Source organism: Asticcacaulis sp. P2_C5 (assembly GCF_056404555.1).
On record NZ_JBFUDU010000002.1, the window covers coordinates 287,809 to 345,479 of the forward strand.

The window sequence follows — 57,671 nt, forward strand, 5'->3', positions numbered from 1 at the left end:
GACCTGCAGGCCCAGGGCGCTGGCGATGAACCAGACCAGGCTGGCCGCATTGACGCCAATGACGCCGGTTAAGACGCGCGACTTCTTTCCGGCCAATCCTGTGCGAACGAAGAACAGATTGGCGGGACCCGGCGAAATAGCCATGAAAAACATGGCGACCAGAAAAGCGTAATATTTCTCGGGATCGACGGGCGAGGTCACAGGGCAAATCCTTTGTCCGGACGGGCGATAATGGGTTTTCCGGGGTGCGTCAATCAGGCCGCGGCTATGACCTCGATTTCGACCAGCCATTGCGGATCCAGCGTCGTGACGACGATGGCTGTGGTCGGCACCACACGGCCATTTAGCGCTGTCAGGCGCGCCGTCTGGTTGGCCACGACCTGATCGCGATCGGTCAAATAGCTGGTGACGCGAACAATGTTGGCAACCGTCATGCCGGCCTCGGCCAGAATGGCGGCGATATTGGCCCAGACCAAGTGCAGTTGCGTTTCGAGATCGGCGCCGGGAAGGCTCTGGGCGTCGAGACCCATGGTGCCGGCGAGATAGACGACGCGGCTATGGCCATTGACTTCGAGGCCATGAAGATAGTCGCTACCGGTTGGATATATGGCGGAGGGGGACAAGGGTATGAGGTTCATATCGGTTTCCAATGTGTCTTTCTTGCCTAATAATCATAGTAATTTGTACCAATCTACCGAACCATGTTAAATACAGACCGCATTCAGCAGAATGGCTCGGCCCCCATGACACTTGATGATTTTGACCGAAAGATATTAGGCGCCCTGACCGTCGACGCGACGCAAAGCTATGCCGTGCTGGGCAGGACGGTCGGCTTATCGGCGCCGGCTGTGTTCGAACGCGTCCGTCGGATGCGCCAGGCCGGCGTGATCAGCGCCACCGTGGCGCGGCTGGACGGTGCGGCGATTGGCAAGCCGCTGCTGGCATTTGTCCATGTCGATTGCGAAGGTTGGGGCAAGGGACCGCGCATGACGCGGCTGAACGCCTTTCCGGAGGTCGAGGAAATGCATTCGGTGGCAGGCGATACGTCCGTCATCATGAAGGTGCGCACGGCGAGCGCTCACGCGCTGGAGGCCTTGCTGGCGCAGATCTATGCCTTGCCGGGTGTGAAGACGACGCGCAGCTACATCGCGCTGTCGACCTATCTGGACCGGCCGATCCAGGCGGGCACGACGACAACCTGGCCGATCGATCCGCGCAGCGAGATTCAGGCCGGTAACGCGTCTTACGGTGACGACTGATCGCGATGGCAGGCTGAGCTTTATCCCCGGTTCAGGGGTGGACGGCGGACCAAACGCGGCGCTATCTGGCGGTTCCTTCTAATCCACGGGCCTGGCCTTGAACTTTACTCAGCTCACCACGCCTTCGGGCCGCCTCGGCTTGCTGATCGCCGGAGGGTCGATCGCCCTGATGCTGGTTGTGGCCTGGGCGCTGCAGCCCGTGGCCGGCTTCACGCTGAATGCGGCAAGCTGGCGGTTGTTCGAGATACATCCTGCGCTCTGGGTTTCGCTGGTGACCGGGTTCGGCGCCTGGCTGATTTCGACCTGGATATGGGTGCTGAAGCCGCGCGATCCCGCCACCCGCCTGTTCGCGCTTAGCGGCCTTATGACGCTGTTGTTCACCTTTGCCTCGACGCGTCGCTTCATGGTGGCGCCGGCACCCGAATGGCTGCTGACCGTGCTGCACGCCACCAATTTTCTGGCCGCGTCGGGCTTTGGCATGGTCATGTTCTGCCTGTTCCTGATCTATCCCGGCAGGCTGCGTTTCTGGCCCTGGATCACCGTCGCCGTCGTGGCGGTCTTCGGCCTGTGGACCTTGCTGCGCGCGTTTGGCCCGTTTCAGGACTATACGGCGGTCCAGCCGATCACCTTCAGCGAGATGGTGGGTATTGTCGTGATGGCGGCGTGGCAACTGGCGGCGGCCCGCCATGACCCGCGGCAACGCGCCATCACCCTGTGGCTGGGCGCGTCGGTCCTCTTGGGGGCGGGCGGCTTTATCGCCACGGTGTCGGTGCCGATTACGCTGGGCCTGCGGCCGCTGATCATCCCGCAATATGCCTTCGGCTTTTTTCTGCTGATCTATATCGGCCTGGCGGCGGGCCTGGTGCGTTATCGCCTGTTCGAGCTTGGTGTCTGGGCGTTTCACCTGATGTTCCACGTCGGCGTGGCCCTGGCCATCCTCGCCCTCGATGCCCTGCTGATCGGCAGCCTGTCGCTAGCGCCGGGTACGGCCCTGGCGGTGGCGCTGTTCGGCATGGCCTTTATCTACATGCCGTTGCGCAGCTATGCTTGGCGGCGACTGACGCGGAGCCGCAGCCGCGACGACGGGGAGGTCTTCCGCGCGGTTATCGAGGTGGCGCTGAAGCCCAGTGGTCCGCAACGCGCCCAAAGCTGGGAAAGCCTGCTGCAGGATCTGTATCATCCGCTGGAAGTGGCGGCGGCGTCAGTTGCCGTGACCGCGCCTGCGATCGAAGCGGAAGGGCTGGCCCTGCATCTGCCGGCGGTGGCGGATTCGGCGGCGCTGATCCTACGCTATCCGCACGGTGGCCGGGCCCTGTTCAGTCCGCGCGACTTGGCCGTCGCGGAACAGATCATCGCCCTGATGCGTCACGCCGAGGAAAGTCGCGGCGCCTATGATCGCGGTGTCAGCGAGGAGCGCATGCGCATTGCCCGCGACATTCACGACAATATCGGAGCGCAATTGCTGCGCGCCCTGCATTCCGGAGCTTCCGAGCGCAAGGACGCGATGATCCGTGACACGCTGGCGGATTTGCGCGACGTCATCAACAACGCCCAGCATCAGGATTTACCACTGGCCCTGATCCTGGCCGACCTGCGCGCCGAGACCGCCGACCGGCTGAGCGCCCATGCCATTGTCCTGTTGTGGACGGTGGAGGGGACTGTGGTGGCGCCGGTGGTGCCGTCACGCGTCCACGCCCTGCGTTCGCTGGTCCGCGAGGCAACCAGCAATGCCATCAAGCACGCGGCCGCCACCACCATGACCGTGACGATCGGCATAGACGCGACTGGACTCAATTTGCATATCGAAGACAACGGGTGCGGTTTTGCGGTCGGCGCCGTTTCCCTGGGCCACGGCCTCGATAACATGAAGGCGCGCACCGAAAGTCTGGGCGGTGCGTTTTCCCTGACCAGTGCCGGGACAGGCACCTGCCTTACGGCGCGAATTCCCTTTCAGCAGAAGGACGCAGCGGTATGAAACATATACTGATCGTCGAGGATATCGGTGAAACGCGGCAATGGCTGGCGCAGGTCGTCGGGACGGCGTTTCCCGAGGCGGAAATACGCGAAGCACCGGACAGGCGCAGTGGCGTCCATGCGGCGAAGGGCGCAGCGCTCGACCTTGCCATTGTCGATCTTGGGTTGCCGGACGGATCGGGCGTCGATGTCATTACGACCATGCGCCAGTACCAGCCGGATGCCCTGGTCGTTGTCGCGACCGTGATGGGCGATGATGCCTCGATCATCGCGGCCCTGTCGGCCGGAGCGCACGGTTATCTGCTCAAGGATTCGCCGGCCGACCTGTTTGCCCGGCAGCTGGCTCAACTGGGGCAGGGCATTCCCGCCCTGTCGCCATCCGTGGCGCGGCGGATCGTCGATCACTTCCGCTCGACCGCTGTGGCGCATCAGCCGGATGCGATGCTCACCCCGCGCGAGCAGGAGGTGCTCGGTCTTATTTCCAAGGGGCTGCGGAATGCCGATGCGGCGCAGACGCTGGGCCTGACGGAAAACACGGTCGCCAGCCATATCAAGTCGATCTATTCCAAGCTGGGCATCACGTCGCGCGCCGAGGCAGCGATCCATGCCCAGCGGATGGGCCTGAACCGAGGGTAATTCCAAGTATCGCAGCTTGGCAAGGGAGACCGCCCGTCCGAGCTAATGCGAGGAGCCATCGGGGGCGCCCGTGCGACGGCGCTTGAGCTGAAAAACCCTCTCCCCTGAACAGGTGAAGACAAAATTGTCGAGATGGTCGCAACTGGCTGTATCAAGCAAGAAAGCGAGTTCAGCTCATGTCTTCCTCTTCCCCATTCATGTCACGCCGCAATTGGATGCTCACAGCCGGTGCCGCGGCCCTTTGGGCGACGATGGGTGCCGATGGCGCGGTGGCCGGGTCCAAAAAAGACGCCGCCGTGGCACCCAACAGCGACATATTTTTTTCGAACGCCAGCGCCGCTGCCCTGGCCGGCACAAAACGGGTTGTTATTGCCAACTATGTTATCGCCTTCCAGATCGAGACGTCGGATTTCCGGGAGGCGACGCGATTTAACAAGGCCGAAACGGCGGCGTCGAATGCCTGGGACAATTACGACACCGACATGATGCAGGCGATTACAGACGCCGGCTACGCCCAACTGAAGGCAGCGTTTACGGCCAAGGGAATAGAGGTCCTGGACACCTCGGTCCTGGCTGCTCAGCCGGCTTACCAGAAGATACAGAAGGCCACCGGCTTCGGTAGTCCCGCCTATTGGGGCAATGGCGATGGCAAGGCGATCCTGGTCGGTGCAACGGGCGTCGCACCGTTTCAGAGCTACGGACCCGAGACGGGTAATTTTGAACTTTACAACGGGAAAAGCAAGGAAGGCGCGCCCAACCCGCCGACCATGATGAAGCGGTTGACGCCCTATCAATTCCCCAGCTGGAAATCGACTTGGCCAAGGCGCTGGATGCCGTCGTGGTCAAGGCGTGGCAGGTGGTTGACTTCGGCAAGGTCGAGGCCGGCGCCAATCGCTGGGGCTTTGGCGGCGGAGGCGGTACGCTTGAACGCGCGGAGCACACGGCCAATGCATCGACCCATGTGCGGATTCGCGAGGAACAGTCGCGCCTGTCGTTCCGCCTGCCCACCAGCACGAACCGGTCCGGTGAAAAAGTCCGTCAGATTCCGGCGACCTACATGGCGCCGCCAAAGGATGGCGACGTCGTCGTGGCGGTTGGCAACCCGATCTTTCTGGGCTCGGACATGTTCACCCTGACGGATGTGGGTGAGACGTCAGGCCAGCGCATCACGGGGTTTCTTCTCGGTGGCGCGCAACATATCAATATCGCGGCGCACCTGAAGGATCCGACGGTGTATCAGTCGCGCGTGTCGGCGGCGGTGAACGACCTCATGGGCGCCTTTGTCGGCGCTGCGGTAGGGGTGTAAGGTGGCTTAGCCCTTGCTGTGGCTTTCGGCCCAGGCAATCTGGAAGGCGTCGCCGCGCAGTTCCAGGCGATCGATACGTACGCTCGTCTCTTTGAAATCCAGCATATTGAAGCCGTTGGGCTGGCGACGCAGGCGCAGGCTCATGGCCGTCGAGGCATTCAAGAACAGGGTGGTGTGATTGCCCACGACGCGATTTTCGAGATAGGCGTGGTGCTGGTGACCGGCCAGGACGATATCGACGTGGTTTTCATCGAGGCAATCAAGCAGGCGGTTGCGGTTAAACAGTGACACTTCCAGAGGCATTTCGCGCGTGTTCATCACCGGGTGATGCATGACGAAGACCCGCCAGGGCGCCTTGGAGCCGTTGTAGGTGCGGGTAATGTCGCGGCACTGCCGGCGGCTGACCGAACCGTTGGCCCAGTTCCAGTGGCCGAGGACGCGGCGTGCAGTGTTGATGCCCTTGACGTGGACGAGGGGCGAGGTGAATTCCGGTTCTAGATCGTCACCGAGATGGCGTTTGTAGCGCGCCCAGGGTGCCACGAACCGCTCCAGGTCCATGCCAGGCAGATCGTGATTGCCGGGAATACACAAGACCGGCATGGGAAGCGTGTCAAAAAAAGCCTTCGCAGCGACGAATTCCGCATCCGTGGCGGACTGGGTGATGTCGCCGCTGGCAATAACGAGATCGGGCGCGGCCTCAATTAGATAGCGTCGCAGAATCGCGGTTACCTCTTCGGAGGCGCAACCGAAGTGCAGGTCGGAAATATGGGCGATCTTCATGAGGTGCTTTTGGCCGGCACGTCCGGAACCAGTATGTGGACGGATTTGGGTTTCAGGGTGAAGTTGAGTGGGGTCTTGAGTTCGGTAACTTCGCCGTCGATTGAGACCAGCTCGTTCTTGTGCCGGCTCCACAGGACGAATTTTTTGGCGACAATTTCGGTAAGATCGGGGTCCTGCAGCCAGTGGCCCAGCATCAGTCGCGTCATGAAGCGCAGGTGGGAGATGCGGGTCCAGGTGGTGGCGATATAGGCGGCCAGTTCACCACCGTTCAGCGAGGCGCGCAGGAAGTTGCTTTCGGTCAGCTGGGTGCTGTCCCTGAAGCGGTTGTTGGAGATGACAACGGCCGCGGTGCGGAACTTCTTCATCTTGCCATTGATCTCAAGAACGACGCGCTCGCCCTTATGCTTTTCCAGGCTGGTCAGGACGAACCAGAACATCTTGGGGATCAGCAGCAATCTGTGCTGTTTGCGGATTTCCTCGCGATAGACAGAGGCTTCGGGCATGGTGCCGATACTGGCGCAACACAGGAACAGCTCGTTATTGACATAGCCGGCGTCGATGAGCTCTTCGTGGTGGCCGGCGGCGTAGGCATCGAACGCCTGCTGAAGTGAGATCAGGCCCAGATCCATGGCCAGCATGTTCATGGTGCCGAAGGGCAGGATACCGAAGGCCTTCTTGTGTTCGGACAGGTAGGTGCCGGTTTCGCGGATGGTGCCGTCGCCGCCACCGATCAGCAGCGGGTTGGGTAGCCGGCTCAGACGTTCGAGATTGGCCTTCATGTCGTCAGGTTCGCTGAAGCACAGTTCGGCGACCTGGATCTGGCTGATCTCGACCTGGTTTCGGATGGTGTCGTCGCCCAGCGCGATGGCTGTGCCCGACTTTGCATTGATAAGGATGTTGAAAGGTGTGCCCGCCATGGGTTGGGTTTGCCGTGACGGGTGCAAAGATTCAATGCGGCTAAGTGACTGGGTTTGGGGCCTGAGGCCCCAAGACTTGCCTTTTCTTCCTTTGCTCCGCCCTCTTGGGGCGGGAGGCAAAGGAAGAAAGAACAAAGTTTGTGGGGTCCAAGGACCCCACGCCCCGTTACCTATCCGCGTTGATCGCGCTTTGCGGCAACCCTGAGACGGAGAGCGTTGAGCTTGATAAATCCAGCCGCATCGCGGTGGTCGTACGCCACCTTGCCCTCTTCGAAGGTCACCAGGTCCTGGTCGTACAGCGAATAGGGGCTCTCGCGGCCGGTGATCGTGACATTGCCCTTGTAGAGCTTGACCGTGACCGTGCCAGTGACCTTTTCCTGGCTGTAGTCGATGGCCGCCTGAAGCATGTTACGTTCCGGGCTGAACCAGAAACCGTTATAGATGATCGACGCATAACGCGGCATCAGCTCATCCTTCAAATGCATGGCGCCGCGGTCCAGCGTGATCGACTCAATGCCGCGGTGCGCCGCCAGCAGGATTGTCCCGCCTGGCGTCTCATACACACCGCGTGACTTCATGCCGACGAAGCGGTTTTCAACCAGGTCAAGACGGCCGACGCCATTGTCGTGACCCAGCTGGTTCAGCCTGGTCAGCAGAGCCGCCGGCGACAAAGCCTCGCCATTGACCGCCACGGGATCACCCTTTTCGAAATCGATGGTGAAGACGGTCGGCGTATCCGGCGCGGCTTCCGGCGAAATGGTGCGCTGATAGACGAACTCGGGTGCCTCGACCGCCGGATCTTCCAGCACCTTGCCCTCGGACGACGAGTGCAGCAGGTTGGCATCGACCGAGAACGGCGCGTCACCGCGCTTGTCCTTGGCGATCGGAATCTGATGCTGTTCGGCAAAGGTCAGCAAAGCCTCGCGCGACGCAAACTCCCATTCGCGCCACGGGGCGATGACGCGGATATCTGGCTCCAGGCCGTAATAACCGAGCTCGAAACGGACCTGGTCATTCCCCTTGCCGGTGGCGCCGTGACAGACGGCATCGGCGCCGACCTTGCGCGCGATCTCGATCTGCTTCTTGGCGATCAGCGGACGGGCAATCGAGGTTCCCAGCAGATACTGGCCCTCATAAACCGTATTGGCGCGGAACATCGGGAAGACGTAGTCGCGAACAAACTCTTCGCGCAGGTCCTCGATAAAGATATTTTCCGGCTTGATGCCGAGCAGTTCAGCCTTCTTGCGCGCCGGCTCCAGCTCTTCGCCCTGGCCCAGGTCGGCCGTGAAGGTAACGACCTCGGCCTGATACTCGGTTTGCAGCCACTTCAGGATGATCGAGGTATCGAGACCGCCGGAATAGGCGAGGACGACTTTCTTGACGGGCTTTTCGGCGGGAGCGGACATGGCGTGACCTTAGGTTATAACAGCAGAGGGCGCTTTAAGGTTTAAGGACCGGGGATGCAAGACCGATTGTGTGAAGAAAACAAGAAGAGCCCCGCCCGGCGCTTCGCGCCACGCCACGGGGCGCCCCGCCTCCCCATAAATGGGGTGGGCAAAGAAAGAACAGGCCTCACATCTTAATATTACACCGTAACCTGCGTTCCCAGTTCGACCACGCGGCCTGGCGGGATGTGGAAGAATTCGGTCGGGTTGGCGGCGTTCTTCATCAGGAAGATGAACAGCTTGTCCTGCCATAACGGCATGCCTGAATTGGCCGACGGCACGACATTGCGTTTACCCAGGAAGAAGCTGGTCGCCATGATGTCGAACTTCAGGCCCAGCTTGCGGCACAGGCCGAGCGCACGCGGGAGGTTCGGGCTCTCCATGAAGCCATAGGCCAGGGTGACCTTCTTGAAATCCTCGTTGATGATTTCGATCGATACCCGGTCGCCTTCGGCCACACGCGGCGTATTGGCCGTCTTGACCGTCAGGATGATGTTCTTCTCGTGTAGCACCTTGTTGTGCTTGAGATTGTGCATCAGGGCGACGGGCGCCGATTCGGCGTCGGACGTCAGGAAGATGGCGGTGCCGGCGACACGGTGCGGCGGACGCTTTTTCAGCATCTCGACCAGGTCGAGCAGAAGGACCGAATCCCGGCGCGATTTTTCAGACAGGGTACGCGAGCCGGTCGCCCAGGTCAGCATGGTCAGGACCAGAACCCCGCCCAGCATCAGCGGCATCCACGCGCCCTGCGGAATCTTCAGCAGGTTGGAGCCGAAGAAGACGAGGTCGAGCACGCCCAGCGGCGTCAGCAAGGCCCAGGCCTGCCAGCGCTTCCATTTCCACACATGGCGCAGGAAGACATAGGCCAGCAGGGTGTCGACCATCATGGCGCCGGTGACCGCGATACCGTAGGCCGAGGTCAGTTTGTCGGTCGACTGGAAGACAACCAGCAGGACCAAAACGCCGACCATCAGCATGGTGTTGATCTGCGGCACGAAGATCTGTCCGGCCTGGGTCTCGCTGGTCCGCTTGATGTCGATACGCGGCAGCAGGCCCAGTTGCACCGCCTGCTGCGTCATCGAAAAGGCGCCGGTGATAACGGCCTGCGAGGCGATGACCGTGGCGGCGGTCGCCAGGATGAAGATCGGCCAGTAGGCGAAGGGCGAGTCCGGAATCATGCGCCAGAACGGATTGACGCGTGCCGACGGGTCATGCAGCGTCAGGGCGCCCTGGCCGAGATAGTTCAGGGTCAAACACGGCAGGACGAAGAACAGCCAGGACATCTGGATCGGCTTCTTCCCGAAATGGCCCATATCGGCATACAGGGCTTCGGCGCCGGTGACCGCCAGGAAGACGCTGCCCAGGATGACAAAGCCCATAAAACCGTTGGCCAGCAGGAACTGAATACCGAAGTGGGGTGACAGGGCCGTCAAAATTTCAGGATCGTCGAAGATGTGATAGAGGCCCAGGCCGCCCAGAGTCAGGAACCACAGGACGGTGATCGGGCCGAAAAACTTGGCGACCTTGCCCGTGCCCTTGGACTGGATAATGAACAGGCCGATCAGGATGGCGGCCGATATCGGCACGATATAGGCGGCTATGCCCTTGCCCATGCCAGGCGCGTCCTTCAGGCCTTCAACGGCGCCGAGCACCGAAACGGCCGGGGTGATGATACCGTCGCCATAGAATAGCGCCGCACCGCACACGCCCAGGAAGAAGACGGTCGGCGAATACTTGCCCAATGCCTTCTGGGCCAGGGCCATCAGGGCCAGGGTTCCGCCTTCGCCCTTGTTGTCGGCGCGCATCAGAAAGATGACGTATTTGACCGTCACGACCATGATCAAGGCCCAGAAGACCAGCGAAATCACGCCCTTGATGGCCAACTCGGCGCTGGTCCCTTCGCGGGTGTGAATCAGAGCTTCGCGCATGGCGTAAAGCGGTGACGTCCCGATATCGCCGAAGACGACGCCGATCGAACCTATGGCCAGGGCCCAGAAACTTTCGGCTCCGTGGCCATGGCTGGCAATCGATTCGGCTTCACCGGGTGTTGTTGTGTGAGATGTGGCAGACGACGCGCCATGGGCATCCGCAGCACAGTCGGATGCAGCTGAAACCGGCGGGGAGGCCGTAGTCTCAGCAGGGTTTTCCCCGATCATTCATACTCTCCTGAGGGCGGATGACACACAGTCTCGTAACGAGGCCCTCGCTTGAACGTCGCGCTATTACGCCTATTTATTACCACATTCAATGGCCTTCTTGAGGGCTTATTTGTGCGCTGCACATCCACCTTGTCAAAGGCGACAGGAAATCATCGCATTTTTACAGATAAGCGCCCAAAAGGCCTGCAAACCCCGATTTGCCCTTGCACCTAAATTAGCGTAACAATGTGCTGACATGTCCGATAGTCAAAGATTTCCCGTAGCCGCCCATACGCTGGCCTATCTGGCGCACCGCAATGCCTATTCGCGCGAACAGGCGGTGTCGTCGTCGGTGCTCGCCAGCTCGATTCCGACCAATCCGGTGGTGATTCGACGCATGACGACGCAACTGGCCAAGGCCGGCCTGGTCGCCACCTGTTCCGGCGTATCCGGCGGTGCATGGCTGCTGAAGCGGCCCCAGGACATCCGCCTCGATGAGGTTCTGCGTGCGGTCAATGGCTGCGCCCACCTGGGTTCGGCTCCCATAGGCGCGCCGGGTTGCCCGGTTAGCCAGGCTATCCCCAAGGCTGTCAATGCCGCCATGCTGATCGCCAACGCGGCCGCGTCCGAAGCCCTGGCCACCGTCACTGTGGCCGACCTGCTGAGCCAGGTGGTGGCGGCTACGGCAGCCGAAAAAGAGCATGCCTGAACAGGTTCGCAAGGGCAGCGCAAAAACCCTTGCATTTCCAACGATTGTCGTGTTTCCCTCGCGCAGATTTTTGTGAGAGCTCACCTTGGCACGTCGTTTAGTCCTGATCACCGGAGCATCTTCGGGCATAGGCCTGGCCTTTGCACGGACCTATGCGGCGAACGGCTGGGACGTGGCGCTGACGGCGCGGCGGGCCGAACGGCTGGACAAGCTGGTCGAAGAAATCCGCCTGCGCTTCGGCGTCGAAGCCTATGCCCTGCCGGCGGACTTGAGCGATGCGGGCGCGCCCGAAGCCCTGCAGTCGGGCATATTGGCGCTGGGCCGCGCGGTCGATGGCCTGGTCAATAATGCCGGCTATGGCCAGCCCGGCGGTTTTGTCGCCAATACCTTGGATCAACACCGCGCCTTCCTGCAGGTCATGATGCTGGCGCCGATGGAACTGACGCACCGCTTCCTGCCCGGCATGATCGAGCAGAAGTTCGGTCGAATCGTCAACGTCGCCTCACTAGCCGGGTTCCTGCCGGCCTCCCCGGGTGACACCCTGTATGGACCGGTGAAGACCTTCCTGACACGGTTCTCGCAAAGCCTGCACCTGGAGGTGCGCGATCACGGCGTCCATGTCAGCGCCCTGTGCCCGGGATGGACCTATTCGGAATTCCACGATGTCGTCGGGACGCGGTCGAAGCTGAGCAAGGCTATTCCGGAGTGGTGGTGGATGGGCGCCGACGAAGTGGCGCGCGAAGGCTATTTGGCCGCCGAAGCCAACCGTGCCGCCTGCGTTCCCGGCGCGCCGAACAAGGCCGTGGCGGCGCTGTTGAAGGTCGCGCCTGATGACTGGGTTATGGAGCTCGCTTCTGGCCAATTGCGCAAAATCCATCGCTAGCGGATCCGTTGAGGTGGTCTGCAAATGCCCGCCTTCCTGCGCGCACTTGCTCATGTACAAACGTACACTTCGCTTCGTGTGCTCGGAAGTCAGACATTTTCGACTCACCTGAACGAATCCGCGGCCTAGGGCGCGCGCCAATCTTAAACAAAACTACCGGTGATGTTCCGTATACGGATGAGCCGCGCTGGGCAGGATGATATTGTGCGTGATCTCGCTGACCGCCGATATGATGATCTGAACCGACAGGGCGCACAGGATCAAACCCAGCACGCGAATCACCACCACCATGCCGACGCGACCGAAAATCCGTGAAATGGTGTTGGAAAACAGCAGCGTCACCAGGATCGCCAGGCCGGTGGTGGCGATGGCGGCGACGCCGACGGCCAGGCCCGTATAGCCGAAGTCCTTGGCGATGCCTGCCTGGATGATGACAGTCGAGATGGTGCCTGGTCCGACCATGAGCGGAAAGGCAAACGGCACAACCAGCTTCTCGAAGCTCTTCTTGGCGTTTTCGCGGTGGCCCAGCGGCTTGACGCCGTTCGCTGCCTCGCCGCCCTCCTTGACCTCGTCGGCCTGGGTAAAGGTGTCGATGAAGTTGCCGCGCGCCATTTCCAGGCCCATCAGGAAGAGCAGCAGCCCGCCGGCAATGCGAAAGGCATTCATCGAGATGCCGAAAAATTCCAGGATGCTGAGGCCGGCGAAGAAGAACAGGGTCAGGATCAGGGCGGTAAAGATCGAGATATAGATGCTGAGCCAGTTACGCGCCGTCGGCGTCTGGGTCTGGGTCGCCGCGGCATAGATGGGCACATTGCCGATCGGATCGATCAGGGCGAACAGGGTGATAAAGAAGTTGATATAGAAGGCGAACAGTTTCGCAATCAGGTCGCTGTCGAACATGGTAGCCGCCCAAATCAGTTATTGAACAGCCATAGCAAATCGTTTACGCCCCCGACACCCCCCAGCAAGGATATAGCCATGCCAGCCTTAACTGCGAGCGCATTTGCCGCCGATCCACGCCTGATCGTCGCCCTGGACGAACCTGATCTGGAGAGCGCGCGCAAACTGGTGGCGCAGTTGGGGGACACGGTGTGCTTCTATAAGATCGGCCTGACCCTGCTGGCCCAGGGCGGACTTGTACTGTGCGAGGAACTGAAGGCACAGGGCAAGTCGGTGTTTCAGGACTGGAAACTGCACGATATCGGCGCCCAGGTCGAAGGTGCGGCCAAGGCTGCGACTTCGGGCGCCTGCGACCTGCTGACGGTTCATGCTGAGCCGCAGGTGATGAAGGCGGCCGTGGCCGGGCGCGGTGACGGCACGGCCAAGATCATCGGTGTGACGGTCATGACCTCGCTAACCCAGGGCGATCTGGACGAAATGGGTTATGGCATGGTGTTGAGTGATCTCGTCATGCGCCGGGTCGATCAGGCCGTGGCCTGTGGCCTGGATGGTGTCGTGTCGAGCCCGCATGAGGCCGAAATGATCCGGGCGCGGGTGCCGGAAGGTTTCCTGATCGTGACGCCGGGTGTGCGGCCGGAAGGCTCGGACGTTAATGACCAGCAACGGATCGCCACGCCGCAACAGGCATTTCTGAATGGTGCCTCACATGTGGTGGTCGGTCGACCGATCACGCGCGTGCCGGATCCGGTGGCCGCGACGCAGGCGATCCTGGCCGCCTTGCATAATGTGTGAGATTCGTGTTGGTCGAAAAAGGCTTGAACCACGAACGACACGAACTTCAGGGCTTTGGACTGCGGTCGGCGCGATATCTGCCGGCAAGGTCATGGAACACGGATAAGGCACGGATGCCGCTTCGCGGACACGGATCGACACGGATGTTCGAGTCTGGCCAAGGCCGGCTGATACATTCCGGACATGTCTTATTTTGAAGCGCTTTGCGCTTCGATAAGGTATCGGGCTACACAGAACTCGCACGGCAAACACAATTCCATCCGTGTTGATCCGTGTCCGCGAAGCGGCATCCGTCCTTATCCGTGTTCAAATCTTCCCTTACGAAACAAGCTTCTTATTCGTAAAGCGAAATAACCGACAAAACCCCGGCTAGAAATCCACCGCGATGCCTTTGCGTTCCCAGTCGCCGTAGCGCGTGGGTTCGGGGCCGGGCGGGCCGCCGTCTTCGGCCACCTTTTCAGTTTCGGCGGCAAGCTTGCGGCGTTCCTCGGCCTCGGCCAGGGCGCGCTGGGCGGCGGGGGTCAGGACCTTTTTCGGCGTCAGGTCGCTCAAGTCGGATTCGGATGACATTTTTGTAATCCCCTTGCGGGCAAAGGCTTCGGCTCCCAAATCTAAGCTCTGTTGAAGCTAATCGCAAGGAGCGACTGTACACTATGAACCCGTTCAAGACCTATATGCTGCTGGCCGGCATGACCGCGCTGTTCGGCGTGATCGGGCTGATGCTGGGCGGGCCCACGGGTATGCTGATCGCGCTGGCGCTTGCCGTCGCGATAAACCTTTTCGCCTACTGGAATTCCGACAAGGCGGTGCTCAGCATGTATTACGCCCAGCCCGTCGATCCACAACGCGCCACGGGCCTGATCCGGCAATATTACGACGATATCCAGGATCTGAGCCAACGCGCCGGCCTGCCCATGCCGGCGGTCTATGTCATCGACAATGACCAGCCCAATGCTTTTGCCACGGGCCGTAATCCGGAACATGCGGCGGTGGCGGCGACAACGGGTCTGTTGCGCGCGCTCGATCGGGCCGAGATTCGCGGCGTGATGGCGCACGAACTGGCCCACGTCAAAAACCGCGATACCCTGACCATGACGATCACGGCCACCCTGGCCGGCGCCATCTCGTCCCTGGCAAATTTTGCCATGTTTTTTGGCGGTTCACGCGACGACGAGGAAGGCGGCAGCAATTTTGTCGTCGTCCTGTTGATGAGCATACTGGCGCCGATTGCGGCCATGGTTGTCCAGATGGCGATCTCCCGGACGCGCGAATACGAAGCCGACCGGATCGGTGGTGAGATTTCGGGTGATCCCGAGGCGCTGGCACGGGCTTTGAAAAAGATCGAGGCCTATGCGCGCGGTGGTGTGGTCAATCACGATGCCGAACGCAACCCGGCTTCGGCCCACATGTTCATCATCAATCCGCTGAGCGGACGGGCGATGGATAACCTGTTCTCGACCCATCCGGCGACCGAAAACCGGGTCAAGGCCCTTATAGCCCTAAGCATGAGCATGAAGCGCGGTGGCCGTGACGGCTTTACGAGCGTGCCGACAACCGATATGGGCTAAAGCTCAAGTGCCCCCTCCGTCGCCGACAAGCGGCGACACCTCCCCCGTACGCGAAGTTTCACGTCGCTACAGGGGAGGACTGTCGTTGATAAATGCGACGGGCTTATTTCAGATTTAAAGCAAAGCATCTTACATGGCCCAGGCTCCCCAGCGTCCTCACCGCGGCAAACCGTCGCCGCAAAAACCCCGCCCGCGCAAACCCCAGGCCGAACCGGTGCGTATCGAAGACGATGGCGATATCGGGATGAATGCCCGGATCGCCGCCATGATGCTGATCGACGCTGCCCTGGCCAAGCGCTCGGGTTTCGATGAGGCGGTAACGCGCAGTGAGTTCACGTCCCTGAGCGACTCGGAACGCAGTTTCGCCCGCGCCCTGGCCATGCTGGTCCTGCGCCGCTTCGGCCAGCTGAACTACGTCATCGAACAGAAGACGAAAAAGGTTCCGTCGACGGCTGTGTGCGATCTGTTGCGCATCGGGCTGGCGCAGATCGGTTTCATGCAGGTGCCGGATTTCGCGGCGGTATCGACCACGGTCAAGCTGGCCGAGCGCGAGGCCAATACCCGACCGTTCAAGGGCCTGATCAACGCCATACTGCGCGGCGTCATCCGCGAAGGCGGTCTGAAAGCGCCCGTCGCCAGCCGTTTGGCGCCCGACTGGCTGTTCCAGCGCTGGAAGATGGCCTATGGCGAAGCCAACGCCGAGGGCATTGCCATGGCGCTGACCGAAGAGCCGGCGACCGACCTCAGTTTCAAGACCATGGCGGACCTGGAGCGACTGCAGGAGCCCTTGCAGGGCACAGCGATTGGCGGCCTGACTTTGCGCAGCACCCTTCGCGGCCACCTCAACGAGTGGGCGGGGTACAGTGAGGGCGTATGGTGGGTCCAGGACGTGGCGGCCTCGGTCGCGGCCGGCCTGCTGGGCGACCTGAGCGGCAAGACGGCGGTCGATCTGTGCGCCGCACCGGGCGGCAAGGCCATGCAGATGCTGGCGTCCGGCGCCAGGGTTGTGGCGCTGGACCGCTCGAAGAACCGGCTGAAACGGGTCGAGGAAAATCTCCTCCGGACGGGATTCGAGGCCGAGATGGCGCAATATGACGCCGAAACCTGGGACGATTCGCGCAGTTTCGATGCGGTCCTGCTGGATGCTCCGTGCTCAGCAACCGGCACCCTACGCCGTCAGCCCGACGTGCTGTGGGCAACGCGGCCGTCGGACATCGCCAAGCTGGCGGATGTCCAGCACAGGCTGCTCGATGCCGCGGCGAAGCGTGTCGCACCTGGCGGCGACCTGATCTACTGCACCTGTTCGCTGGAGCGCGAAGAGGGCGAGACCCAGGTTGTGGCCTTCTTGCGCCGCCATCCCGAATTTGCCATCAAAAAGCCGGCAGATGACGTCATCACCGCCCTGGGGATACCCGCCGACAGTGTGCGGCCGGAAGGCTGGCTGCGGCTTTTGCCGCATCAGAAGGCCGGTGGCCAGGACGGCTTTTTTATCGCGCACCTGACGCGGCAAAACGGTTGACCGGCGACCCTATTACGGGTTTAAGCAGACACCCCCTAAAAGGCGAATCCGTCATGACAGCACCGCTCATCTGCCCGTCGATTCTGGCTTCCGATTTTGCCAGGCTGGGTGAAGAGGTGCGGGCGATCACTGAGGCCGGGGCCGACTTCGTCCATATCGACGTCATGGACGGCCATTTCGTGCCGAACATCACCATCGGACCCGACGTGGTCAAGGCATTACGGCCGCATACCAAACTGCCGTTCGACTGCCATCTGATGATTTCGCCGGTCGATTCGTTCCTCGAAGCTTTCCGCGAAGCCGGGGCCGACTATATCAGCGTCCACCCGGAAGCTGGGGCGCACCTGCACCGCACGTTGAAATATATCCGCCAGCTTGGCGCCAAGGCCGGTGTCGTGCTCAATCCGGCGACGCCGGTCGAGATACTGGACTGGATCATGGACGATATCGACCTGGTGCTGATCATGAGCGTCAATCCGGGCTTTGGTGGCCAGAGTTTTATCGAACAGCAGCTGCGCAAGATCGAAACGGTGCGCAAGCGACTGGACGCGCTCGGCCATCACGCCATTCTGCAGGTCGACGGCGGCGTCAATGCCCAGAACGCCGGGGCCTGTGTCGCTGCCGGAGCGACGGCGCTGGTCGCCGGGACCGCCGTGTTCAAGGGCGGGCCTGCGACCTATGCCGCCAATATCGCGACTTTGAAGGGCCCAATCTTGAAGGGGCCAGATTTGAAGGGTTTGGGGGCGTAACGGATGGACGCCTACGAGTCGGGCCCGATCACCGAACATAGCGCCGTCAAGACGCCCTGGGCCAAGGTGGCCGGATCCCTGCTGCGCAAGCAGCTGGGGGCGGAACTGTTCGGCATGCCCGGCTATCGCCTGACCCTGAAGGGACGCACACCCGACGGCTTTCTCGCCGCGCCGCACGATGGCCGCCCGACCCAGCCCTTGATGGGCAAGGCGATCCTGTCCGGGCGCTTCCATCTGACGAATGCGCGGATGAGCGTCCAGGGCAGCGGCGACCCGTGGAACCGGCCCTCGCCGACCCGGGCCTTCGCCGTCGAACTGCATCGTTTCAGCTGGCTGTCGTCGCTGCTGACCCAGGGTGACGAGGGCGCGCGCGAGGCTGTGCGGCTATTCGTCATGTGGCAGAAGACGTTTCGCGCCTGGACGCCGTTTACCTGGGGCGAGGAGATCCTGCCGCGGCGTTTGATCAATCTGGCCCTGTCGGCGCGGCGACTGGCTGCGCAAGCGACGCCCGACGAGATTCACCTGCTGGCTCAGTCGATGGCCGAACAGGGGCGGCATCTGTTGCGGCTGAGCCAGCCCAATGGCTGGCAGGCGCAACGGGCGGTCGCCCTGGTGCTGCTGGGTTGCGTCCTGTCCGGCCGGGTGGGCGACGGTTTCCGCAAGAAGGGCCTAAACCGCCTGCCCAAGGTCCTGAAAAAGATCGTATTGGCGGATGGCTCGCACATTTCGCGCAGTCCGGAGCAGGGTCTGGAGCTGTTGTACGATCTGTTGCTCATCGAGGACGGCCTGAGCCAGCGCGGAATCAGCGTACCGGACTATCTCGATCACTATATCGACCGGCTGATGCGCTTTGTGCGCACCTGTTCGCACCCGGACGGCAGCCTGTGTGCCTTCCAGGGGTCGGAATCGCTGCTGGAAGACCAGGTCTTGCCGGCCCTGGTGCGGACGGAACAGCGCGCCGCCGTGGCCGTGCCGAATGTGCTGGAACATGGCCGCTTTCACCGGATGAGTGGGCGCAGCCTGACGGTCTTTGTCGACGCCGGTGAGCCGCGCGGCGGCGATGCCGGCTATGCGGCTTGCGATCATCCGATGTCGTTCGAGGTTTCGGGCGGGCGCGACAAGCTGATCGTCCTGCCCGGATGGTCGCCCAGCCAGTCCGATCGCCAGGAATTCCGCATTGTCGGCGCCGGCAACAGCCTGACCATCGGCGAGAGCGCCTTGCTGAGCCCGGTGACCGGGCGGTTCGGCGAGATGCTGAACTTTGCCCTGGAAGGTGCGCGGTACAAGATCCGCAGCCGCCGGGTCGAGGCGGAGGATTCCGGCACCTTGCTGGAGATGGAGCACGAGGGTTGGCGGCCGAAATTTGCCCTCAAGCACGAGCGCCGGCTGTATGTCGATACCCAGCGCGATGAACTGCGCGGTGAAGAGCGCCTGACGCCGATGGAAAGCAAGCAGAAGCAGCTGCCGGTGGCCGCGCCCTTTACGGTTCGGTTTTTGCTGCATCCCGAGGTCCAGGCGTCGCTGGCGCGTGATCGAAAGAGTGTATTGCTGCGCGGGCCGGGTGGGCGCGGATGGTGGTTGCGCCACGATGCCAAGGAGGTCGCGCTGGAATCGGGTGCGGTGTTCGAAAAGGGTGGGCTGCGCAAGTCGGTGGTGATTGCCCTGCGTGGCGTGGCGCGACTGGACACCCAGACCAAGGTGCGGTGGAAACTGTCGCCGGCTGAGGCGTGATATCGCCGGATTTGAGCCGTTGAGCTGGCAGGTATAGGAAATCGTTCGTTCAACGCGGTGACGGCACGTCTTTTTACAGTGGAATTTTGGATCACGAAAAGCTCGAAAAGCAGAAAAGCACGAATAGGCGTGGCCTTGAGTCTTTCTCGCCCGAAGGGCACTCAATCGAGCCCGTGGCTAGGCGCCGAATGAAAGCGCTTCGCGCAGAAGAATTTTCCACCCTGAATATTCGTGCTTTTCTGCTTTTCGAGCTTTTCGTGATCCAAAATTCCACCATCGAGGACGTGCCGTCACTGAGTTGCGCGAATCATTTTACACTCGCCGTCATCAGTCAATCTAAGCCAGTCCTTACAACAGCCGGCGCATAAATTGACTGCATCCTTATGCGCCAAAGCGCATCTTGCCTGCGTTTATGGGATTAATCCGTCTCCAAGGAGAGCAAGATGTCGAAATTTATTAAGGGCACGGCCGTCGCCTTGATCATCACCGGCCTGGTCAGCGGCGCCGTTATGACCGAACAGGCCAATGCCTATTCCGTGGTCTGCAAGTACCAGGAAAAGAGCTCGAGCAAGAAGGGCACTGTCATTGGCGCGATCGCCGGCGGTATCATCGGCAGCCAGGTGTCGAAGAACGAACGCGGTCTTGGCACGATCGGCGGGGCTGTTATCGGCGGCGCGATCGGCAGCAAGGTCGGCAAGAACCACGGCAAGAAGGATTGCATGAGGCGTCTGGCCTACCGCACAGAGACCCACTACCGCACCCTGGCCAATGGTCACCGCGAAAAGGTCATCTATCGTTACGTCCGCGAATAGCGTTCCAAGCCTATCTCCATAACGAAAAATCCCGCTGGTTGGTTATGCCGGCGGGATTTTTTGTGTCAGGGATATAATAATGAGAATTATTCGCATATTCGGTTGACTTGAGAGTCATGCCTGATATGACGGCCGAAATGATAGTCATTCGCAATTGTTAGCGCAATTGGACATAATTTCGGAGTACACATGTCTGCATCTCTTCGCACCCTGGCCCTGGCCACATCCATCTTCGCGCTTGTGGCCGGGATGGCTCAGGCCGAAGATGCCGTCACATCGACCCCAAAGGCGGAAGGCGCCCCGGAAGTCACCATCATCGGCAAACGGGTGATCAAGGGTTCGGCCGGCGCCACCGGGCTGGACCTGTCTCTGCGTGAAACGCCGCAGTCGGTCACCGTCGTCTCCGCCGCCCAGATCCGGGACTTCCAGCTCAGCGACGCCAACCAGCTGCTGGCCACCATCCCCGGCATCAATGTCGAGGCGGACGAAACCGACCGCACCTATTACAATTCGCGTGGCTTCGACATCATCAACTTCCAGGTCGACGGCGTCGGCCAGCCACTCGACTGGGGACTTCAGGTCGGGGCGCTGGATACCGCTCTTTTCGAGCGCGTCGAAGCCATTCGCGGCGCCAACGGCATGATGACCGGCACCGGCAACCCGTCGGCCACCATCAACTATATCCGCAAGCGCCCGACCAGGAGCTTCAAGGCCGATGTCTCTGCCGGCTACGGTTCGTGGAACGACCTACGCCTCACCGGCGATGTGTCGGGGCCGCTGACCAGCGACGGCACGCTGTCGGGCCGCCTGGTCTATGCCCACACCGATACAGACTCGTACCTCGACTACTATGGTGTCGACCGCAATGTCTATTACGGCGTCCTGGCCTGGGACATCACGCCGAAGCTCAAGGCCACGGCCGGTTATTCGCAGCAGGACAATCTGGCGCACGGCAATAGCTGGGGCGCCCTGCCCCTGACCTATTCGGACGGCACGCCGATCCGCTACGACGTTTCAGCCAATTCGGCGGCGCCGTGGACCTACTGGAACACCCACGACCACCAGAGCTTCGGCGAACTGGCCTATGCTTTCGACAACGGCTGGACCGTCAAGGGCATCTATACCCGCAAGTCCTACGATGAAGACGCCAGGCTGCTCTATCCCTGGGGCACGCCTGATCCGGTGACCGGCCTGGGTGTCTATGCCTTTAGCGGCATCTATCCGTCGATCCTGAAGCAGGACATGTTCGATGTCATCGCCACGGGTGAGGTCAGCCTGTTCGGTCGCCGGCATCAGGTGGTGTTCGGCGCCAATGCGGCCCATTCCGCCAGCTACAAGTGGGAGCGTTTCGCCGATATGTTCGACTATCCGGCCATGCTGGATGGCCATATCACGGCGCCTGCGGAACCCGTTTATCCCGACCCGTACCTGGCTGAGCAGATCAAGACGGATACGGCTCGGATCTACGGCGCCATCCACCTGAACGTCACCGACAAGCTGACCGGCATCGCCGGTTTCAATGCCGTCGACCTGAAGGCGGTCGGCGCGTCCTACGGCGTTTCCGAAGATCGCTCCGAAAACAAGGTCAGTCCCTATGTCGGCGTCGTCTATGATGTCACACCCAATGTTTCGCTTTACGCCAGCTACTCGGACATTTTCGACCCGCAGTCGGAAAGCGACGTCACGTTCCACCGATTCGAGGCCGCCACCGGCAAGAGCCTTGAGGCCGGCATCAAGTCGGAATGGTTCGACAAGCGCTTTCTCGCCACCGGCGCCGTCTTCAAGTCCGAGCAATACGGCCTGGCCGAGTTCGCCGGCTACCTCCAGGATAGCGATCCGGATGCCGCCGGCTACAATGCCAATCACGACCTGGCCGGCAAGGCCTATTATGCCGGCATCGACACCTTCGTCGAAGGCTACGAACTGGAAGTCGCCGGCAAGCTGAGCACTAACTGGGCCATCAACGGCGGCTGGACCAGCCTGTCGCTCGAAGACCGCGACGGTAATGACGTGCGCAACTACCTGCCGCGTCGGACGCTCAAACTGTCGACGACCTACAGCCTGCCGCAATATCGCGACCTGAAGCTGGGGGCCGCCGTGCGCTGGCAGAGCGAGATCTCGACGGTGAGCGCCGGCGCTCCCTTCGCGCAGGACGCCTATTCGGTGGTCGACCTGATGGCCAGTTTCCGCTTGACGGACAAGGTGCGCGCCACGGTGAACGTCAAGAACCTTTTCGACGAAAAGTATTTCGGCGGCCTGCAATGGGACCAGGCCTATTACGCCCCACCGCGCAGCGCCATGGTGTCGCTGAGCTATAATTTTTAGGAAATTGCCCCCACCGTCGCCGACAAGCGGCGACACCTCACCGGTACGCTTCGTTGCACTGCGCTACAGGGGAGGACTGTTGGGAGTGAAGATTGCCGAGCAAAGGCTTTGGGTTTGAACTTACTCGCGACATCGCTGCAGATCGGCGGGAGCCTCCTCGTTACGGCGGGGCTGTTGGCCGTTTTCGCGACCTGGCAACGCAAAGGCGTGCGCACGGGCCTGTGGCGCTATGCCCTGGCGGCCGGCTGGGGCGCAGTCGCGCTGGGCGTGGCCGCATGGACGCTGTGCACCAGTCCGGATGTCGGCCTGGCCTGGGCCGCAGTTCTTGCGATGGTGCTGGGATTCGCCATCGTGGCGCGGCAGGGACTGGCACTGATGGGCCAGCCCGCCAAGATCCAGCGCACGCGCGAGATCGAATCGGACGGATTGTCGCTGGGCAGGGGTTACTGGGGCCGGTTCGCCGTCCGGCTGGCCGGCAGCCTGATCGTCGTGCCGCTTTTTGGTTTCCTGACGGGGCTGATATGGTGCGCCTGGGTGCCCGGCGGTGCCGCCGAACAGCTGATGGGCATGGCTATCCTGGCCATGGTCGCCATGGCGGCCGGGCTGGTGATCCAGCTGGCCAGCCGCCGGCCGTACCGTTCGTGTCTCGGATTGATCCTGTGCAGTGCATTTGCCGCCGCCCTGGTCTTCCTGCCGCGGGTGTTGGCATGAGCAAGTCGCGCACGCTGTGGCCGAAAGTCTCCGCCGCCTTTGTCGCAAAGAACCTGACCGGCCACAAGATACTGGGCCTGGTCACGGCGGCGGTGCTGTATCTGATCTGCCTGTCGGGAACCGCAACGGTCTTCTATATCGATATCGAACGCTGGGAGACGGCCAGTCGCGCCGAGGTCCATGATTTCAGGCCCCAGGCGATTGCCATTGCGTTGGCCGATATGCGGCTGCAGATCCCCAAGGACAGCAAGGAAACAGCGCTCTATATCGTCACGCCGACGCCCGACTATCCGCGTCTGGTCCTGTCACTGGGTGAAGGTCATGTCCGGGTCTATGACGAGAACGGCCGTTATAGCGGGCCTGGCGAGCACCCGGCGACGCACGGCCTGACCGAACTGCATTATTTCCTCCATCTGCCGCAAAGTATCGGGCTGATTGTCGTCGGTCTGGGCGGTGTCGCCATGCTGGCCCTGATCCTGGGCGGGTTGCTGGCCCATCCGCGTATCCTGAAGGACGCGTTTCTGTGGCGGCTGAACGGCACGTCACGCCTCAACCGCGCCGACCTGCATAACCGGATCGGGGTATGGGCGGCGCCGTTTCATATCGTGATCGCCCTGACCGGCGCGCTGATTGGGCTGTCGCAGGTCATTGTGCTGGTCATGGCGCTGACCTTCCATAATGGCGATACGACCAAGACCTTTGCCGCCCTCTATCCCGATATCACACCTAAGAGCGCGCAGGGTCAGGTATCGAGCGAGGGGCTGGTCAAGGCGCTGACCACCCTGCAAACCATGCGGCCGGACATCCATCCGAACTTCATCTCGATCAACAATCTGGGCACGGACCACGAAAATATCGATGTCAGCGCCGAGATCGAGAACCGCATGGTCTATGGTGATAACTGGCAGTTCGACGGCAAGGGCAATTTCGTTGCCCAGCTCCACCTGTCCGACGGGGCGGCCGGCAAGCAGGTCTATGCCAGCCTGTATCGGCTGCACTTCGGTAATTACGGTGGGCTGTGGGTCAGGTGGGCCTATGTCCTGCTGGGGGCAGGACTGTGCCTGATCTGTACGACGGGGATCGATATCTGGTTGCTGAAATCGGCGCAGAAGGGCCGGTCCTATCCACGTCTTCACAAAGTATGGATCGCCTTTGTCTGGGGGTCTGCGGCCGCCATGGTTGTGGCGACCCTGCTGACCATGGCGGCGGCGGTGCCTTTCGCGCCGGTCTTCTGGGGTGTTACGGTGGTTTTGTCCCTGGCCGGGTTGTTGGCGCCATCGGTGCCGTTGGTCTCTAGGGTTGGGCGCTATGTCTTCGCGGCAAGCCTGCTGGCGCTGGTGGTTACGCATATACTGAAGTTCGGCCAGTTTTCATTCACCGCCGGCTTGGGGATCAATCTCAGCCTGCTGGCTCTGGCCGCTGTCGTTACTGCCTTAACTTTAAAGGGAAAACCACGCGAATTACGCCCTTCGCCGGCGGCCGAAAAATAATGCGTAGCTGAATGAGTATGAACGCGCGGCTCAAATCCCGTTCAGGTTCGCAGGCTTATAAAGGGTCTCATCAACGGTGCGGAAACATCCCCGGCCGACCTCGAAAGGAGACCAAGTTATGAACAAGATGATCAAAACAATGACGGCGGCGGTCATTTCGACCGGCCTGATCCTGGGCACTGTTGCCCCCGTGACCGCTTCGGCCCGTCAGACCTATGTCTGCCAGGTCGAGAAGAAGCAAAGCGCACAAACCGGCATGATCCTGGGCGCCGTCATCGGCGGCCTGCTGGGTAGCCAGGTGGCGAAAAACGAAAAGGGCCTGGGCGCCGTCGGCGGTGCGGTTCTGGGTGGCGTCGTCGGCAATAAGCTCGGCAAGGATCACGGCAAGTCGAACTGCAACAAGATCGAACAACAGGCCCGTGAGTCCTATGGCTATGATCGCTACGACCATCGCCGGTCCAACGATCGCCGCTACGAAAACCGGTATGACCGTGGGTATGGCTACGGATACCGTTAAGATTAAAGGGATTGGTTAATACCCCATGCCCCGCCGGTAGGACCTCCTGCCGGCGGGGTTTTACTTGGTTAATGGACATGGTTATCATATTATCAATGTTGATTTTCAATCAGCCGAGTCTCTTTTAAAAACGGATATTAATTATCAACAATTGACAAAAATAACCGCGTTCGGAAGACTCTGAGTCGGAATTCGGCGGAAAATTCGCGCAATCGGTTGCGTCAGCGGAAAAGCCATGCCCGCTATAGGCAAAAGAGCCGGTGTCGTGTAAACGCGCGGCAACGAATCTCCCCCTTCGCAAGAGTATAGACATGCCCGCCGCGCCCGCCTTTCCGCCTGCCCCCGATTTTGTTGCTCCCAAGCGGGCGTTGATCTCACTCTCCGACAAGACGGGCCTGATCGAAACCGCGACGGCCCTGAGCCAGGCCGGGATCGAGCTGTTGTCGACCGGCGGCACGCGGGCAGCGATTCATGCCGCCGGGATCGCGGTCAAGGACGTGTCGGAGATCACAGGCTTCCCCGAGATGATGGACGGCCGGGTCAAGACCCTGCACCCCAAGGTACATGGCGGACTGCTGGCCTATCGCGATGCGCCCGAACATGCGCGCGCCCTGGATGAGCACGACATCCTGCCGATCGATATCGTATGGATCGACCTGTATCCATTCGAGGCGACCGTCGCTTCGGGCGCCGGCTTCGAAGCCGCCATCGAAAATATCGATATCGGCGGGCCCGCCATGATCCGCTCTTCGGCCAAGAACCACCCCTATGTTGCCGTCTGTGTCGATAAGGCGGGCATGGATGAGGTCGTGGCGGCGATTGCCGACCGCGGTGTAACGACGCTGGACCTGCGCAAGGCGCTGGCGGCCAAGGCGTTTGCCCGGACGGCAGCCTATGACGCGGCGGTGTCGACCTGGTTTGCCGGACAGCTGGGCGATGCCTACCCGGAACGCAAGACGATCGGCGCGGCGCGGCTGCAAACCATGCGCTACGGTGAAAATCCGCATCAGTCGGCGGCCTTCTACAAGACCGGTGAGGATCGCCCCGGCGTGGCGACGGCAAAGCAGCTCCAGGGCAAGGACCTGAGCTACAACAATGTCGCCGATACAGACGCGGCGATCGAGCTGGTTGCCGAGTTTTCCGAACCGGCCTGCGTCATCGTCAAGCATGCTAATCCGTGCGGCGTGGCCGTGGGCCAGGACCTGACAACGGCCTATCGCCGGGCGCTGGAATGCGACCCGGTGTCGGCCTTCGGCGGGATCGTGGCGCTGAACCGGCGGCTGGATCGTGCGACGGCAGAGAAGATCGTCGAGATCTTCACCGAGGTCGTGGTGGCGCCCGAGGTCGACGAAGACGCGATCGAAGTCTTTGCCGCCAAGAAGAACCTGCGTCTGCTGGTGACCGGCTCATTGCCCGATCCCCTGGCCGGCGGGCAGGTATTCCGTTCGGTGGCCGGCGGTATGCTGGTCCAGTCGCGCGACACGGCGCGTATCCTGGCGGCCGACCTGAAGGTTGTGACGAAGCGCCAGCCGACGCCGACCGAGATCCAGGACATGCTGTTTGCTTTCACCGTGGCCAAGCACGTCAAGTCGAACGCCATTGTCTATGCCAAGGACGGCCGGACGGCCGGTATAGGCGCCGGCCAGATGAATCGACGTGATTCGGCGCGTATCGCGGCTTTGCGGGCGAAAGAGGCCGCGGAAGGTCTGGGACTGGAGTTTTCGCTGGCTCAGGGATCGGCCTGTGCGTCGGAAGCGTTTTTCCCCTTCCCTGATGGGCTTTTGGAAGCCGCCGCGGCCGGCGCTACGGCTGTTATCCAGCCGGGCGGCTCGATCGGCGACCAAGCCGTGATCAACGCAGCCGACGAGGCGGGGCTCGCCATGGTGTTTACCAGTGTCCGGGTCTTCCGCCACTAGTTTAGCGGGGATCTTTTCGCCCCCGAGTGCTTCGTACCGAGTGCGTTGGCATCGCTTGCGGGTATAAGCATACCCGCGGCGCTTGCCGCCTGCTCGGATGACAAAAATCTCTCCCGCTAAACCCGCCGGTGAAACAGAAGGAAGAGCTTTACCGCTGGCTAGTGCTGCATATGGGCCTTGCCGGTGGTGCCGATATTGGGCGTGTCGCCGGTGACCAGCGATTTCAGGTAGCTGACGCTGCGGACCGCGGCATTGGGAGCTTCCCAGAATTCGGCCTTGTCGGCGTCGAAGCGCAGCAGGACCAGGTTGGGATCGTCCTGGCCGTCCGGGAACCAGATCTTGGCTGAGTTGCTCCACAGTTCGGCGATCTTCAGACGGTCGTCGGTCAGGGTGGCGCGGCCCGAGACCGAGACATAGGTCATGGCCTTGGGATCGGCATAGGACAACAGAGCCTCGTGCGATTCGCTGATTTCGTGCGCTTTGCGTGAATCCTTGCCGGTAAAGAACCACAAGGTGCCGTCGAACGCTTCGGTTTGCAGCGCCATCATCGGGCGCGAATGGGCTTCGTGCGTGTCCTGGTCCCAGGTCGCCATCATGGCGACCTTTATGTCCTTGATCAACGCCCAAATCTTGTTGCGGGCCTCTTCGCCATACAGCGTGTCCATGGAAAATCTCCTGTAAATACCGGGAGATTTTGCCTGTTCACGCAGTAAGGAAGCGATGAGGGTCGCGGGCAGGGAAAGGCAAGAATCACTGCACCGTCACCACCCGGCTGCCACGCTTGCCATTGGGCGAGACCGTGCGCAGTTCGACCACGCCGGTGACCGCGACGGGTTCACGGTAGGTCGTCCATTTGCCGCCCCTGGAGCGATACTGAATGGTCAGGTCGCCATAGGACACATTGGCCTCCAGCACGCCACCGGTGACGCGGGCGCCCGGCACCGGAAGGCGATAGGTCAGGCTGGCCGCGTCCAATGCCGCCAGCTGAGGCTTGAGCTTGGCGTTGAAGGCCTGCCAGTCGGCATAGAGTTTGGTGCTGTCGACCTGGCCGTCGCCGTAGCTGTAGGACTTGCCCGGGCTATAGGCGGGCTCCCACGCGCCGGCATGCCAGGCACGCTCCGCCAGGGCAAGGGTGCGCGGGAACAGCATGTAGTCGGCAATGCGGTCGCTCCGGATACCTTCGCTCCACAGCTGGCCCTGCATGCCGGTAATGTGGCGGCCGGCGTCGAGGGGCTCGACATCGGTCATGGTGCCGGGCGTATTAGCCCAGGTCTTCATGACGCTGCCATTGGCCGCCAGGTTTTCCGGCATGAAGGCGAAAACCTTGAACAGGCCTGTTTCGCGTGACGCCCAGTCATAGCCACGTTCGGCCGGATCGGAAGCCTGGGGCATATCGAAATAGAGGACGTCGGGGGTCGACATGACGACGTCCCAGCCGCGGTTGGCATGGTTGTAGGCCTCGGCTATGCCGCCGCCGAATAGCGTGCCCCAGCTGTTGGATTGGACGACCTTCGGCATATGGGCCGGGTCGACATGGCCCATGCCGTCGCTCCACCCGGCCGGCTCGATGTTCCGGCTGCTCAGTATGGCCGAGACCTTTTCGATAAAGTAGGGCGTCATCTTGGCCGGGGTAAGGTTCTGGTCCTTCATCAGCGCCTGGCAGGCGGGGGAGCCGGTCCAGGCGCCGGCCGTCTCGTCGGCGCCGATGTGGTAGCGCGTCAGGGGCACACCCGCCGCCTGATGGTAGCTGGCGATGGTGTCGACGACCTTTTCGATGAAGTGATAGGTCGAGGGCAGGCAGATGTTCAGCGTATTGTCGTTATAGTGCTGGATGGAGTCATAGACCGTGGTGTCGGCCGGGTCTTCGAGACGGTACTCATTGGCTTCATCGGTCTTGCCCAGCGCGGCCAGGCGGCGGTAGCGGGCTTCCATCGAACGCGTGGCGGCGCGTGAGTGGCCCGGCATGTCGAAGGATGGCATGACTTCGATATGGTGGGCGGTGGCGGCTTGCAGGATCTCGACATAGTCGGCGCGCGTCAGGTAGCCGTTGACGGAGGAAACACCGTCCGGGCCGGCGCCCAGTTGCGGCAGCAGGCAGGTATCTTCGGCCAGGTCGTGGCAGCGTTTGCTGCCGATGTCGGTCAGTTCGGGCAAGTCGGTGATGGCCAGGCGCCAGCCTTCGTCGTCACCAAGGTGCAGATGCAGGCGATTGAGTTTGTAACGCTCCATCTGGTCGATGATCTGCAGGATGTGCGCCTTGCTCTCGAAATTACGCGCCACGTCGAGGTGCAGGCCGCGGAAGGAAAAACGCGGGGCGTCGGTGATGTCGAGCGGTTTCAGGCGGTTGTGTTCGTAGGCCGCCTGCTGAGCCAGGGATTCCAGGGCATAGGAGGCGCCGGCCGCATCGGTGGCGGTGACGGTGATCTTGCCGTTCTGCGCCGTCAGGTGGTAGGATTCGGGATGGCCCTGGCCGGTGATGGCAATGTCGAGCGGCACGCCCCCCGGGCTGACGCGAATGCCGGCGTCCTGCAGATCGGCGAGCGCTGCCTTGATGCCGGCCGGGTCGCTCGTACCGGTAAGATGGACGCCGCGCGTCAAGTCGAGCGCGGCACCGGGCAGCCGGGTTACCGAGGCCGGAGTCGGCAGGATGACGAATTCGGGCGCCGGGCCGGCGACATAGCGCGCTTCGGTTTCGTTGAACAGGTGCTGCGGCGTCTTCCACACATTTAGGTCTTTTGGCGCATCACCGGCATCGGCGGTCTGCAGCTTGGCGGCGTCCGTCATCGGCGAGACGAAGGGCAGGATTTCCTGGCCGCTGGCCGGGTCGATGGCCGACCGCGCAGCCGGGATGACAGCCGCCTTCAGCCCGTCCGCCGCGATATAGGCATTGGGCATGACGTGGAACTGACTGAAGAAATGCCCTTCGGCGTGCAGGGTCAGGACATAGGTCTGGCCGGGCTTCAGGGCGACGCCGGCTTTCGGGGTCAGGCGGTAGAGGTCGCCATTGACATGGGTCAGGTCGAAGGTGTCGCTGTCGAGGCTGCGGACCGGATTGACCATGCCGATATAGAGCGACCAGCCGGCTTGCGGCAGAACCTTAGGCAAGGTCAGGCGGACTTCGCTGATGAAGCCTTCGGGCGCTGTGTTGTCGACAATGGTAAAGCGGTAGCCGAGGCCGTGCGCAAAGCTGTTCAGTGCCTGTTGCTGGGCCTGTTGTTGGGCCTTTTCCGGCGTGGCGGCCATGACCGGTGCTGTGAGGGAGGCCGAAGTCAGGGCCGTAGTGGCGAGAAGCGCCAGGCCGGCAATACAGGCGTGGCGGAGCGGCTTCGACATGGGATTCCTCGCTGACTTTTCCGATTGCGCTGGAAGGTGGCCCAAGGTGCGCACCTTGTCAATGGATATCATGACCCTTTTGTTACCAATACATTACCAATAGCAGGAACGTCTGAGGTGCTCTCCAAATGCCGTTTGTCAGCTGTTTCCGGTCTGTAAAGGTTTTGACATTGGGGGCGAGGCCTTCATGACGGCCGCCATTGTATGGCGATGATCATGGCATAAGTCCTATCTAGGACCAGTTTTCGCGGCAACGTTTAGCGATCGGCTACGCAGGGTGTGGCGTCAGGCTTTAAGAACTGCTTCTGACGCTTGTCTCGACCGCTTCCGCGAGACCATACCAATTTCTTACATCAAATTGCTTTATTATGACGACGCTTAATGGATGAACCATACCAATTTATAACTACCTTAAATCCAAAAATTCCGGTAAGTTCGCTGCCGTGGCTCGAAATTGTGGTTTCATTTCTAATAAAATATTGAAATTTAATATATAAAACCACAATCGCGTCGGACGAGCTCGACGTGAGTCTGCGTTATCCAGTCCATATACTCAGACTATAAACCCGTTGACGCGACCATACCAATAGAATATTCATATCCATGTTCTGTGGCGACTCAGATTCGACACAGGATGATTCCATAAAAAGTCCCGGCCGGTTGCGGCGAGAGGGCAGGATACAGACCCAGCCCGGGGAGACGAGAAGATGTCATTTATGGAAATGGTCGGGCGGCTGCAGGTCGATGACCCCGCGCCGTTATATATGCAACTGCAAAAGGTGTTACGCGACGCCATTCTGAGCCGTGTCATTAGTCCCGAAGCAGCCATTCCGCCCGAACGTGACCTGGCCGAGGAATTCGGCGTGTCGCGACTGACCGTGCGCAAGGCGGTTGATGGCCTGGTCAGCGAGGGCCTGATCCTGCGCCGGCGCGGGGCGGGGACCTTTGTCGCCAGCCGGGTCGAAAAGAGTTTCTCCAAGCTGTCGTCGTTTTCCGAAGACATGATTTCGCGCGGCCGCGTGCCGCATTCCGAGTGGCTGGCCCGGTCGGTGGGTGGGGTGACGCCGGAGGAATCGCTGTCGCTGGGCCTGTCGCCCGGAACCCAGGTCTATCGTTTTCAACGTCTGCGGTTTGCCGACGGCCTGACCATGGCGTTGGAATATTCGACCATTCCGTCCTATTGCCTGCCCTCGATCGATGCGGTGGGGGAGTCGCTGTATGCGGCGCTGGACGCCGCCGGCAACCGGCCGGTGCGCGCCTTGCAGCGGTTGCGCGCCGTTGCCTTCACGGCCGACCAGGCGGATATATTGGGGATCCGGCCGGGCGACGCCGGCCTGTTTATCGAGCGACGCGGATTCCTCGCCGATGGCCGGGCCGCGGAATATACCCAGTCCTATTATCGCGGCGATGCCTATGACGTGGTGGCGGAGCTGAACCGGGTGTAGAGGGGTTTGCCAACCGCCAACTTCCCGTCCTTCCCGGGAAAACAATCTCAATTTCGATTGCCAAAAAATTTTTCAGCTGACCGCTATATTGGGGGTGGCCATGATCTATCCGTCGCTGTTTTTTATTCCTGGATTCTTCATTCTGGCTTTTTCCACCCTGCAGCGGGCCAATTCCGTCGTGGGCATGGTCACGGGTCTGGCCTGTATGGCCGCTTTCGCGTTCCAGTCGTGGCGCTGGATGGGGCTGGTGCTGGTTATGGGCCTGCTGGCGGGATTCGTAACCCGCGAAGCCGGGCTGACCGGCACGGCTGCGGTGAACGGCATCGGATGGCTCTTGACTTCGGCGGCCCTGGCGGCGTGTTGCCCGCGATGCGTACACCATCGCGCCGTCGCGTAGTCCGTGGATGAACCAGCCGCCGGCGCGGTGGTGCCCGATTTGCGGTCGCACGCGAGAGGGCGTATGGCCCTTTCAGTATATGGTCAAACCCGAAAGCTGGGATGGCGCCTATCATGACGAAGGCGGCGGTCCGACCCGGCAGGACGGCATCCGGGACTGGTGGCGCGATATCCTGTTCAAGCGCTACCGAAAGCGGAACGGTTAGACCTGTTTCGGACACAGGAACCCGAACCCGTTGCCCATGCAAGGCGCGGACGCATTGCCTGACGGTGCAATCTGTGTCTATAACTACGCTAAAATAATATCATGAGGGGGAAATTCATGATCACCAGGCTTCTCGCATCGGCTGCCATCCTGGCTATGGCAATTGCCAACCCGTCTCTGGCTCAAACCGCATCGAAGGATGTTGGCACCGAGGTGATCGTCAAAGGGGTGCCGCGTTTGCGACCGGCCCCCGAAGAACCGTTGCCCCCGCTGGATATCTTCATGAAACCGGCGCGTATCGAACAAATCGCCCTGTCTCCGGACGGTAGCCGCATCGCCTTTACCACCCACGTCGACGGCCAGCAAATGTTGGCGACCTACGTTATCGATGGCGACATAAAGCACGCCATCAAACTGGACAGCGATACGATCACGGCCATTACCTGGGTCAATAACGACTATATACTGCTGTCGGCCAGCCTGACCGGACTGCGCGGCACCTGCCCGTCCGGCGGCGATCAGCGCCTCGACGACCAGAAGTCCATTACCGACCTGGTTCCGAGCATTCAAAACAAGAGCGGCGGTCCCGCTACCGCCGGCAATTCCGGCACGCAGTCGGCCGCTGATAATGCCATCGTCAGCGCGCTGCTCAACACCCTGCGTACCCCCGGTTGCGCCTATTACGGCGTGCGCTCTCAGGAAGCGGTGACGGTTGTCGACCTGAAGGACGACAAGGGCACGACTGTCGGCAAACGTATGAACCAGTACGACAATATGGCCCTGGGCATTCCGAAGGCGGTGACGGTCGACGGCCGGACCGAAATCGTCGGTCCTTTTCTCGAACTGCGCCTCGATTCGATGAACCGCCAGCCGACCCAACGGGTCTACCTGTGGAGTGTCGATCCGGAAACGGGAGTAGGCAAAATGGTCAATGACGACGGTGGCGATCTCGACCGCGAACAGCGCTATGTCGACGATTGGCTGGTCGACGACCATGGCAAACCCTATGCCCGCACCGTCTACCAATTCAGGTCGGAATCCTTTATCATCCAGACGCGCGATGGCAAAAGCTGGAAGCCCATCCTGACAAAGAAGATCGAAGACCGTGCCAAGACCTTCGCCCCCTATCTGGCCGGGCTCGGCCGCGACGGTCAGGCGCTCGTCATCCTCGCCCGCGACGAAAAGGATCAGAGTTTCCACTACTATGAACTGGCGCGTGACGGTACGTTGTCGCCGCCGCTGGAGCCTGAAGACGCTCTCCATGACCGGCCTATATTCAACCCGGCAACGGGCCGCCTGGCCGGCTTTGCACGTGACAGCGTCGCGCCGACCTACGAACTCAGTGACTCCAACCTGGCCCGCATTTACGAGGCGGGTCAGGATTCCGCCCCGGGCCAGTCCGTCCGCATCGCCGCCACGGCCCGCGACGCCCGCCGCATGATTATCTTCAGCCAGGGCGGCAACGACGCCGGCAACTACTATTTCGTCGACATGGTCAAGGGCACCTTCATCGACCTCGGCAACGACCACGTCGCCATCCCGGCCGAATGGGTCGCCAATCAGTCGCTGATCGAATATCCGGCGGCCGACGGCCTGACAATCCAGGCCTTGCTGACCCGGCCATCGCGTAATGACGCCAAGAGCCTACCGCTGATCGTCCTGCCCCATGACGGACCGCAAGGGTCCGACACGGTCGGCTATAACTGGTTAGCACAGGCCCTGGCGTCACGCGGCTATCTGGTGCTGCAACCCAACTATCGCGGCTCCGACGGCGCAGGCGCCGCTTTCCGTGCTGCCGGTGATGGTGAATGGGGCGGCAAGATTCCGGACGACCTCGATGCCGGCGTACGCCATCTGGCAACCCAGGGCCTCGCCGATCCGAATCGCGTCTGCATCGCCGGCTTCGGATATGGCGGCTATCTGGCGCTTAATGGCGCCGTGTCCGGTGGGACCTATCGCTGCGCCGCAGCCATAAACGGCATCTCCGATGTCGCCGACTACACAACCTGGATCAGTGTCAACCGCCCAGTCCTCGATCCTGACGACTTGGGCGGCGTGGAGGTCGATTCCGCCTGGCCCGGCGCCTTCCGCCCGGCAACGGGGTCGCAAACCACGCTGCAACGCTATCTTGGTCAGGCGGATCGCGCCGCCATTTCACCGATCAACAAGGCCGCCGCGGCAAAGCCTATCCTGCTGATCCGTGGTGAAGATGACGACGCGGTTCCCGCTGAACAGAGCCATCATATGGCTGAAGCCCTGAAGCAGGCCGGCAAGCCGGCCGACTACAGGCAACTTCCCGGTTGCGATCACTCCATGACCAGCGAAACCTGCCGCCTGGCCACAGCCGAAGCCCTCCTGGACTTTCTAGGGAAATACAATCCTCCAAGTTAGGCCTGCCAGGTGGCCGTGATAACGAGTCCTCGGTACAGCCGCAGGGGCGGCTTAGGTGGTGAAGTTGTGAACATGGAAGGGCTCCAGAATCGCCACGCCAGAGAATCAAGTGCCCCTATTCGTAACAGGCTTGTCAACACGAATTCGTCGTTAACCCGCCCTCGTTGCCCTGGTTTTGGGCGCCTGTCCATGGACAGGGCGTCGAAAGCCATATAAAAACAGTGACTACAATCACTGACCGGCCGAAACAGGCGAGCACCACCTTGACCGAAACATCCGCCACCCCAACTCGCGGCCGGAACGTGCTGATTATCGGCGGCGGCGCGGCCGGTTGGCTGACGGCGGCCTATCTTGCCAATACCCTGGGCACCGAAAAGACCGGCGGCCCACGCATCACCCTGCTGGAATCGTCGGAAATCGGCATTATCGGCGTGGGCGAAGGTACCTTCCCGACCATTCGCAACATCCTGCGCGGCATCGGCATCGAAGAAGCCGAATTCATGCGTGAAAGCCAGGCGACCTTCAAACAAGGCATTCGTTTCGACGACTGGGAAACGGCGCCCGTGAACGGCGTCCACAGCCATTATGTTCATCCCTTCGAGTCGCCGTACTGGGGCAAGGAAGAGCTGAACCTGCTGCCCTACTGGCTGATCCAGGACCCGGCGACGCGCCTGCCCTTTGCCGAGGCGGTCACCTTCCAGACGCGGATTGCCGACGCCAAACTGGCGCCCAAGCGCCTGCACCAGGGCAACTATGCCGGCCCGCTGAACTATGCCTACCATTTCGACGCAGCGAAGTTCGCTGCCCTGGTCGGGCGCCAGGCGAAGGCCCTGGGTGTGCACCACCTGAACGGCACGCTGAACGACGTCGTCCTGGATGAAACCGGCGCCATCGACCATATCGTCTCCGACCAGCAAGGAGGCTTGCGCGCCGATCTCTATATCGACTGCACCGGCTTCCGCGCCGAACTGATCGGCAAGGCGATGCAGGTGCCGTTCAAGCCGATCCACGATGTGCTGTTCACGGACAGGGCGATCACCTGCCAGGTGCCCTATGCCAAGGCCGACAGCCCGCTGGAAAGCTATACCATCTCGACGGCGCATGAGGCCGGGTGGACGTGGGATATCGCCCTGCCGACACGGCGCGGTGTCGGCTATGTCTATTCCAGCCGCCACAGCAGCGATGACCGCGCCGAGGAAGTCCTTCGGGCCTATGTGTCGCGCGGCTCATCCGACGGTTCGGAGATCACGACGCGCAAGATCCAGTTCGAAGCGGGCTACCGGACGTCACAATGGGTGCGCAATTGCGTTGCGGTCGGTCTGTCGGCTGGCTTCCTCGAGCCGCTGGAATCCACCGGCATGGTGCTGATCGAATCGGCAGTCAACAAGATCGCCGAGTTCTTCCCACATCAGGGCCCGGTGGATGCCTCGGCCGCCATCTTCAACGATTTGATGGTCAAGCGCTATGAGACGATCATCGGTTTTATCAAGCTGCACTACTGCCTGACGAAACGCGAGGAGCCGTTCTGGCGCGACAACACCGATCCGGCGACGATTCCGCCCCGGTTGCGTGAATTGCTGGCCTTGTGGAAGTACCGGCCGCCCAGCCGGTACGACTTCGTGCTCGATCACGAGAGTTTCGCCTATTTCAGCTATCAGTACATTCTGTACGGCATGAATTTCCATACGGACTACCAGGCGGCGGCCGGCGCCCTGCCGATGAAGGACAAGGCCGACCAGATCTTCGCCCGGGTGCAGATGTTCGGCGAACAGGCGGCGAAGGATCTGACCTCGCATCGGGCCTTACTGAATGCGGTCTATAGCGGCGGCTTCACCGATCGTCCGCAATCGGCGCCCATGGCTGTTGCGCGATAGGATTTACGTTGCGGGCGGCGTTCGCCCTTTGACTGTGTCAAGGCTCTTGATCCCGGCATAATCTCGACAGAAGCGTCCGCGCGTTACGGCTGGCGTTTGCGCATTGTGACACTGTCCATGCAATAATTTTGCGCATAACGGGATTCTTGAAAAATTCTGAAAAATTCGTGGACTTGTCCGGCAAAACGGTGTGCACTTGCGTTGCAGATGCGCGCCGTAGTGCAAGAGTGGCGTAGCAGCATAGGGCATACGCGTAATGATCGACGAACGGCCGCCGGTCGTTAAAACGAAGCCACGCCTGAAAATGGCAGATGTCGCGCGCCTCGCCGGCGTGTCGGTGTCTACCGTGTCACGCGCCTTGGCGGATAGCCCGCTCATCCCGCTCGAACTGCGCGAACGCATCCACGTCATCGCGCGTGAGACCGGCTATGTCGTCAATCAGGCGGCGCGCAATCTGCGTATGCAGACGACGCGGACCATCGGCCTGATCCTGCCATTGGGCCACCAGGTGGAGCAACAACTTACCGATCCGTTCCTGTTGGAACTGATCGGCGCACTGGCCGATCAGGTAGTGCAGCGCGGCTACGATTTGTTATTGTCCAAGGTCGTCGATACGCCGGAAGGCTGGTTGTTCGACCTGACCCGGTCGCACCGCTTCGACGGCCTGCTGATCCTCGGCCAAAGCGACCAGCACGAGGCTATGCAGGCGATCGGTGACGATTATCCCGGACTGGTCGTCTGGGGTGAAGTGATGCCCGGCCAGTCCTATTGCACAGTGGGGGTCGACAATGTCGTCGGCGGCGTCCTGGCCACCCGGCACATGATCGCCGGCGGTTGCCGCAATATTGGCTTTGTCGGTCCATCCAACATCCCTGAAGCCATCGGACGCTATGACGGCTATATCCAGGGGCTGGCCAGCACCACGTCTGTGGTGGGCGAAGCGTTCCGGGTCGAGTGCCAATTCAATTACGACTCGGCCCATGCCGCCGTGCGCGCCCTGATGGCGGATAAACGGCCGTTCGACGGTCTGTTCTGTGCGTCGGATGTCATTGCCCAGGGGGCCATGGTGGCGCTGGGCGAGGCGGGACTGAGCGTGCCGGGTGACGTGGCGATCTGCGGCTTTGACGATGTCGGCATGGCCAAGAGCCTGTCGCCGGCCCTGACAACCGTGCGCCAGGACAAGCAGGCTGGCGCACGGCAGATGGTCGACATGCTGTTCCGTCGGTTGGGTGGCGAGACGACGTCATCATTCCGTATGCCGGCCGAACTGGTGGTGCGGGCGTCGACGAGACCGGTTTAGGGTCGGGCTGTGCAGGCTGAACGCTCGCATATTTTAAAAAGCGATCGAGGCCACGAAAAACCGGCTGTCAGAGACTCACGCTCCAGCTGGCGCCGGCTCTTCGTATCGACCCTTGAACGCCATGGCTGTGAGCGGCTGGCGGTCGGACGGTGTCTCGCGTGCCTGCAACTTTTCGGACAGGGTTGCCGGGTCGCCCTTATAGCCAACGGCTATGCCGGCATACAGCTTCAGATTGTCGGGAAGACCGAGGACCAGCGGCGCTTTTTCGAATTCCAGCCCCCCCATGCCATGGGTGATGAGGCCCATGCTGTGCGCCTGCAGCGCGAGAGACATCCAGGCTGCGCCGGCGTCGAATGCATGGGTAGGAATCTGGCGTTCGCCGTCGAACGAGGTCACCGAGGCGACAAAGATCAGGGCGGCGGCGTTCCTGGCCCAGCCTTCGTTGAACGGGATCAGCAAGCTGAGCAGGGTGTCGAATTCGGGCTCGCCGCGGATGCCGTAGATAAACCGCCAGGGCTGCAGATTGGAGGCCGATGGCGCCCAACGCGCGGCTTCGAGCAAGGTGAGGACCTGGTCCTCGCTGACCGGCTGATCCGTGAAGGCGCGCGGCGACCAGCGCTCGGTAAACATCGGCAGAATGGTGTGGGTACTGTGGCGGACAGGCGTCGCGGAGTCGGGCATGTGGGGAGGCATCCGATTGTATTATAAAGCTGGCTATTGCGGCTGAAATCTGATTCATCAAAGGACATCAAGATTCAATCCGTAACTAATATTGTGACAGTTTCGGCGTTTTGCAAGGGATATTTGCGTGCTGGATACAATGGAGCGCCGTTTCGCGCGTCTCGAGCCCTTTATAACCGCTTATGGACCCAAGGATAAGACGGCTTTACCCGCCGTCCTGCTGTTCCATGCCTGTAACGGCGTGCGCGAACATATCCATGGCTATGCGCGCCAGGTCGAGGCGGCCGGATATCGCGCATTCGTGATCGATTCGTTTTTGCCGCGCGGCTGGGACGAAACGGCGGCCATGAGCCTGGTCTGTTCGGGTTTGGCCCTGCATGGCTATGAACGGTCGGGCGATGTGCTGGCGGCGTTGTGGGGCGTGGCGCAGCGCGAGGATGTCGATGCAAGCAGGGTCATGCTGGCCGGATGGAGCCACGGCGGCTGGGCCATCATGGATCTCATGACGCAAAAGCTGGCGCGCGATGGCGAGGCACGGCTGAAGGATCCGGATCCGGCGCTTCTGGCCGGCGTCAAGGGCGTATTCCTGGTCTATCCCTATGCCAATTTCCCGGCGCGATCGAACATCCATAACTGGTTCTATGCACCCAAGACCCTGGCCATTCTTCCGCGCCAGGATTTCCTGACGGCGCATAGTCATTCGGAGTCGGTGTTCCGTCATCTGGCCGAAGAAGGCCTGCCGGTCGAGGTCATGACGCTGAATGCGACCCATTGTTTTGACGAAGACAGCTCGCTTCATTTTGGGCCGTTCATGACCTATGATAAGACGTCGCATCAGGCGACGGGCGCGGCGCTGGACCGGTTTATGGCGGAGACTCTGTGTTAACTCCAAAGTTGACAAACTTTGGCAAGAGCGACTGCTCGCCGCGCACGTTTGCGCGAGCCATGCGGCGCTTGAGCTGAAAAAAAGGGGGATGATTATGGATACTCTGGAGCAACGTTATAAGCTTCTGGAGCCCGATATCACGATCTACGGCCCGCAGGACGATGTGGTCCGGCCGGCGGTGGTCTTGTTTCACGGCTGTGGCGGTATGCGGCCGCACGTTCATCTCTATGCCGAGGCGGTGGGGGCCTTGGGTATCCGCGCCTATGTCGTCGATTCGTTCAAGCCGCGCGGCTGGGATCGCAACTTCGCTGTTACCCTGATCTGCAGCGGCGCCGTGTTGCAGGGCTATGAGCGGTCGGGCGACGTGCTGGCCACCCTGTGGGGCCTCAAGCAATCGGGCCGGGTCGATATGTCCCAGGTCATTCTGGCCGGTTTCAGCCATGGCGGCTGGTCGATCATGGACCTGATGACCGAACCCCTGACCAAGTCGGGCGAAGCGAAGATCCAGGATCCGGATCCGTCCCTGGCCGACAGTGTCGCCGGCGTCTTCCTGGTCTATCCCTATATCAATTTTCCGGCCCGTTCGAACCGCCACAAGTGGGTGCGGGCGCCCAAGACCTTTGCCGTACTTGCCGACCGTGATCACCTGACGCCGATCAAACATTCCGGCAAGATTTTCCGCAATATCCAGGCCGGCGGTGCGGCGGTGGAAACGCTGGAGTTGGACGCCAGCCACGCCTTCGACGAGCAGGACAACAAGGGCATGATCATGCATTTCTCCGAAGAAGCCATGCATCTGTCGATGGATGCCCTGGTGCGGTTTGTCCAGGCGACCTTCGCTCTGGCGCCGGATCAGCCGGTCGCCATGCCGGCCATGTAGCATGCTGGAGACGCTCAGCCAGCGCTTCGAACGGCTTATGCCGCATGTCCAGGTCTACGGACCCGCCGATGCCGTGCCGCGTCCGGCGGTGCTGGTTTTCCACGGCTGCGGCGGTATTGCGGCGAACCTGGCCATGTACGCGCAGCGCGCCGTGGCCCTGGGTGTCAGGGTCTACGTGGTCGATTCCTATACACCACGGGGGTGGAGTCGGAAGTTCGGCGCCAATATGGTGTGCAAAGGCTTTTATTTGCGCGGCTATGAACGCTCGGGCGATGTCCTGGCCATGTTGTGGGGTTTGAGTCAACGTTATGAGGTCGATCCGAAGCGCCTGATGCTGGCCGGGTGGAGCCACGGCGCCTGGGCGATCATGGACCTGATGACCCAGGCCCTGGCCACGCCAGGCGATGCGCGGCTAGCCGATCCGTCACCGAAGTGGCTGGACGGGGTGAGGGGGCTGTTCCTGCCATATCCCTATATCAATTTCCTGGCGCGGTCGGTGACGCGGCCATGGCATCACAAGCCGCCAGTGTTTACAATCCTGACCCTCCGCGATCACCTGGCCAATTATCGCCAGTCGGTAAAGCTGGTGGAGGGACTGCGCAAACAGGGTGTGTCGGTCGAGACCATGACGCTCGATTCGACTCACGCTTTTGATGAAGAGGGCATCGATAAGACGCGGATCATGCGCTACGACGAAGCCGGGTTTGTGTCGACCCTGGAGGCGTTTGCGGATTTCGTGCGCCGGATTCTGGTTGAGGTGTGACGGCTCGGGCGGCTACGCTGGTTGTGTAAGTATTTGAGTGTACAGCTATTTTCAACGCGGAAAGCGCGGAAAAGACGGAAAGACGCGGAAATTTAGGTTGGCGCCTCTATCGCGCGAAGAGCATTTTAATGTCGAATGAAGGCCCTTCGGGCAGATGTATCTCACCTATCCTTTTTCTGTGTCTTTCCGACTTTTCCGCGCTTTCCGCGTTGAAAATTACTGTAAATTCAAATAATTATGCTGCCATTGTAGCCGAACGCCGTTAATTCTGATGCCGAATTACATCTTCATGTGGTCGTGGCTATCGGAAATGTCTTTTTTGGCCAGGGGCGTGTTGGAGACCGGCATGGACAGGGTGACCGGGCCGGCTTTTTCGAAAGTCAGTGTGACATTGACAATCTGACCTTCCGTCGGGCGGGTGGTCAGAGGCGTCAGCATGATATGATTGCCACCCGGCGCAAAGGTCAGGGTCTGGCCGGGCGCGATGGGGAAACCGCCTTCGGGCTCGGACATTTCCATGGCGTCGCCCTTCATGACCATTTCATGCAGGGTCGCCGTGCCGGCGCAGTCGCAATGGGCCGAAACCAGGCGGTCCGCCGTCGTGCCCTTGTTCTCGATCTTCACATAAGCGGCGGTGGCCGGATTGTTACCCAGGGCGGCGCGCATGGCGTAGTCGGTCATGACCAGCTGGCTGGCGGTCATGACGCCACTGACGTCGCTGTAGGTGCCGACAGTGGTCTTGCGGGTCTCGACTTTGTCACAGGTGGTGAGGGCAAGCAGGGCCAGAAGGATTAGAGCCTTTTTCATGGTGCGCGTCCTGTCTAGCCCCACAAGCCGATGATCTTCTTGACGTCCCTGACCACCGGTGCGGAGGCGGTGCGGGCAGTTTCGGCGCCGATCGTCAGTACACGGTCGATTTCCACAGGATCGGCCAGCAACCGGCGCAGTTTGTCCGAAATCGGCGCCATCTTGTCGACTACGACCTCGGCCAGGGCCGGCTTAAAGGTGCCGAAACCCTTGCCGCCGAACTGATCGAGCACGGCCTGGGCCGAGACTCCCGAAAGCGCCGCGTAGATGCCGACCAGGTTCTTGGCTTCGGCGCGTTCGGCCAGGCCGCCTTCGCTTTCGGGCAAGGCATCCATGTCCGACTTGGCCTTCTTGATCTTCGAGGCGATGGTGTCGGCGTCATCGGTCAGGTTGATGCGCGAATTGTCCGATGGGTCGGACTTCGACATCTTGGCGGTGCCGTCACGCAGCGACATGATCCGTGCCCCCGGGCCCTGATACAGGGTTTCGGGGATCGGAAAATAGTCGGCCTTGTAGTCGTGGTTGAACTTCTTGGCGACGTCGCGGGTCAGTTCGAGGTGTTGGCGCTGGTCCTCGCCGACCGGCACGTGGGTCGCCTTGTACAACAGGATGTCGGCAGCCTGGAGCACCGGATAGGTGTATAGCCCGATCGAGGCGCGTTCCTTGTCCTTGCCGGCCTTGTCCTTGAACTGGGTCATGCGGTCGAGCCAGCCCAGGCGGGCGACGCAGTTGAACAACCAGCACAGCTCGACATGGCCCGGCACGGCCGACTGGGCGAAGATGGTCGACTTGGCCGGATCGACGCCGGCAGCCAGGTAGCAGGCGGCGATCTCGCGCGTCTGGGCCAGCAGGAGGGCAGGGTCCTGCCACACCGTGATAGCGTGCAGATCGGCGATCATATAGAAGCGCGTGGCGTCCAGCGCCTGCATGTCGGCGAACTTTTTCAGCGCGCCGAGATAGTTGCCGAGGTGCAGCGAGCCCGAGGCCTGGATGCCGGACAGGATGCGCATACCGGTGTTCATGGTCATATTTTTATCTGCGCCGCAGCGCCGCCTTCAGTTCAGCCGGCTTTACCGCGCCGGTCACAAAGAGAAGGGCGATATAAAGGAAGAGGCCGGCAAAACAAACCCCCACAACGGCGATTTCCTTGACCAGGTGCGGCACGACCTGCGCGATGACGCCTTCGATCAGCGGGCGATAGAAGGAACAGGCAGCGAGAAAACCGGCCATCAGCCCGCCCGAAATGCAGATCTTGGTCAGGCCCGACATGGTCTTGGTGGTCGGGCGCCAGACCTTGCGGCGGTAGAGGCTGACCAGCATGAGCAGGACATTGGCCCAGGCGCCGGCAGAGGTACCGATGGCCAGGCCCGGCACGCCGATAACGTGGAACAGGCTGACACCGACGCCCAGATTGACGGCGACATTGACCAGCGCGAACTTCATCGGACCGAAGGTATTTTTGCGAGCGTAAAAGGCAGGGCTCAGGATACGCGTCAGGACGAAGGCCGGTACGCCCCAGCCGTAATGCAGGAGGGCGTCGGCCGTGCTGCGGGCATCATGCAGCGAAAAAAGGCCGCGTGTATAGAGACCGTCGATCAGGAAGAAGGGTATGGCGACCAGGGCGGCGGCGGCCGGCAGTGTGAAGGCCATGGCATAGATCATGGCGTCGTCCATGGTCTTTTGTGCTCCGTCCTGGTCGCCGGACTGGACGGCGCGCGACAGGGCCGGTAGCAGGGCGACGCCGATGGCGACTCCAACCAGGCCGAGTGGCAACTGGTACAGGCGGTCGGCGACATTGAGCCACGAGCGCGCGCCGGGCACGGCCGAGGAGAAGGCCTGGGAGATGAAGACATTGATTTGCGTGGCCGCAGCGGCCAGGGCGCCGGGCACGGCCAGGATCATCAGTTTGCGAATATCAGGAGTCAGGCGCGGCATGAAGCTGAGGCCGATGCGGGCGCCGGTGCGGCGGACCGCCCAGATCAGCAGGGCCGCCTGCGCGATACCCGCCAGCAGGATACCGCCGGATGCCCACCAGGCGGCCTGGACTGGGTCCTTCTGTGGCAGAACGACAGCGAGCATGATCAGGTTGAGCAGGGTCGGCACGGCGGCGGACACGACAAAGCGGCCACGCGCGTTGAGAACGCCGGACAACAGGGCGACGATCGCCATGCATGGCAGGTAGGGCATGGAGATCTGGGTCAGGACGATGGCCAGCTTGAACTTCGCGGGATCGCTGAAATAGCCCGGATTGATGATGTGCATCAGCCATGGCATGGTCAGCTGTGCGGCGATGGTCAGCACGATCGTGGCGAAGGTCAGGGTGGCCATGGCGTCGCGCGCCAGGCGGTCGGCGGCTTCGGGGCCTTCCTGAACGAGAACGGCGGAATAGGAGGGCACAAAGGCAGCCGTAAAGGCGCCTTCGGCGAAGATGCGCCGGAACAGATTGGGAAAGCTGAGCGCCGTATAGTAGGCGTCGGCGGCGATATTGCTGGAAGCGCCAATGACGGCGGAAATGACGACGTCGCGCGCGGCGCCCATGAACCGGCTGAGCAGGGTAAAGACGCTGTTGATCAGCGAATTTCGGACGAGACCGGAGGGCTTTGAGCCGGACGATGTTTCGGACACGGGGGTACTCTGTGAGGACGTTTCCGTTTAGGCCTGTGATGTTAAGCTTGCAAGGACTTATGGGTTAACAGGCCGTGGTGTGTACCGCACGGTTCGGCTCCGTCGCGAGTCCGGGTCCAGGGTGCTTGCACCCTGGCTACCTGGCAGTCGAGGCGCGGGCCTGGGCGATGGGCTTTTTCGTCTGGCCCTGGGCCGGTTGGTCGAGCGCCGCCATCAGCTGCTTTTTCAGCGATTGCTTTTGGGCCGAGGTCAACTGCGATTTCTTGAAGTGGTCGACAACATAAAAGGCGTCGACAGCGCGTTCGCCATAGCAGTCGATATGGGCCGAGGCGATGTCGAGGTGCGCCTTGGCCATGACACTGACCAGGTCGGCCAGAAGGCCCGGGCGGTCGCGGCCCGAGACCTCGACAATCGAGACATCGGCATTGCTGGCATCGTCGAAGGCCACGGTCGGCGCAATGGCGAAGGCGGCGGTGCGTGACGCCATGGATGAGCGATAGGTGACGGGCGGCGGCAATTGCCCCAAGGCCGCCTGTTCCAGTTGCTGCTCGGCCTGTTTGCGGCGCTGTTCGTCGTCATGGCCGAAGGGCAGGCCCTGGCCGTCCTGAACGTAAAAGACGTCGAGGGCATGGCCGGTTGAAGACGTAAACACCTGGGCGCCGACGACATTGGCGCCGAGATTGGCAAAGGTACGCGCCAGGTCGGCAAACAGGCCCGGGCGGTCGTCGGCAGAGATCGAAAAGGCGGTGGCGTTGCGGCTTTCGTCGATGCGCGCCTTGGCGGCCGGTTCGGAATCGAAGGTCGACCAGACCAGGGCGGCGTGGCTCTTGATGTCTTCGGGTGCAAAGGAAAACAGGTAGGATTCGTCCATTGTGGCCAGCCAGGCGGCCATGTCGTCATTTTTTTCGCTAAGCGCGACACGGCGGGCTTCGGCGCGTTCACTGAGGTCCTGCTGGACCTGGGCGGCCGCATCGGAACCGCGTCCGCCGCGGAAGGCGGATTCGGTAGCGGCGACCAGATCGCGCATCAACTGGCCTTTCCAGGCATTCCACACACCCGGTCCGACGGCGCGGATATCGGCGACGGTGAGGATCAGCAGCAGGCGCAGGCGTTCCGGCGTCTCGACGATCTGGGCAAAGGCAGCGACCGTCTGCGGGTCGGAGACATCGCGTTTCTGGGCGTAGTCGGACAGGACGAGGTGGTGACGGACCAGCCAGGCGACCTGGTCGATCTTCCAGTCTTCGAGGCCTAAGCGCTCGCAGGCCTTGCGCGCCGCGATCTCGCCGCTGATCTCCTGGCCGAACTCGCCGCCCTTGCCGGTATCATGCAACAGCATGGCCAGGTAGAGGCTCTCCTTGTCGACCAGTTGCGGCATCAGGGCGCTGGCCAGGGGGTGCTCGTTCTTGTAGCGGCCGGTATCGATGCCGTGGATGATGTCGATGGCGCGCAGGGTATGCTCGTCGACCGTATAGGCGTGATACATGTTGAACTGCGTCTGGGCGACGATGCGGCCGAATTCCGGGATATAACGGCCCAACAGGCCGGTTTCCGACATCATGCTCAGCGTCTTGTACGGATTCTTGCCGCGGACCAGCAAATCGAGGAACAGACGGGCGGCCTCCGGATGACGGCGCAAGGACGGCGTGACCAGTTTGAGGTTACGCGCAATGGCCGTGAAGGCGTCGGGATGCAGGTCCAGTTCGAGACGGTCGGCCATCTTGAACAGCAGGAACATGGCGACCGGCGACTTCTGGAAGATGTCGGGGCTGTTGACGCTGAGCCGGCCCTGGGTGATGGCGAAACCCGGATGGTCGGCCTTGGTCAGGTTCATCAGACCGCTCTGGATCATGTTCGACAGGCGGGCCAGGGGCTTGGCCTGATTGGCTTCCAGCTTGGTGCAGAAGGTGCGCGTCAGGGCGCCGATTTCTTTCGAGGTGACGAAGTAGCGGCGCATGAAGCGCTCGACATTGGGCTCGCCGAAGCGATCGACAAAGCCCATGCGGCGGGCAATTTCGGGCTGCAGGTCGAAGCTGAGGCGGTCTTCGCCGCGTCCGGCGGTGATGTGCAGCAGGATGCGGACCTTCCACAGGAAGTCGAAGGCGCGCATGAAGATCTGGCGTTCCTGGTCGGTCAGCAGGCGATCGAGAACGCCCCAGGAGGATTTTGCAGGAAGCGAGGCCGGTTTGGCGGGTTGCGCGGCTTCATTGACCACGCGCGGTTTCGGCTCGGCGCTGGCCAGATATTTGGCGATCCAGAACAGGGTATGCAGGTCGCGCAGGCCGCCCTTGCCTTCCTTGACATTGGGCTCGACAACGTAGCGCGTCGCGCCGGCCTTGTAATGGCGGGCGTCGCGTTCTTCCAGCTTGGCGGAGATAAAGTCGAACATGTTGGAACGCAGGCCTTCGGCGGCGATGCGGTCTTCCAGTTGCGCGACCAGGTCCTTGTCGCCGGCGATATGGCGGCGCTCCAGCAGAGCGGTCATGATGGTGTGGTCGTTGCGGGCGTATTTGATGACTTCGTCGATCGTACGCGACGAATGGCCGACCTTTATGCCCAGGTCCCATAAGGTATAGAGAATGAATTCGATGACCGATTCCGAGTGCGAGGTTTCCTTCCAGGCGCGAACGAACAGCAGGTCGAGATCGGAGTTGGGGGCCAGTTCGCCACGGCCATAGCCGCCGACCGCCATCAGGCTGAGGCGTTCGCCTTCTGTTGGGTTGCGGGCGCGGTAGACGTGGGTGAGAGTAAAGTCCCACAGCGCCGAGACGATTTCGTCGGCCGATTTGGAGATGGCGCGGGCCGTGCTGATTCCGCCCTTGTGATCGTCGACATCGGACAGGATGGCGGCACGGCTGAGGTCCCAGGCTTCCTTGAGGATGGCAACCGCGCGACGGCGCAGGTCGGAAGTGTCGCTGCTGGCGTTTTCGAACGCCTGGGTCAGGGACTGACGCAAGGCGCGGCCGTCTATGCGGTAGCCGGGCGCGGCCGGATGGGTCAGGGTCAGCATGGACAGGCTTTTTTACCTCAAGCGCAAACCGAGTGGGCGGTTAAGCTGCGCGTTCTGAATATATTATGACTAAGCGTTGGTTGTAGCCAACTTGTGTAAATTATAGATAACTTCCAAGGCTTCTTTGGGGCTTAAATCGTCCGGATTCAGCGATTTCAGCAGGGTTTCGGCCTTGGATGGCGCGCGCGAGACGGGTTCGACCGTGCGCTGGTGCGAGAACAGGGGAAGGTCGTCGAGGCGCAGATTGGTCTGGTTGTCCTCTTCAAGGCGGGTCAGGATATCGCGGGCGCGGGCGACGACACCGCCGGGCATGCCGGCCAGGCGCGCTACCTGGACGCCGTAAGAGCGGTCCGCCGAGCCAAGCCTGACCTCGTGGAGGAAGATCAGTTCGCCATTGTGCTCGCGCGCCTGGAGGCTGAGATTGTTGACATGTTTCAGGCGCTTATCGAGCTGCGACAGCTCGTGATAGTGGGTGGCGAACAGGGCGCGGCAACGCACCGCATCGTGGAGATGCTCCGTACACGCCCAGGCGATGGCCAGGCCGTCCCAGGTGGCAGTGCCGCGGCCGATTTCATCGAGGATGACAAAGGATTGCGACGTCGCCTGGCTGAGGATGGCGGCCGTTTCGACCATCTCCATCATGAAGGTCGAGCGGCCCTGGGCCAGGTCGTCGCCGGCGCCGACGCGCGAATAGAGGCGGTCGACGGCGCCCAGGTGCATGGCGCGGGCAGGGACGTACAGTCCGGCCTGGGCCATGACGATCAGCAGGGCGTTCTGGCGCAGGAAGGTCGATTTACCGGCCATGTTGGGGCCGGTGACGAGCGACAGCCGCGCCGTCTCAACCCCGCTGGCGTCCAGGGCTACGTCATTGGGCGTGAAGGGCTTGCCCTGGGCCTTCAGGGCGGCGCAGACGACCGGGTGGCGGCCGCGCGAAATCTCGAGCCGCGACGACGAATCGACCTGTGGGCGGACGGCGTCGAAGTCTTCCGCCCAGGTGGCGTTGGCGCAGGCGACGTCGAGGGCGCAGATGGCATCGTGGGCAGCCTGGATCTCGGGCGCTACGCTGCGTACGGCTTCGCGCAGGCGTTCGAACAATTCCAGCTCCATCGCCAACCCTTGCGCCGCCGCACGCTGGATGCGACCGTCGAGATCGACCAGTTCGGTGGTGACGAAACGGACCTGGTTGGCCAGGCTCTGGCGGTGGATGAAGTGTTTCTGCGTGTCCTGGGCGACCAGCTGATCGGCCAGTTTCTGCGACAGCTCGATAAAATAGCCCAGCACATTGTTGAACTTGATGCGAATGGCGATGCCGGTCTCGGCCGCCAGGCGCTGTTCCAGGGCCAGGACAATCTGGCGGCTGTCGTCGCGCAGGGTGCGCATCTCATCGAGTTCGGCGTCGAAGCCCGGACGGATAAAGCCGCCGTCGCGCAGGGACAACGGCGGTTCATCGGCCAGGGCGCGCTCCAGTTGGCGGCACAGCTCGGCTACCGGTGGTGATGGGATCAGCGCCGTCAGGATGGCGTCAATCTCGGCCGGGGGCGGTTCCAGGGCTGCAGCATGGGCGGTGTCGTTGAGCGTGGCGGCCAGGGTTTCGCCGACACTCAGGCCGTTCAGGATAACCTGGAGATCGCGCGGACCGCCGCGGTTGAGGCTGAGGCGCGACAGGGCACGGGCCTGGTCGCTTAAAGACCGCATCAGGTGGCGCAGGGCGATGCGGGCGTCGCGGCGCGGCAGCAGCCAGTCGATGGTGTCGAGGCGGGCATTGATGGCGTCGGCGTGGAACAGCGGACGGGCCAGGCGTGCGCCCAGCAGGCGGCTGCCGCCCGAGGTGACGGTCATGTCGAGGGCGGCAATCAGGCTGCCTTCGCGCTTGCCCGTCTGTGTCCGGTCGATTTCCAGCGAACCGCGCGTGGCGGCATCCAAGCTCAGATAGTTGTGCGAAATGATCCGTGCCGGCGGTTTCAGGACCGGTCGCTTGCCGGCCTGGGTGACGTCGATATAGGCCGCCAGCATGCCGAGCGCCGACAGTTCGGACGGGCTGAAGGCGCCGAAACCGTCGAGCGTGGCGACGCCGTACAGTTTCAGCAGGCGCGCCTGGCCGGCCGATGGATCACTGAGCGAGGCGGGCTGGGGCTGCAGGACGCCGCCATATTGCTTCAGCAGGCCGAAGACGGCCTCATCCTGCAACAGGCGGTCGGCGACTAGGGTCTCGGAGGGCCTGAGCGCCGAGAGGTGGGAACTGAGGGAGTCGGGGTCGATTTCGAGGCATTCGACCTCGCCGGTCGACAGTTCCACCGAGGCCAGGGCCATGGCGCCACCGCGCGACGACAGGGCCAGCAAGCGGTTGGCGCCACGGTCTTCAAGCAAGGTGTCTTCGGTCAGGGTGCCGGGGGTGACGACGCGGACGACGCCGCGTTTGACGACCGACTTGGAGCCGCGCTTCTTGGCCTCTGCCGGGTCTTCGAGCTGGTCGCAGATAGCGACACGAAAGCCCAGGCGGATCAGTTTGGACACATAGGCGTCCAGGGCGTGGGCGGGAACGCCGGCCAGGGGGATGTCCTTGCCCTGGTAGGTGCCGCGTTTGGTCAGGGCAAGGGACAGGGCCTGGGAGGCGGTGACGGCGTCTTCGAAGAAGATTTCGTAAAAATCGCCCATGCGAAACAGCAGCAGGGCATCGGGATGTTCGGTCTTGGTGCGCAGATACTGCGCCATGACGGGTGTCGCGCCATCGAGGATTTTATCAGAATCGGGCGACTCAAGGTTTACGGGAGCGTTCATGGCGCGACGTTAACGATTCTTAACAGGTGTGAGAAGAGGGGCGGACTTCAACGCTCAAAGAAGATGTGCATTTTTTCAGCTCAAACGCCGCGTGGCTCCTCGCATAAGGCTCGGGCGGCCGCTTGGCCTTGCCGAACGCTTAGCGTTCGGAGTTTCGGTGGATCACGATTTTAGAACAAAATGAGAACAAAAACAATTGGACACCGGGATTGATCGCGAAACGCGCTCTTAAAACCACACCTAGCGTCAAGTTCGGCTATTAACCCTAGAAAGTTAGGGTTCTCCCACGGTTGTCGCTTTATAAAAGCGCGCGTGTGCTCTAAAAGAATTGTCCAACAAAACCATAATGATAGTATAATATGCCAACCGAAAAACAGACCTTCAGCGACGACGAAGCCCTTTACCTGCACCAGTATCCGGTGCCGGGGAAGATAGCGCTCATGCCCACCAAGCCGATGGCAACACAACGCGACCTGGCCCTGGCCTATTCGCCCGGGGTGGCCGTTCCTGTGCGCCGGATCGCCGAGAATCCCGAAGCCGCCTACGACTATACGGCCAAGGGCAATATGGTAGCGGTAATATCCAATGGTACCGCTATCCTGGGCCTCGGCAACCTCGGCGCCCTGGCGTCCAAGCCGGTCATGGAAGGCAAGTCGGTGCTGTTCAAGCGTTTCGGCGATATCGACAGCTTCGATATCGAGGTGGCGACGCAGGATCCGAACGAATTCATCACGGTGGTCAAGAACATCACCGGGGCGTTTGGCGGGATCAATCTGGAAGATATCAAGTCGCCTGAGTGCTTCATCATCGAAGCCGCCCTGCAGGACATGGCCGATATTCCGGTCTTCCACGATGACCAGCACGGCACGGCGATTATCGCGTCGGCCGGACTGATCAATGCGCTGGAAATCACCGGCAAGCGGATCGAAGACGTCAAGGTGGTGCTGTGCGGCGCCGGCGCGGCGGGTCTCTCCAGTCTCAGCCTGATCAAGGCTTTGGGTGTGCGGCATGAGAATACGACCGTGGTCGATATTCATGGTGTGGTCTATGAGGGCCGCAAGATCGATATGGACCAGTGGAAGTCGGCCCATGCGACGCGCACCAACAAGCGCACCCTGGCCGAGGCTATGGTTGGCGCCGACGTGTTTCTGGGGCTGTCGGCCAAGGGCGTTCTGACGCCGGACATGGTCGCGACTATGGCCGACAAGCCGATCATCTTCGCCATGGCCAATCCCGATCCGGAAATCACGCCGGAAGACGTTGCCAAGGTACGGACGGACGCCATTGTTGCCACCGGCCGCTCGGATTATCCGAACCAGGTCAATAATGTTCTGGGCTTCCCCTATATCTTCCGGGGCGCCCTGGATGTGCGGGCGCGGCGGGTCAATCACGAGATGAAGCTGGCCGCCGCACGGGCCCTGGCCCAGCTGGCGCGCGAAGACGTGCCGGACGAGGTCGCCGCTGCCTATCAGGGCCGCCATCTGAAATTCGGCCGTGACTATATCATTCCGTCGCCGTTCGATCCGCGGCTGATCTGGTATGTGCCGCCGTTCGTCGCCCAGGCGGCGATGGATACGGGTGTGGCGCGCAAGCCGATTGCCGACATGGACGCCTATCGCAAGACGCTGGAGCAGCGGCTGGATCCGTCGGCGGGCTTCCTGCAGACGATTACCTCGGCGGTTCGGTCACGGGCCTCGAAGCGCATTGTCTTCGCCGAGGGTGAGGATATTTCGGTCATCCGCGCAGCCCATGCCTTCAAGCAGGCGGGGTTGGGCACGCCCATCCTGTGTGGGCGGGAGAATTTGATCCAGGCCAATATGCGGTCGGCCGGGCTTAATCCGGAAGAAGAAGAGATCGAGATCGTCAATGCGCGTTTGTCGCATCGCCGGGACGCCTATGCGCAGCTGCTGTATTCGCGTCTGGCGCGGCAGGGCTATCTGAAGCGCGATGTCGAACGGCTGATCAATCTGGACCGCAATTCGTTTGCCGCCGCCATGCTGATATCGGGTCACGCCGACGGGATGGTGACGGGCGTGACGCGGGCCTTCGACCAGGCGTTCCAGGACGTGATGCGCATCGTCGATCCGGCGCCGGGCGGACGGATCATGGGTATGTCGATCGTGCTGGCGCGCGGCAAGACGGTGTTTATCGCCGACACGACGGTGGCGGAGCTGCCGTCTCCGGAAGAGCTGGGCGATATCGCGATCGAAGCGGCCATGGCGGTGCGCAGCATGGGCCATACGCCGCGTGTCGCCTTTATGAGCTATTCCAATTTTGGCAATCCGTCGGGTGAGCGTTCGGACCGGGTGTCGAAGGCGGTGCGGTTGCTGGAGCAGCGCGGAGTCGATTTCGAGTTCGAGGGTGAGATGTCGCCTGAGGTCGCTTTGGAACCGGCGAAATGGGTCAATTATCCGTTCCAGCGTTTGACGGCGCCGGCCAATGTGCTGATCATGCCGGCCATTCATTCGGCCTCGATCTCGACCAACCTGATCGAGGCTTTGGGCGGTGCGACGGTGGTGGGGCCGTTGTTGCTGGGCCTGTCGAAGCCGGTGCAGATCTGTCAGCTGTCGGATTCGGTCAGCAAGATCCTGACCATGGCGACGTTTGCGGCGTATGATATTCGGGCATCGGCGAAGGGGTAGCGCTGTAGAGTATTGGGGTGAAGGGGCCCGAGGCCCCTTCTCTTGAAATAAAAAAGCCGGCTCGATCCCCCTTTGGGGGTCGGCCGGCTTTTTTAACTTAAGGCGAGGGGTCACGACCCCTCGACCCCCGTTACTCGACGGTGCTTGGCTCCTTCCGCCGGAAATACAGCCAGAAGCTCATGACAATCGCAAAACCCCCGATCACCACCGTATAGGCAAAAAAGGCAAAATACCCAGCCCCCATGGCCGCCACGCTAACGCCCAGCTTTTCCGCCGCCTTGACATAGGCGTCCGGCGTCAAATGCGTCATCAAACCCTTGAACACCGCGCTGAAGCCGCCATTGTCGGCCGCCTGGGCGCTGGCCTCGACGATACGGCCCGACTGCGAGCCGACCAGCTTGCCCAATATGGCGTAGACACTGGAAAAGAGCGCATATTGCAGGGCGGTATATTGCGGGCTGACCAGGGTCGACATGTAGGCAATCAGAACCGTTCCCTGGATCGAAGCGGCGATATTGTCCAGGGCCAGGGCCAGGGCCAGGGCCGGCAGGCTATGGCCCGACATGGCCAGGATACAGAAGCCGACATGGCTGAAAGGCGCCACGATAGCCCCCACCAGCAACGATTTGCGAATACCCACGCGCACCATCAGCCAGCCGGAAATCACCACGCCGATCATGGTCATCAGCGTGCCGTACACCTTGCGCATCTCGCCGACCGCATCGAGCGAAAAGCCCAGGTCGATATAGTAGGCATTGGCAATATTGAGGGTAAATTCGCTGACCCGATACACGCAGATCAGGGCAAAGATGAAAAAGGCCCATTTGTCGTAACGCTTGAAAAAATCCGCCAGGGGCTCGATGAAAGCGCCCTTGAAATAGGCGCTGGGACGGGTCGGCCAGGGCAGGGGCAGACAGGACGAGACCACCCAGGCCAAACCACCGATGGCAAAGGGGATCTGCAACATCCAGCCGGTCGCCGGCGTGGTGTAGAAGAGCTTGAACGCCGCCTGGGCCTCCGGGCTGACGCCGAAATAACCTACGATGCCGTTGAGCAGGTCAGGCTTGCCCGTCAGGCCCGAACCCATGACGATACCGGCCATGACCAGCATCAGGCCGCGACCGAGCCATTCCACGCCTTCCAGGACCGGCCTTATCGCCACACCCTCGTAGTGGATGGGCCGCGGTGTATGGGGTGCCCCGCGCGGCGCCAGCCAGACCGCAATCCAGCCAAAGCTGATCATGGCGGCCATGATGGCGTAGGCCGCCGGCCAGCCTATACGGTTGGCCATCAGAAGCGGCACCATGCCGGCGACCAGAAACGCCGTCCGATAACCCCACTGGTAGGCGGCCGTCATAACGCCCAGCTCTTCCTTGCTGTCGGCCGCTTCGATCCGCCAGGCGTCGAGAACAATATCGTGGGTCGCACCGAAGAAGCCGGTCAGGGTGGCAAACAGCGCCATCTGGACCAGGTGCGTCTTGGGGTCGGTCGCGGCGATGGCCAGAAGGCTGAGAGCGATCAGCACCTGAAGGACGATCATCCAACTGCGGCGGTGACCCAGTTTCTCGGTCAGGAACGGCAGGTTAAGCCGGTCGACCAGGGGCGCCCACATGAATTTCAGCGTGTAGGAAAAGCTGACCAGGATGAAAAAGCCGATGACCGAGAGCGACACGCCATCAACGCGCAGCCAGGCATTCAGTGTGTCGCCGATCAACAGAAAAGGCAGGCCGGTTGCATAGCCCAGGCCCAGCATCAGCAAGGGTTTGGGTTTGGCGTAGGCGGCTATGGCCTGGAGCGTCGAGAGTCTTGGCTTATCCGGGGTCTCCGCCAGAGCCTTGCCATCCTTATCGGCCATATCGTCCTCCATTTGCCGGAGGACGGTACGAAGCTTCGGGCTTAAAGTCTAGAGCGCGATGGCATGCCATCTCGCTCTAGATTTTTGTTTTAACGCGCAATTTAACCGAAAAGTGCTGCACACTTGTCGGATTGCGCTTTAGGCTGTCTTCATGGCCGGCGCATTGGCGGTCCAGGTCTGCAGCCGGGCTTTCAACGCCACCAGCTCGATCGGCTTGGTCAGGAAGTCGTTCATGCCGGCGTGCAGGCAGGCGCGACGGTCTTCCTCATAGGCATTGGCCGTCAGGGCAATGATAGGCGTCCGTACGCCCAGGGCCCGGACTTCACGCGTCGTGCCCAGGCCATCGAGACCGGGCAGGCCCAGATCCATGAAGATCAGATCGAAACTGCGGCTCTTCAGGATATCGATGGCCTCTTCGCCAGACGCGGCGCGCTCCACCCGGCAGCCTTCACGGGCCAGCAGGATCTGAGCCAGCAAGGCATTGACCGGGTTGTCCTCGACCAGCAGCACCGACTTGTTGGGGGCCGATTCGACGACGATGCGTTCATCGTCATTATGGGCCCTGGCCGGAGCCGTACCCTGGTCGTGCAAGGCTTCCAGACGTTCGAACAACGAGGCACGCCGCAGGGGCTTGATGAGATAGCCTGCCCAGCCGAGATCGCGCCAGGTGGCGATTTCATCGCGCTGTTCCGGCGCCAGCAGGATCAGGCTGCGCGGTGACGGCGCCTTGACCGGTGCGCGCATGGCGGCACGATCGGCCAGGATGATGCCGTGCGAGTCGAAGCAGTCGTCGAGCGCGGGCATGTCGCGCAGACGGCAGTCGCGAGCAGCGAGGTGGGTGCCGGCGCCTTCGATCAGGATAGGATTGGCGCTGATCAGGGTGACGGCCTGGGGATGCTGGGGATATGGCTGGCGGGCGCGCAACCCATACGGGGCGCGGAATTCAACGGCAAAGGTCGAGCCCTTGCCCATTTCGCTGTCCAGGGTCAGGGTGCCTTCCATGACCTCGACCAGCTTCTTGACTACGACGAGGCCGAGACCGGCGCCGCCATAGCGCGTGGCATGGGTCGGGTGAACCTGGCCATATTCCTCGAAGATTCGCTCGCGGGCCTCGGGCGGGATGCCCGGTCCGGTGTCGCGCACCGAAAAGCGGATAAGGCTGTCGGCGGTCAGGCCGACATGGATCAATACGCCGCCGGTTGAGGTAAATTTGATGGCATTGCCGGCGAGATTGAACATGATCTGGCGCAGGCGGCCTTCGTCGGCGTGAATATGGTCGAGTTGCGGGTCGAGACTCCAGGCGATTTCGATGCCATTGGCCTGGGCGCGCGGCGACAACAGCTCGGCGACGCTTTGCAGCAGGGGTTCGAGATGGACTTCGCTGGTTTCAAGCTCGATCCGGCCGGCGTCGATGCGGGCATAGTCGAGCAGGTCGTTGACCAGGGTCAGCAGGTGTTCACCTGAATCGCGCGCGGTGGTGATGTAGGATTCCTGGTCCGGGCTTAGCGGAGTCTTTTGCAAAAGCCCCAGCATGCCCATCAGGCCGTTCAGCGGCGTGCGGATTTCATGGCTCATCAGCCGGAAGAAATCCTCGCGCGCCTTCAACCTCTCTTCAGGTGACGGGCTTTGGGCGTCGGGCCCATCCAGGTTCTCAGTGGCGGCGAAATTCGTCATATGCGCTTTCATGCGGAAATTCCGGATCCGTGACGCGACCCGGCATCTTCTGATGAACACGCAGACTAGGGCAGAAAGATTAAGTTACCTCAAAGACCCTGCTGGATAATGGCGATAATCAGCCGTCCACTGCAGCATTGGGCTCAAACAGTGCACCCTTGGCCTTGCCCTGATTGAAGGCGTCGCCGTGAACATAACGACGGGATGATGTCGAGCGGCGGGTGAAGTGAAGACCCAGCTTGCTGACCTCTTCATCCACCACAGAATGTTTTAGCGCCACAAGGTCAAAGCCGGTGCTCTTGTTAGCCGAGGTGTGGCGAGCTTCTTTCAACGCGGCCAGTTTGGTGATGATGCCGCTGGCCAGACCGATCTGGAAGGAATTGAACGCCATGCGACGATCGCCACGGCGCACGCGCGCATAGATAAGGCCATGGCGGAAGTGGTCACTTTCGGTTTCGAACATGATTTCGATCAGGTCGTGCAGAAAGCGTGCGGCCTCGACGTCGGCGCGCAAGCCGAAAAAGACATAACGCAAGGTCCCGTCATCGCCTTCTTCGGACCAGACGCGGCAGTCACAGAAGTCGGCCAGCGGCACGATGCAGGAATCGACCGGCGCGCGGCGTTTGCGGCCTGTCGCGATGCTCATGCCCTCGCAATCGGACTGGCGGACCGAAACCTCGTCGAGCGTAAGGTCGTGGCGCGCCAGCAATTCGGAGACCTTGGCGGCGGCGGCCATGGCCTCTTCCTCGGTACAGCCGCGATCGACCGTCTTGGCGCGCAAACCGCGAATGCGCTGGATCACGCTGTCGAGGTCTGCCGTCGCTGTGCTCTTGGCTGATGCTGGAGAGACCATGATGCGTTCGCTCCTCATGTGGAATGGCGGCGAGTCCGGATCGCGATTTCGAGCATGATTCGCTTCTTGCTGCCTGTCAAAACATGAAGTTCGTCACAAGTTCCTGGAGAGGGAGGATTTGCCCGGACGGCATGTGGTGAATAGTGGCTGCAGGCCATATGTTACTATGATAAAAAGGCAATTAAGTCATAGTATGACG

At 61.5% G+C, this 57,671-nt stretch carries 46 protein-coding genes (1 of these 46 running past the window's edge); 27 read left to right on the forward strand and 19 right to left on the reverse strand.

Features of this window, described 5'->3' with window-relative positions; genetic code table 11:
• Together AC1DXO_RS04945 and AC1DXO_RS04950 are read right to left on the reverse strand one after the other, a co-directional pair.
• Window positions 1–201, reverse strand: partial view of a LysE family translocator gene (locus AC1DXO_RS04945; protein WP_476976984.1) — the 5' end (the start) only. The gene continues 468 nt to the left of window position 1, outside the view; 201 of the gene's 669 nt are visible here — the first part of the coding sequence; its start codon is at window positions 199–201; the stop codon falls past the left edge of the window.
• A gap of 53 nt (window positions 202–254) precedes the next feature.
• Window positions 255–638: a RidA family protein gene (locus tag AC1DXO_RS04950; RefSeq protein ID WP_476976985.1), complete on the reverse strand. Its 384-nt coding sequence runs from the start codon at window positions 636–638 to the stop codon at window positions 255–257.
• Between the two features lie 105 nt (window positions 639–743).
• Here AC1DXO_RS04950 and AC1DXO_RS04955 point away from each other — a divergent pair, with 105 nt between their 5' ends.
• From AC1DXO_RS04955 to AC1DXO_RS04970, 4 genes are all read left to right on the forward strand, one after another.
• The gene (locus AC1DXO_RS04955) at window positions 744–1,259 is read left to right on the forward strand and encodes an Lrp/AsnC family transcriptional regulator (protein ID WP_476976986.1); all 516 of its coding nucleotides are present in this window, start codon (window positions 744–746) and stop codon (window positions 1,257–1,259) included.
• A gap of 97 nt (window positions 1,260–1,356) precedes the next feature.
• Window positions 1,357–3,234: a sensor histidine kinase gene (locus AC1DXO_RS04960; RefSeq protein WP_476976987.1), complete on the forward strand. Its 1,878-nt coding sequence runs from the start codon at window positions 1,357–1,359 to the stop codon at window positions 3,232–3,234.
• Window positions 3,231–3,869, forward strand: a complete 639-nt coding sequence (locus AC1DXO_RS04965; RefSeq protein ID WP_476976988.1) for a LuxR C-terminal-related transcriptional regulator — start codon at window positions 3,231–3,233, stop codon at window positions 3,867–3,869. The genes AC1DXO_RS04960 and AC1DXO_RS04965 overlap by 4 nt, the downstream gene beginning before the upstream one ends.
• 814 nt (window positions 3,870–4,683) lie before the next feature.
• Window positions 4,684–5,175 (forward strand): hypothetical protein, encoded by a 492-nt coding sequence (locus AC1DXO_RS04970; RefSeq protein WP_476976989.1) that lies wholly within the window; start codon window positions 4,684–4,686, stop codon window positions 5,173–5,175.
• A 6-nt stretch (window positions 5,176–5,181) separates the two neighbouring features.
• Here AC1DXO_RS04970 and AC1DXO_RS04975 read toward each other — a convergent pair whose 3' ends face one another.
• The 4 genes from AC1DXO_RS04975 to AC1DXO_RS04990 all read right to left on the reverse strand — a co-directional run bounded on the left by AC1DXO_RS04975 (window position 5,182) and on the right by AC1DXO_RS04990 (window position 10,473).
• Window positions 5,182–5,955: a metallophosphoesterase family protein gene (locus AC1DXO_RS04975; RefSeq protein WP_476976990.1), complete on the reverse strand. Its 774-nt coding sequence runs from the start codon at window positions 5,953–5,955 to the stop codon at window positions 5,182–5,184.
• Window positions 5,952–6,872, reverse strand: a complete 921-nt coding sequence (locus AC1DXO_RS04980; RefSeq protein WP_476976991.1) for a diacylglycerol/lipid kinase family protein — start codon at window positions 6,870–6,872, stop codon at window positions 5,952–5,954. Before AC1DXO_RS04980 ends, AC1DXO_RS04975 begins: the two co-directional genes overlap by 4 nt.
• 170 nt (window positions 6,873–7,042) lie before the next feature.
• Window positions 7,043–8,278, reverse strand: coding sequence for an argininosuccinate synthase (locus AC1DXO_RS04985; RefSeq protein WP_476976992.1), 1,236 nt, complete (start codon window positions 8,276–8,278; stop codon window positions 7,043–7,045).
• Window positions 8,279–8,457: 179 nt separating this feature from the next.
• Complete coding sequence (locus AC1DXO_RS04990; RefSeq protein WP_476976993.1) at window positions 8,458–10,473, reverse strand: potassium transporter Kup; 2,016 nt, start codon at window positions 10,471–10,473, stop codon at window positions 8,458–8,460.
• Between the two features lie 238 nt (window positions 10,474–10,711).
• Here AC1DXO_RS04990 and AC1DXO_RS04995 point away from each other — a divergent pair, with 238 nt between their 5' ends.
• Together AC1DXO_RS04995 and AC1DXO_RS05000 are read left to right on the forward strand one after the other, a co-directional pair.
• A complete protein-coding gene (locus AC1DXO_RS04995) occupies window positions 10,712–11,164 on the forward strand; it encodes an Rrf2 family transcriptional regulator (protein ID WP_476976994.1) in 453 nt (150 codons plus the stop codon).
• An 85-nt stretch (window positions 11,165–11,249) separates the two neighbouring features.
• Entirely contained in the window at window positions 11,250–12,047 is a 798-nt protein-coding gene (locus AC1DXO_RS05000; protein ID WP_476976995.1) for an SDR family NAD(P)-dependent oxidoreductase, read from the forward strand.
• Between the two features lie 153 nt (window positions 12,048–12,200).
• On the opposite strand, the gene AC1DXO_RS05005 is transcribed toward AC1DXO_RS05000, so the two are convergent.
• Window positions 12,201–12,947 carry a MarC family protein gene (locus AC1DXO_RS05005; RefSeq protein WP_476976996.1) on the reverse strand — a complete coding sequence of 249 codons (747 nt, stop codon included), beginning with the start codon at window positions 12,945–12,947 and terminating at the stop codon, window positions 12,201–12,203.
• Between the two features lie 78 nt (window positions 12,948–13,025).
• Between AC1DXO_RS05005 and pyrF the strand changes: the two genes are divergently transcribed.
• Entirely contained in the window at window positions 13,026–13,739 is a 714-nt protein-coding gene (gene pyrF, locus AC1DXO_RS05010) for an orotidine-5'-phosphate decarboxylase (RefSeq protein ID WP_476976997.1), read from the forward strand.
• A 369-nt stretch (window positions 13,740–14,108) separates the two neighbouring features.
• Here pyrF and AC1DXO_RS05015 read toward each other — a convergent pair whose 3' ends face one another.
• Entirely contained in the window at window positions 14,109–14,309 is a 201-nt protein-coding gene (locus tag AC1DXO_RS05015; RefSeq protein ID WP_476976998.1) for a DUF1674 domain-containing protein, read from the reverse strand.
• Window positions 14,310–14,392: 83 nt separating this feature from the next.
• On the opposite strand from AC1DXO_RS05015, the gene htpX reads away from it, so the two are divergent.
• The 10 genes from htpX (at window position 14,393) to purH (ending at window position 27,077) form a co-directional block, all read left to right on the forward strand.
• Complete coding sequence (htpX, locus tag AC1DXO_RS05020) at window positions 14,393–15,307, forward strand: zinc metalloprotease HtpX (protein ID WP_476976999.1); 915 nt, start codon at window positions 14,393–14,395, stop codon at window positions 15,305–15,307.
• 133 nt (window positions 15,308–15,440) lie between these two features.
• Window positions 15,441–16,826, forward strand: coding sequence for an RsmB/NOP family class I SAM-dependent RNA methyltransferase (locus AC1DXO_RS05025; protein WP_476977000.1), 1,386 nt, complete (start codon window positions 15,441–15,443; stop codon window positions 16,824–16,826).
• A gap of 53 nt (window positions 16,827–16,879) precedes the next feature.
• Complete coding sequence (gene rpe, locus AC1DXO_RS05030; protein ID WP_476977001.1) at window positions 16,880–17,575, forward strand: ribulose-phosphate 3-epimerase; 696 nt, start codon at window positions 16,880–16,882, stop codon at window positions 17,573–17,575.
• A 3-nt stretch (window positions 17,576–17,578) separates the two neighbouring features.
• A complete protein-coding gene (locus AC1DXO_RS05035; RefSeq protein WP_476977002.1) occupies window positions 17,579–19,306 on the forward strand; it encodes a heparinase II/III family protein in 1,728 nt (575 codons plus the stop codon).
• Window positions 19,307–19,749: 443 nt separating this feature from the next.
• Window positions 19,750–20,118 carry a glycine zipper 2TM domain-containing protein gene (locus AC1DXO_RS05040; RefSeq protein WP_476977003.1) on the forward strand — a complete coding sequence of 123 codons (369 nt, stop codon included), beginning with the start codon at window positions 19,750–19,752 and terminating at the stop codon, window positions 20,116–20,118.
• A 189-nt stretch (window positions 20,119–20,307) separates the two neighbouring features.
• A complete protein-coding gene (locus AC1DXO_RS05045; protein ID WP_476977004.1) occupies window positions 20,308–22,443 on the forward strand; it encodes a TonB-dependent siderophore receptor in 2,136 nt (711 codons plus the stop codon).
• A 114-nt stretch (window positions 22,444–22,557) separates the two neighbouring features.
• Entirely contained in the window at window positions 22,558–23,154 is a 597-nt protein-coding gene (locus AC1DXO_RS05050) for a hypothetical protein (protein WP_476977005.1), read from the forward strand.
• A complete protein-coding gene (locus tag AC1DXO_RS05055; protein ID WP_476977006.1) occupies window positions 23,151–24,644 on the forward strand; it encodes a PepSY-associated TM helix domain-containing protein in 1,494 nt (497 codons plus the stop codon). Before AC1DXO_RS05050 ends, AC1DXO_RS05055 begins: the two co-directional genes overlap by 4 nt.
• 118 nt (window positions 24,645–24,762) lie before the next feature.
• On the forward strand, window positions 24,763–25,161 hold the full coding sequence (locus AC1DXO_RS05060; RefSeq protein WP_476977007.1) for a glycine zipper 2TM domain-containing protein: 399 nt from the start codon (window positions 24,763–24,765) through the stop codon (window positions 25,159–25,161).
• A gap of 311 nt (window positions 25,162–25,472) precedes the next feature.
• On the forward strand, window positions 25,473–27,077 hold the full coding sequence (gene purH, locus AC1DXO_RS05065) for a bifunctional phosphoribosylaminoimidazolecarboxamide formyltransferase/IMP cyclohydrolase (RefSeq protein ID WP_476977008.1): 1,605 nt from the start codon (window positions 25,473–25,475) through the stop codon (window positions 27,075–27,077).
• A gap of 158 nt (window positions 27,078–27,235) precedes the next feature.
• Here purH and AC1DXO_RS05070 read toward each other — a convergent pair whose 3' ends face one another.
• Complete coding sequence (locus AC1DXO_RS05070; RefSeq protein WP_476977009.1) at window positions 27,236–27,742, reverse strand: pyridoxamine 5'-phosphate oxidase family protein; 507 nt, start codon at window positions 27,740–27,742, stop codon at window positions 27,236–27,238.
• Between the two features lie 85 nt (window positions 27,743–27,827).
• Window positions 27,828–30,410, reverse strand: a complete 2,583-nt coding sequence (locus AC1DXO_RS05075) for a family 20 glycosylhydrolase (RefSeq protein ID WP_476977010.1) — start codon at window positions 30,408–30,410, stop codon at window positions 27,828–27,830.
• Between the two features lie 707 nt (window positions 30,411–31,117).
• Between AC1DXO_RS05075 and AC1DXO_RS05080 the strand changes: the two genes are divergently transcribed.
• The 6 genes from AC1DXO_RS05080 (at window position 31,118) to AC1DXO_RS05105 (ending at window position 38,021) form a co-directional block, all read left to right on the forward strand.
• Window positions 31,118–31,855, forward strand: a complete 738-nt coding sequence (locus AC1DXO_RS05080; RefSeq protein ID WP_476977011.1) for a GntR family transcriptional regulator — start codon at window positions 31,118–31,120, stop codon at window positions 31,853–31,855.
• A gap of 100 nt (window positions 31,856–31,955) precedes the next feature.
• Window positions 31,956–32,252, forward strand: a complete 297-nt coding sequence (locus tag AC1DXO_RS05085) for a hypothetical protein (RefSeq protein WP_476977012.1) — start codon at window positions 31,956–31,958, stop codon at window positions 32,250–32,252.
• A 79-nt stretch (window positions 32,253–32,331) separates the two neighbouring features.
• Entirely contained in the window at window positions 32,332–32,457 is a 126-nt protein-coding gene (locus AC1DXO_RS05090) for a hypothetical protein (RefSeq protein ID WP_476977013.1), read from the forward strand.
• 116 nt (window positions 32,458–32,573) lie between these two features.
• Window positions 32,574–34,847 carry an alpha/beta hydrolase family protein gene (locus tag AC1DXO_RS05095; RefSeq protein ID WP_476977014.1) on the forward strand — a complete coding sequence of 758 codons (2,274 nt, stop codon included), beginning with the start codon at window positions 32,574–32,576 and terminating at the stop codon, window positions 34,845–34,847.
• Window positions 34,848–35,110: 263 nt separating this feature from the next.
• Entirely contained in the window at window positions 35,111–36,721 is a 1,611-nt protein-coding gene (locus tag AC1DXO_RS05100) for a tryptophan halogenase family protein (RefSeq protein WP_476977015.1), read from the forward strand.
• A gap of 256 nt (window positions 36,722–36,977) precedes the next feature.
• Window positions 36,978–38,021 carry a LacI family DNA-binding transcriptional regulator gene (locus AC1DXO_RS05105; RefSeq protein ID WP_476977016.1) on the forward strand — a complete coding sequence of 348 codons (1,044 nt, stop codon included), beginning with the start codon at window positions 36,978–36,980 and terminating at the stop codon, window positions 38,019–38,021.
• Between the two features lie 75 nt (window positions 38,022–38,096).
• On the opposite strand, the gene AC1DXO_RS05110 is transcribed toward AC1DXO_RS05105, so the two are convergent.
• Window positions 38,097–38,702: a nitroreductase family protein gene (locus tag AC1DXO_RS05110; RefSeq protein WP_476977017.1), complete on the reverse strand. Its 606-nt coding sequence runs from the start codon at window positions 38,700–38,702 to the stop codon at window positions 38,097–38,099.
• Between the two features lie 127 nt (window positions 38,703–38,829).
• Between AC1DXO_RS05110 and AC1DXO_RS05115 the strand changes: the two genes are divergently transcribed.
• The 3 genes from AC1DXO_RS05115 to AC1DXO_RS05125 all read left to right on the forward strand — a co-directional run bounded on the left by AC1DXO_RS05115 (window position 38,830) and on the right by AC1DXO_RS05125 (window position 41,231).
• A complete protein-coding gene (locus AC1DXO_RS05115) occupies window positions 38,830–39,588 on the forward strand; it encodes a dienelactone hydrolase family protein (RefSeq protein ID WP_476977018.1) in 759 nt (252 codons plus the stop codon).
• A gap of 94 nt (window positions 39,589–39,682) precedes the next feature.
• On the forward strand, window positions 39,683–40,468 hold the full coding sequence (locus AC1DXO_RS05120) for a dienelactone hydrolase family protein (protein ID WP_476977019.1): 786 nt from the start codon (window positions 39,683–39,685) through the stop codon (window positions 40,466–40,468).
• Between the two features lies 1 nt (window position 40,469).
• Window positions 40,470–41,231 carry a dienelactone hydrolase family protein gene (locus AC1DXO_RS05125; protein ID WP_476977020.1) on the forward strand — a complete coding sequence of 254 codons (762 nt, stop codon included), beginning with the start codon at window positions 40,470–40,472 and terminating at the stop codon, window positions 41,229–41,231.
• Window positions 41,232–41,510: 279 nt separating this feature from the next.
• On the opposite strand, the gene AC1DXO_RS05130 is transcribed toward AC1DXO_RS05125, so the two are convergent.
• From AC1DXO_RS05130 to mutS, 5 genes are all read right to left on the reverse strand, one after another.
• A complete protein-coding gene (locus AC1DXO_RS05130) occupies window positions 41,511–42,038 on the reverse strand; it encodes a copper chaperone PCu(A)C (RefSeq protein ID WP_476977021.1) in 528 nt (175 codons plus the stop codon).
• Between the two features lie 14 nt (window positions 42,039–42,052).
• Window positions 42,053–43,048, reverse strand: a complete 996-nt coding sequence (trpS, locus tag AC1DXO_RS05135; RefSeq protein WP_476977227.1) for a tryptophan--tRNA ligase — start codon at window positions 43,046–43,048, stop codon at window positions 42,053–42,055.
• 22 nt (window positions 43,049–43,070) lie between these two features.
• Window positions 43,071–44,663 carry a murein biosynthesis integral membrane protein MurJ gene (gene murJ / locus AC1DXO_RS05140; protein WP_476977022.1) on the reverse strand — a complete coding sequence of 531 codons (1,593 nt, stop codon included), beginning with the start codon at window positions 44,661–44,663 and terminating at the stop codon, window positions 43,071–43,073.
• A gap of 136 nt (window positions 44,664–44,799) precedes the next feature.
• The gene (locus AC1DXO_RS05145) at window positions 44,800–47,670 is read right to left on the reverse strand and encodes a [protein-PII] uridylyltransferase (RefSeq protein WP_476977023.1); all 2,871 of its coding nucleotides are present in this window, start codon (window positions 47,668–47,670) and stop codon (window positions 44,800–44,802) included.
• 69 nt (window positions 47,671–47,739) lie between these two features.
• Window positions 47,740–50,448, reverse strand: a complete 2,709-nt coding sequence (gene mutS, locus AC1DXO_RS05150) for a DNA mismatch repair protein MutS (protein ID WP_476977024.1) — start codon at window positions 50,446–50,448, stop codon at window positions 47,740–47,742.
• A 359-nt stretch (window positions 50,449–50,807) separates the two neighbouring features.
• Here mutS and AC1DXO_RS05155 point away from each other — a divergent pair, with 359 nt between their 5' ends.
• Window positions 50,808–53,090 (forward strand): NADP-dependent malic enzyme, encoded by a 2,283-nt coding sequence (locus AC1DXO_RS05155; RefSeq protein ID WP_476977025.1) that lies wholly within the window; start codon window positions 50,808–50,810, stop codon window positions 53,088–53,090.
• Between the two features lie 130 nt (window positions 53,091–53,220).
• Here the strand turns inward: AC1DXO_RS05155 and AC1DXO_RS05160 are convergent, their stop codons facing one another.
• The 3 genes from AC1DXO_RS05160 to AC1DXO_RS05170 form a co-directional block, all read right to left on the reverse strand.
• Window positions 53,221–54,945, reverse strand: a complete 1,725-nt coding sequence (locus AC1DXO_RS05160) for an AmpG family muropeptide MFS transporter (RefSeq protein ID WP_476977026.1) — start codon at window positions 54,943–54,945, stop codon at window positions 53,221–53,223.
• A 138-nt stretch (window positions 54,946–55,083) separates the two neighbouring features.
• Complete coding sequence (locus AC1DXO_RS05165) at window positions 55,084–56,631, reverse strand: response regulator (RefSeq protein ID WP_476977027.1); 1,548 nt, start codon at window positions 56,629–56,631, stop codon at window positions 55,084–55,086.
• 106 nt (window positions 56,632–56,737) lie between these two features.
• The gene (locus tag AC1DXO_RS05170) at window positions 56,738–57,472 is read right to left on the reverse strand and encodes a DUF7168 domain-containing protein (protein WP_476977028.1); all 735 of its coding nucleotides are present in this window, start codon (window positions 57,470–57,472) and stop codon (window positions 56,738–56,740) included.
• Between the last annotated feature and the right edge of the window lie 199 nt (window positions 57,473–57,671).

Coding starts and splice junctions, on each gene's coding strand:
- AC1DXO_RS04950 (WP_476976985.1), bottom strand. CDS start 638: ATGAACCTCATACCCTTGTCCCCCTCCGCCATATATCCAACCGGTAGC.
- AC1DXO_RS04955 (WP_476976986.1), top strand. CDS start 744: ATGACACTTGATGATTTTGACCGAAAGATATTAGGCGCCCTGACCGTC.
- AC1DXO_RS04965 (WP_476976988.1), top strand. CDS start 3,231: ATGAAACATATACTGATCGTCGAGGATATCGGTGAAACGCGGCAATGG.
- AC1DXO_RS04975 (WP_476976990.1), bottom strand. CDS start 5,955: ATGAAGATCGCCCATATTTCCGACCTGCACTTCGGTTGCGCCTCCGAA.
- AC1DXO_RS04980 (WP_476976991.1), bottom strand. CDS start 6,872: ATGGCGGGCACACCTTTCAACATCCTTATCAATGCAAAGTCGGGCACA.
- AC1DXO_RS04985 (WP_476976992.1), bottom strand. CDS start 8,278: ATGTCCGCTCCCGCCGAAAAGCCCGTCAAGAAAGTCGTCCTCGCCTAT.
- AC1DXO_RS04990 (WP_476976993.1), bottom strand. CDS start 10,473: ATGATCGGGGAAAACCCTGCTGAGACTACGGCCTCCCCGCCGGTTTCA.
- AC1DXO_RS04995 (WP_476976994.1), top strand. CDS start 10,712: ATGTCCGATAGTCAAAGATTTCCCGTAGCCGCCCATACGCTGGCCTAT.
- AC1DXO_RS05005 (WP_476976996.1), bottom strand. CDS start 12,947: ATGTTCGACAGCGACCTGATTGCGAAACTGTTCGCCTTCTATATCAAC.
- pyrF (WP_476976997.1), top strand. CDS start 13,026: ATGCCAGCCTTAACTGCGAGCGCATTTGCCGCCGATCCACGCCTGATC.
- AC1DXO_RS05015 (WP_476976998.1), bottom strand. CDS start 14,309: ATGTCATCCGAATCCGACTTGAGCGACCTGACGCCGAAAAAGGTCCTG.
- htpX (WP_476976999.1), top strand. CDS start 14,393: ATGAACCCGTTCAAGACCTATATGCTGCTGGCCGGCATGACCGCGCTG.
- AC1DXO_RS05025 (WP_476977000.1), top strand. CDS start 15,441: ATGGCCCAGGCTCCCCAGCGTCCTCACCGCGGCAAACCGTCGCCGCAA.
- rpe (WP_476977001.1), top strand. CDS start 16,880: ATGACAGCACCGCTCATCTGCCCGTCGATTCTGGCTTCCGATTTTGCC.
- AC1DXO_RS05035 (WP_476977002.1), top strand. CDS start 17,579: ATGGACGCCTACGAGTCGGGCCCGATCACCGAACATAGCGCCGTCAAG.
- AC1DXO_RS05040 (WP_476977003.1), top strand. CDS start 19,750: ATGTCGAAATTTATTAAGGGCACGGCCGTCGCCTTGATCATCACCGGC.
- AC1DXO_RS05045 (WP_476977004.1), top strand. CDS start 20,308: ATGTCTGCATCTCTTCGCACCCTGGCCCTGGCCACATCCATCTTCGCG.
- AC1DXO_RS05055 (WP_476977006.1), top strand. CDS start 23,151: ATGAGCAAGTCGCGCACGCTGTGGCCGAAAGTCTCCGCCGCCTTTGTC.
- AC1DXO_RS05060 (WP_476977007.1), top strand. CDS start 24,763: ATGAACAAGATGATCAAAACAATGACGGCGGCGGTCATTTCGACCGGC.
- purH (WP_476977008.1), top strand. CDS start 25,473: ATGCCCGCCGCGCCCGCCTTTCCGCCTGCCCCCGATTTTGTTGCTCCC.
- AC1DXO_RS05070 (WP_476977009.1), bottom strand. CDS start 27,742: ATGGACACGCTGTATGGCGAAGAGGCCCGCAACAAGATTTGGGCGTTG.
- AC1DXO_RS05075 (WP_476977010.1), bottom strand. CDS start 30,410: ATGTCGAAGCCGCTCCGCCACGCCTGTATTGCCGGCCTGGCGCTTCTC.
- AC1DXO_RS05080 (WP_476977011.1), top strand. CDS start 31,118: ATGTCATTTATGGAAATGGTCGGGCGGCTGCAGGTCGATGACCCCGCG.
- AC1DXO_RS05085 (WP_476977012.1), top strand. CDS start 31,956: ATGATCTATCCGTCGCTGTTTTTTATTCCTGGATTCTTCATTCTGGCT.
- AC1DXO_RS05090 (WP_476977013.1), top strand. CDS start 32,332: ATGGTCAAACCCGAAAGCTGGGATGGCGCCTATCATGACGAAGGCGGC.
- AC1DXO_RS05095 (WP_476977014.1), top strand. CDS start 32,574: ATGATCACCAGGCTTCTCGCATCGGCTGCCATCCTGGCTATGGCAATT.
- AC1DXO_RS05105 (WP_476977016.1), top strand. CDS start 36,978: ATGATCGACGAACGGCCGCCGGTCGTTAAAACGAAGCCACGCCTGAAA.
- AC1DXO_RS05110 (WP_476977017.1), bottom strand. CDS start 38,702: ATGCCCGACTCCGCGACGCCTGTCCGCCACAGTACCCACACCATTCTG.
- AC1DXO_RS05120 (WP_476977019.1), top strand. CDS start 39,683: ATGGATACTCTGGAGCAACGTTATAAGCTTCTGGAGCCCGATATCACG.
- AC1DXO_RS05125 (WP_476977020.1), top strand. CDS start 40,470: ATGCTGGAGACGCTCAGCCAGCGCTTCGAACGGCTTATGCCGCATGTC.
- AC1DXO_RS05130 (WP_476977021.1), bottom strand. CDS start 42,038: ATGAAAAAGGCTCTAATCCTTCTGGCCCTGCTTGCCCTCACCACCTGT.
- trpS (WP_476977227.1), bottom strand. CDS start 43,048: ATGCGCATCCTGTCCGGCATCCAGGCCTCGGGCTCGCTGCACCTCGGC.
- AC1DXO_RS05145 (WP_476977023.1), bottom strand. CDS start 47,670: ATGCTGACCCTGACCCATCCGGCCGCGCCCGGCTACCGCATAGACGGC.
- mutS (WP_476977024.1), bottom strand. CDS start 50,448: ATGAACGCTCCCGTAAACCTTGAGTCGCCCGATTCTGATAAAATCCTC.
- AC1DXO_RS05155 (WP_476977025.1), top strand. CDS start 50,808: ATGCCAACCGAAAAACAGACCTTCAGCGACGACGAAGCCCTTTACCTG.
- AC1DXO_RS05160 (WP_476977026.1), bottom strand. CDS start 54,945: ATGGCCGATAAGGATGGCAAGGCTCTGGCGGAGACCCCGGATAAGCCA.
- AC1DXO_RS05165 (WP_476977027.1), bottom strand. CDS start 56,631: ATGAAAGCGCATATGACGAATTTCGCCGCCACTGAGAACCTGGATGGG.
- AC1DXO_RS05170 (WP_476977028.1), bottom strand. CDS start 57,472: ATGGTCTCTCCAGCATCAGCCAAGAGCACAGCGACGGCAGACCTCGAC.